The organism is Streptomyces sp. HNM0575, assembly GCF_012726265.1.
In the GTDB taxonomy this organism is placed as follows: domain Bacteria; phylum Actinomycetota; class Actinomycetes; order Streptomycetales; family Streptomycetaceae; genus Streptomyces.
In genome coordinates, this window is sequence record NZ_JAASAG010000013.1 from 115344 (window position 1) to 173014 (window position 57671).

General features: G+C 71.6%; 41 protein-coding genes, 1 tRNA gene and 2 pseudogenes (1 of these 44 only partly in view). 18 read left to right on the forward strand and 26 right to left on the reverse strand.

The features are described from left to right. The 7 genes from HCC61_RS27030 to HCC61_RS27060 all read right to left on the reverse strand — a co-directional run. On the reverse strand, nt 1–1460 hold the 5' portion of the coding sequence (locus HCC61_RS27030; RefSeq protein ID WP_169139850.1) for a xanthine dehydrogenase family protein molybdopterin-binding subunit. The gene continues 769 nt to the left of window position 1, outside the view; the window shows 1460 of its 2229 coding nt (coding positions 1–1460); the start codon lies at nt 1458–1460; its stop codon lies off the left edge, out of view. A gap of 11 nt (nt 1461–1471) precedes the next feature. Continuing rightward, nucleotides 1472–2455 (reverse strand): xanthine dehydrogenase family protein subunit M, encoded by a 984-nt coding sequence (locus HCC61_RS27035; RefSeq protein ID WP_169139852.1) that lies wholly within the window; start codon nt 2453–2455, stop codon nt 1472–1474. Continuing rightward, nucleotides 2452–3021, reverse strand: coding sequence for a 2Fe-2S iron-sulfur cluster-binding protein (locus HCC61_RS27040; RefSeq protein ID WP_169139854.1), 570 nt, complete (start codon nt 3019–3021; stop codon nt 2452–2454). The genes HCC61_RS27035 and HCC61_RS27040 overlap by 4 nt, the downstream gene beginning before the upstream one ends. Nucleotides 3022–3219: 198 nt before the next feature. Beyond that, a complete protein-coding gene (locus HCC61_RS27045) occupies nt 3220–4797 on the reverse strand; it encodes an NAD(P)/FAD-dependent oxidoreductase (RefSeq protein WP_169139856.1) in 1578 nt (525 codons plus the stop codon). 166 nt (nt 4798–4963) lie between these two features. After that, nucleotides 4964–6478 (reverse strand): GMC family oxidoreductase N-terminal domain-containing protein, encoded by a 1515-nt coding sequence (locus HCC61_RS27050; RefSeq protein WP_169139858.1) that lies wholly within the window; start codon nt 6476–6478, stop codon nt 4964–4966. Nucleotides 6479–7570: 1092 nt separating this feature from the next. After that, nucleotides 7571–7658, reverse strand: a tRNA-Ser gene (locus HCC61_RS27055). 54 nt (nt 7659–7712) lie between these two features. Next, the gene (locus HCC61_RS27060) at nt 7713–9284 is read right to left on the reverse strand and encodes a trypsin-like peptidase domain-containing protein (RefSeq protein WP_169139860.1); all 1572 of its coding nucleotides are present in this window, start codon (nt 9282–9284) and stop codon (nt 7713–7715) included. Nucleotides 9285–9484: 200 nt separating this feature from the next. Here HCC61_RS27060 and HCC61_RS27065 point away from each other — a divergent pair, with 200 nt between their 5' ends. From HCC61_RS27065 to HCC61_RS27075, 3 genes are all read left to right on the forward strand, one after another. After that, the gene (locus HCC61_RS27065) at nt 9485–10303 is read left to right on the forward strand and encodes a glycerophosphodiester phosphodiesterase (protein ID WP_169139862.1); all 819 of its coding nucleotides are present in this window, start codon (nt 9485–9487) and stop codon (nt 10301–10303) included. A gap of 229 nt (nt 10304–10532) precedes the next feature. Next, nucleotides 10533–11102: an ATP-binding protein gene (locus HCC61_RS27070; RefSeq protein ID WP_169139864.1), complete on the forward strand. Its 570-nt coding sequence runs from the start codon at nt 10533–10535 to the stop codon at nt 11100–11102. A gap of 605 nt (nt 11103–11707) precedes the next feature. After that, nucleotides 11708–12679 carry a DUF5926 family protein gene (locus HCC61_RS27075; RefSeq protein WP_169139866.1) on the forward strand — a complete coding sequence of 324 codons (972 nt, stop codon included), beginning with the start codon at nt 11708–11710 and terminating at the stop codon, nt 12677–12679. Nucleotides 12680–13295: 616 nt separating this feature from the next. Here HCC61_RS27075 and HCC61_RS27080 read toward each other — a convergent pair. Further along, nucleotides 13296–14120, reverse strand: a complete 825-nt coding sequence (locus tag HCC61_RS27080; RefSeq protein WP_169139868.1) for a bifunctional DNA primase/polymerase — start codon at nt 14118–14120, stop codon at nt 13296–13298. Between the two features lie 602 nt (nt 14121–14722). On the opposite strand from HCC61_RS27080, the gene HCC61_RS27085 reads away from it, so the two are divergent. The 3 genes from HCC61_RS27085 to HCC61_RS27095 all read left to right on the forward strand — a co-directional run bounded on the left by HCC61_RS27085 (nt 14723) and on the right by HCC61_RS27095 (nt 19334). Next, entirely contained in the window at nt 14723–16279 is a 1557-nt protein-coding gene (locus tag HCC61_RS27085) for a PP2C family protein-serine/threonine phosphatase (protein WP_240969323.1), read from the forward strand. A gap of 268 nt (nt 16280–16547) precedes the next feature. Then, nucleotides 16548–17990: an aminopeptidase P family protein gene (locus HCC61_RS27090; protein ID WP_169139872.1), complete on the forward strand. Its 1443-nt coding sequence runs from the start codon at nt 16548–16550 to the stop codon at nt 17988–17990. A gap of 339 nt (nt 17991–18329) precedes the next feature. Then, nucleotides 18330–19334 carry a PP2C family protein-serine/threonine phosphatase gene (locus tag HCC61_RS27095; protein ID WP_169139955.1) on the forward strand — a complete coding sequence of 335 codons (1005 nt, stop codon included), beginning with the start codon at nt 18330–18332 and terminating at the stop codon, nt 19332–19334. A 150-nt stretch (nt 19335–19484) separates the two neighbouring features. On the opposite strand, the gene HCC61_RS27100 is transcribed toward HCC61_RS27095, so the two are convergent. Beyond that, a complete protein-coding gene (locus tag HCC61_RS27100) occupies nt 19485–19970 on the reverse strand; it encodes an ATP-binding protein (RefSeq protein WP_169139874.1) in 486 nt (161 codons plus the stop codon). Nucleotides 19971–20310: 340 nt separating this feature from the next. Between HCC61_RS27100 and HCC61_RS27105 the strand changes: the two genes are divergently transcribed. The 6 genes from HCC61_RS27105 to efeB all read left to right on the forward strand — a co-directional run bounded on the left by HCC61_RS27105 (nt 20311) and on the right by efeB (nt 27471). Beyond that, the gene (locus tag HCC61_RS27105; RefSeq protein WP_169139876.1) at nt 20311–21243 is read left to right on the forward strand and encodes a hypothetical protein; all 933 of its coding nucleotides are present in this window, start codon (nt 20311–20313) and stop codon (nt 21241–21243) included. Between the two features lie 237 nt (nt 21244–21480). Continuing rightward, on the forward strand, nt 21481–22212 hold the full coding sequence (locus tag HCC61_RS27110; protein WP_169139878.1) for a YcnI family protein: 732 nt from the start codon (nt 21481–21483) through the stop codon (nt 22210–22212). Nucleotides 22213–22519: 307 nt separating this feature from the next. Further along, on the forward strand, nt 22520–23188 hold the full coding sequence (locus tag HCC61_RS27115) for an SCO family protein (RefSeq protein WP_169139881.1): 669 nt from the start codon (nt 22520–22522) through the stop codon (nt 23186–23188). Then, nucleotides 23185–23706, forward strand: a complete 522-nt coding sequence (locus HCC61_RS27120; protein ID WP_169139883.1) for a copper chaperone PCu(A)C — start codon at nt 23185–23187, stop codon at nt 23704–23706. The genes HCC61_RS27115 and HCC61_RS27120 overlap by 4 nt, the downstream gene beginning before the upstream one ends. Before the next feature lie 11 nt (nt 23707–23717). Continuing rightward, nucleotides 23718–25973, forward strand: coding sequence for a copper resistance protein CopC (locus HCC61_RS27125; protein ID WP_346777407.1), 2256 nt, complete (start codon nt 23718–23720; stop codon nt 25971–25973). A 247-nt stretch (nt 25974–26220) separates the two neighbouring features. After that, complete coding sequence (gene efeB / locus HCC61_RS27130; protein WP_169139887.1) at nt 26221–27471, forward strand: iron uptake transporter deferrochelatase/peroxidase subunit; 1251 nt, start codon at nt 26221–26223, stop codon at nt 27469–27471. A 129-nt stretch (nt 27472–27600) separates the two neighbouring features. Here efeB and HCC61_RS27135 read toward each other — a convergent pair whose 3' ends face one another. Next, nucleotides 27601–29190 carry an FAD-dependent oxidoreductase gene (locus HCC61_RS27135; RefSeq protein ID WP_206323068.1) on the reverse strand — a complete coding sequence of 530 codons (1590 nt, stop codon included), beginning with the start codon at nt 29188–29190 and terminating at the stop codon, nt 27601–27603. After that, on the reverse strand, nt 29183–29932 hold the full coding sequence (locus HCC61_RS27140; RefSeq protein ID WP_240969324.1) for a TIGR03086 family metal-binding protein: 750 nt from the start codon (nt 29930–29932) through the stop codon (nt 29183–29185). Before HCC61_RS27140 ends, HCC61_RS27135 begins: the two co-directional genes overlap by 8 nt. Nucleotides 29933–30085: 153 nt before the next feature. On the opposite strand from HCC61_RS27140, the gene HCC61_RS27145 reads away from it, so the two are divergent. After that, nucleotides 30086–31165, forward strand: coding sequence for a WYL domain-containing protein (locus tag HCC61_RS27145; RefSeq protein ID WP_169139961.1), 1080 nt, complete (start codon nt 30086–30088; stop codon nt 31163–31165). 97 nt (nt 31166–31262) lie between these two features. Here HCC61_RS27145 and HCC61_RS27150 read toward each other — a convergent pair whose 3' ends face one another. The 9 genes from HCC61_RS27150 to HCC61_RS31020 form a co-directional block, all read right to left on the reverse strand. Further along, nucleotides 31263–31955 carry a hypothetical protein gene (locus HCC61_RS27150; RefSeq protein WP_169139889.1) on the reverse strand — a complete coding sequence of 231 codons (693 nt, stop codon included), beginning with the start codon at nt 31953–31955 and terminating at the stop codon, nt 31263–31265. 301 nt (nt 31956–32256) lie between these two features. After that, complete coding sequence (locus HCC61_RS27155; protein WP_346777409.1) at nt 32257–33072, reverse strand: HAD family hydrolase; 816 nt, start codon at nt 33070–33072, stop codon at nt 32257–32259. Nucleotides 33073–33146: 74 nt separating this feature from the next. Further along, the gene (gene serS, locus HCC61_RS27160; RefSeq protein WP_169139893.1) at nt 33147–34427 is read right to left on the reverse strand and encodes a serine--tRNA ligase; all 1281 of its coding nucleotides are present in this window, start codon (nt 34425–34427) and stop codon (nt 33147–33149) included. A 606-nt stretch (nt 34428–35033) separates the two neighbouring features. Beyond that, the gene (gene pheA, locus HCC61_RS27165) at nt 35034–35963 is read right to left on the reverse strand and encodes a prephenate dehydratase (protein WP_169139895.1); all 930 of its coding nucleotides are present in this window, start codon (nt 35961–35963) and stop codon (nt 35034–35036) included. A 233-nt stretch (nt 35964–36196) separates the two neighbouring features. Then, nucleotides 36197–36919 carry an ABC transporter permease subunit gene (locus HCC61_RS27170; RefSeq protein WP_169139897.1) on the reverse strand — a complete coding sequence of 241 codons (723 nt, stop codon included), beginning with the start codon at nt 36917–36919 and terminating at the stop codon, nt 36197–36199. A gap of 14 nt (nt 36920–36933) precedes the next feature. Continuing rightward, a complete protein-coding gene (locus tag HCC61_RS27175) occupies nt 36934–37851 on the reverse strand; it encodes an ABC transporter ATP-binding protein (protein ID WP_169139899.1) in 918 nt (305 codons plus the stop codon). A 130-nt stretch (nt 37852–37981) separates the two neighbouring features. Continuing rightward, nucleotides 37982–38923, reverse strand: a complete 942-nt coding sequence (locus HCC61_RS27180; protein WP_169139901.1) for an ABC transporter permease subunit — start codon at nt 38921–38923, stop codon at nt 37982–37984. Continuing rightward, nucleotides 38913–39968: an ABC transporter ATP-binding protein gene (locus HCC61_RS27185; RefSeq protein WP_169139963.1), complete on the reverse strand. Its 1056-nt coding sequence runs from the start codon at nt 39966–39968 to the stop codon at nt 38913–38915. The genes HCC61_RS27180 and HCC61_RS27185 overlap by 11 nt, the downstream gene beginning before the upstream one ends. Nucleotides 39969–40225: 257 nt before the next feature. Further along, entirely contained in the window at nt 40226–40570 is a 345-nt protein-coding gene (locus HCC61_RS31020; RefSeq protein WP_240969334.1) for a hypothetical protein, read from the reverse strand. On the opposite strand from HCC61_RS31020, the gene HCC61_RS27190 reads away from it, so the two are divergent. Then, nucleotides 40493–42268 (forward strand): SDR family oxidoreductase, encoded by a 1776-nt coding sequence (locus HCC61_RS27190; RefSeq protein WP_346777410.1) that lies wholly within the window; start codon nt 40493–40495, stop codon nt 42266–42268. The genes HCC61_RS31020 and HCC61_RS27190 overlap by 78 nt on opposite strands. Before the next feature lie 111 nt (nt 42269–42379). Further along, a complete protein-coding gene (locus tag HCC61_RS27195) occupies nt 42380–43921 on the forward strand; it encodes a cryptochrome/photolyase family protein (RefSeq protein ID WP_169139905.1) in 1542 nt (513 codons plus the stop codon). Nucleotides 43922–43994: 73 nt separating this feature from the next. Here HCC61_RS27195 and HCC61_RS31025 read toward each other — a convergent pair whose 3' ends face one another. Continuing rightward, the gene (locus HCC61_RS31025) at nt 43995–44717 is read right to left on the reverse strand and encodes a hypothetical protein (protein ID WP_346777411.1); all 723 of its coding nucleotides are present in this window, start codon (nt 44715–44717) and stop codon (nt 43995–43997) included. Nucleotides 44718–44911: 194 nt separating this feature from the next. After that, nucleotides 44912–45826, reverse strand: a complete 915-nt coding sequence (gene htpX / locus HCC61_RS27210; RefSeq protein ID WP_169139907.1) for a zinc metalloprotease HtpX — start codon at nt 45824–45826, stop codon at nt 44912–44914. A gap of 227 nt (nt 45827–46053) precedes the next feature. Here htpX and HCC61_RS27215 point away from each other — a divergent pair, with 227 nt between their 5' ends. Continuing rightward, on the forward strand, nt 46054–46983 hold the full coding sequence (locus tag HCC61_RS27215; protein ID WP_169139909.1) for an LLM class flavin-dependent oxidoreductase: 930 nt from the start codon (nt 46054–46056) through the stop codon (nt 46981–46983). A 361-nt stretch (nt 46984–47344) separates the two neighbouring features. Further along, nucleotides 47345–48124 (forward strand): annotated as a pseudogene (locus tag HCC61_RS27220) (Cof-type HAD-IIB family hydrolase); the annotation flags it as partial. On the opposite strand, the gene cydD reads toward HCC61_RS27220, so the two are convergent. The 4 genes from cydD to hisC all read right to left on the reverse strand — a co-directional run bounded on the left by cydD (nt 48111) and on the right by hisC (nt 55958). Further along, nucleotides 48111–52031, reverse strand: coding sequence for a thiol reductant ABC exporter subunit CydD (gene cydD, locus HCC61_RS27225; protein WP_169139911.1), 3921 nt, complete (start codon nt 52029–52031; stop codon nt 48111–48113). The pseudogene HCC61_RS27220 and the gene cydD overlap by 14 nt on opposite strands. After that, a complete protein-coding gene (gene cydB, locus HCC61_RS27230; protein WP_169139913.1) occupies nt 52031–53032 on the reverse strand; it encodes a cytochrome d ubiquinol oxidase subunit II in 1002 nt (333 codons plus the stop codon). The genes cydD and cydB overlap by 1 nt, the downstream gene beginning before the upstream one ends. 70 nt (nt 53033–53102) lie before the next feature. After that, nucleotides 53103–54632, reverse strand: coding sequence for a cytochrome ubiquinol oxidase subunit I (locus HCC61_RS27235; protein ID WP_169139965.1), 1530 nt, complete (start codon nt 54630–54632; stop codon nt 53103–53105). A 246-nt stretch (nt 54633–54878) separates the two neighbouring features. Continuing rightward, nucleotides 54879–55958, reverse strand: a complete 1080-nt coding sequence (hisC, locus tag HCC61_RS27240; protein ID WP_169139915.1) for a histidinol-phosphate transaminase — start codon at nt 55956–55958, stop codon at nt 54879–54881. Nucleotides 55959–56371: 413 nt separating this feature from the next. Between hisC and HCC61_RS27245 the strand changes: the two are divergent. Then, a pseudogene (locus tag HCC61_RS27245) lies at nt 56372–57484 on the forward strand (LacI family DNA-binding transcriptional regulator); the annotation flags it as partial. Nucleotides 57485–57671: the final 187 nt, after the last annotated feature.

A 57671-nucleotide genomic window follows, 5' to 3' on the forward strand; every position in this document is an offset into this window, starting at 1 on the left:
ACCCGCACCTGATCGGACGTCAGTCCAAGGGCCTCCGCGGCGACCTGGGTGAGGATGGTGTAGGTGCCCGTACCGATATCGGTCATGTCCGTCTGCACCACAGCCGTCCCGTCGGTTTCCATCCGCACGCGCACCGCCGTCGGCCCCTGGAAGTGCTTGCGGATACCGGCGGCCATGCCGTAACCGACCAGCCACCGCCCTTCGCGGACACTCGCGGGCGCGGTGGGGCGACGCTCCCAGCCGAACCGGCGCGCCCCCTCGCGGAGGCACTCGACCAGGCGCCTTTCGCTGAACGGCACGTCTCGCTCGGGATCGGCAGTGGGCTCGTTGCGGATCCGCAGCTCGACAGGGTCCATTTCCAGGGCGTGGGCCAGCTCGTCCATAGCCGACTCCACCGCGAGCAGCCCCGGAGCCTCGCCGGGAGCACGGACGTCCGCTCCCTGCGGCAGATCGACAGGAGTCAGGCGGTGGGTCGTGGACCGGTTGGGCGCAGCGTAGAGGCTGCGGGTGGTGGCGGCCGTCTGCTCGGGGTACTCCCTGTCGGGCCTGGTGTGCATGGTGACGTCGTGGGCGATCGCCTCCAGCCGCCCGTCGCGCGCCGCGCCCAGCCGGACCCGCTGGCTGGACGTGGGGCGAAGGCCGGTGAGGTGGAACATCTGCTGCCGGGTCAGTGCGACCTTGACCGGCCGGTCCAGCGCGCGAGCGGCAAGCGCCGCCAGGATCGTCTCCGCGTGGATGCCCAGCTTGGAGCCGAATCCCCCGCCGACGTAGGGGGCGACGATGTGGATGCGCGCCGGGTCGGCGCCGAGCGTGCCGGCAAGCGAGGCATGTGCCGCGTCGACGATCTGGGAGCTGACGTAGACGGTCAGGTCCTCGCCGTGTGGCTCCACCAGGCACGCGTGTGGCTCCATGGGCATGGACAGCTCGTACGGTGTCGTGTAGCGCTGATCGACTTTCACCGCCGAAGCGTCGAATCCTGTGTCGAAGTCACCGGCAGCGGTGTCGGTGGCCATACCTGCATTGACCGATGCCGGTGCGTATCCCTCGTCCCTATGAGCAGCGAAGTCGAATCGCCCCGGCTCGGCGGCGTATTCCACGTCGACCAGTTCGGCCGCCGCACGGGCCTGTTCGAAGGTTGCGGCGACGACCAGTGCCACCGGCTCGCCGTAGTGGTGGATCTCGGGACCGGTCAGTACCGGCTGGGCGCGCCAGTACTCGAACGGGATGGACTCGTCGCGGGCGCCCTGGGCCGGGGCGTTGTGATGGGTCATCACCACGTGGACTCCGGGGGCGCCCTCGGCGCTTTCGCTGTCGATCCGCGTGATCCGGCCCTTGCCGATGGTCGCCCCGACGATGAACCCGTACAGCGGTGGGGCCGCCACCCAGTGCTCGTAGGCGTAGGTGGCGCGGCCGGCGACCTTCGACGGTCCGTCGACGCGGTTCAGAGCCTGACCGATCATCTCGCGTCTCCTCAGCCTGCCTGGGCCGCTTGCGCCAGAGTCCGGGACAGTGTGCGCTTGGCCAGTTCGATCTTGAAGTCGTTGTACCCCTGTCCCACCGCGCCCTGCATGGCCGCCTCCGCGGCCGTGCGATACGTGGCCATCGTTGCGGGACGGCCCGTCAGCGCGTCCTCCGCCTCGACGGATCGCCATGGCTTGTGGGCCACACCGCCGAAGGCCACGCGCGCCTGGCTGATCGCTCCGTCCTCGATCGCGAGGACGGCCGCTACGGATACCAGCGCGAACTCGTAGGACGCCCGGTCGCGCACCTTGCGGTAGATCTGCCGGCCCGCAGGAGGCACAGGCAGGAGTACGCCCGTGATCATCTCGCCGGGCCGCAGCACCGTCTCGATGTGCGGCGTATGGCCCGGCAGCCGGTGGAAGTCCGTGACAGCCACGCGGCGTACCGCCTGATCTGCACCGAGGAGTTCGACCTCCGCGCCCAGGGCGGCCATCGCGACTGCCATGTCCGAGGGGTGGGTGGCGATGCAGGAGTCGCTGGCGCCGAGGATCGCGTGGATGCGGTTGAACCCCCCGATCGCCGCACATCCGGACCCGGGATCCCGCTTGTTGCAATCCGCGGCGGTGTCGTAGAAGTACGGACAGCGGGTGCGCTGCAACAGGTTTCCGCCGGTGGAGGCCTTGTTGCGCAACTGCCCCGACGCACCGGCGACCAGCGCCTGCGACAGCACCGGATAGCGGGTCCGCACCCGGGTGTCGGCCGCCACGTCGGAGTTCGCCGTCTGGGCGCCGATGCGCAGCCCGCCGTCGGGGAGGTCCTCGACCTCCCGCAGCGGAAGCCGGCTGATGTCGACGAGATGGCTCGGCTTCTCGATGTCGAGCTTCATCAGGTCGAGGAGGTTGGTGCCGCCGCTGATGAATTTCGCACCGGTCTTGGACATCGCATCGAGGGCGGCGTCTGCGGTCATCGCTCTCTCGTAGGTGAACGACCTCATGCCGGACCCCCCTCGGCGCCGTCGCGGATGGCCGCGACGATGTTCGGATAGGCGGCGCACCGGCAGAGGTTGCCGCTCATGCGCTCCCGGATCTCCTCGTCGCTCAACTCGATCCGCGATGACGCCACATCAGCGGTCGCATGGCTGGGCCAGCCCGCGTCCACCTCCGCGAGCATGCCGACAGCCGAACAGATCTGACCGGGTGTGCAGTAGCCGCACTGGAAGCCGTCATGCTCGACGAAGGCCCGCTGCATGGGATGCAGCCCCTTGATGCCGTCCAAGCCTTCGACCGTGACGATTTCGTCGCCCTCGTGCATCACGGCAAGCGTCAGACATGAACAGACCCGCCGACCGTTGATCAGCACCGTGCACGCGCCGCACTGCCCATGGTCGCAGCCCTTCTTGGTCCCGCTGAGCCGCAGATGCTCGCGAAGCGCATCCAGCAGAGAGACCCGCGGGTCCACCTCAAGCTGCCGAACCCGACCGTTGACGCTCAACTTGATCGCGAGGGGCCTGTCCCCGGCGCCCTGACCAGGCCCTGTGCCGTCCGTCCCTGAATCGCTCATCGCAGCCCACCTTCCTCGCCGATCATCGAACGATCCCTACGCCACGCCGGTGCCGCCACGCCGAGCGAGACCACGACCTCGGTGTCCTGTCCGCGGCGTAGTGACCGCATCCCGCACGCGTCCGCGTGGTCTCTACCGCCGTCACCTCACCGGTGCTCGTGGAGTCCACGACCCGCCGCGGTGGTTCGGGCGAGGGCGTCAGGCCAGCAGCGTGAGTGCGACGGCGCGACCGGAGGCACCGCTGACGCCGGGCCCCGGCCAGCTCGCGGCACCAATGAGGTAGAGACGCGGGACGGCAGTGGCGTAGCCGCCGCGGTGAGCGGGGATCGGGCGCTGCGTGAAACCTTGGACGAGGCCGTTGTGGCCGCCGGCGTGGTCTCCGGGGCCGGCGTTGGGATTGCTGGCCGCCAGGTCTCCGGGGGTCAGCACATGGCGGCCGAGGACGAGTCGGTCGAGGCCCGGGATGTGCAGGGCCGCTTCCTCGATCATGCGGTCTGCGAAGTGCTCGGCCATCGAGCGGGTCCATGCCCCACCGGCTGCGATCACCCCAGCTGCGTCTCCACGCGGATGAATCGGCGCGTCCATGACCTGGAGACGTGCGACGGCGCGGCCTGCCGGTGCACGTCCGTCGTCGACCGCCGTCGGTTCGTGCCACGAGATGGAAGGACGGGCCGGGAGGAACCCGTCCTCGGCCTGGCGTACCGAGGTGGAGAGTTCGTCGGCACCGTGCCCGAGGTTGATGCCACCGCCGAGGCCCAGCCGGGGGTCGGTGAAACGGGGTTTACCGGAGAGAGCCAGGTTCAGTTGGAAGCAGCCCCGGCGGTAGCGGTAGCGGGCGGCCTGAGCCCGGACCCCGGCGGGGATGCCGGGCGCGTCACGAAGCAGCCGGCCGTAGAGCTGGTCGGGGGTGGTGGAGGCGATCACCGCCTGGCGCGCCATGAACCTCTCGCCGTCCTGCGTGCCTACCCCCGCAGCTCCGTCACTGTCGAGCAGGATGTGCTCCGCCTCGGTGCTCGTGCGGATCTCGCCGCCGAGCCGGGTGACCAGAGCGACGAGCGCCTCGGTGAGTTTCCCGCTGCCGCCGACCGGTGCCGGATTCCCCGCGCCCAGGATGTTCACCAGCACCGCTGCCCACATGGCGCCGCCGGCGTCGTGGGGGCTGAGGCCGACGTGCAACAGCCAGGGTAGGAGGACGGAGCGCAGTTCTTCGGTGTGGAACCGCTCGTGGATCAGGTCCCACCCGCTGCCCGTGAGCAGCTCCTTGAACGGTAGCGCGCTGTCGGCGCTGTCCCGGTCGAGCTGGCCGATGAGGGCTGTGGCCTCGCGGGAGGCAAGATCCATGCCGAGGAGAGCGAAGAGGGACTCCAGGTACGGGGCGAGGTCGGTTTGCAGGCCCGTCCACGCCTCCCTCTCGCCCAGTCTGTCGAGTTCACGGGCGAGTGGGTCGGGATCGGTCGGGATGATCGCCGTCCTGCCGTCCGGCAGTGAAGCACCCGTCGCGATGTCCCCCTGGACGTAGCGCAGGCCGAGTGCCGCCAGGTCTTCGCCGAGTTCGGCGAAGACCGGTCCGTTGACGAGGATGGGGTGCAGCGCTGAGAAAGTGTCGTGCACGAATCCCGGCAGTGTGAGTTCCTCGCTGCGCACCCATCCGCCGGGCGTTGGGGCACGTTCCAGAAGGCAGACGCTGCGGCCCGCTCTGAGGAGATACACGGCGGCGACCAGGGCGTTGTGGCCCGCGCCCACGAGCACCACGTCGTACGTTCGCTGAGAGGCCATGCTCCGAATCTAGGAACGGCGGTGGCACCCCGCGACCGGAGCTCGGCGCGAGGCCGCACCGGGATTCCACAGGACGGGCGGCCGGGCCACCTGACCCTGCTCGACGGACGCGACGCGATCGCCGACCGAGCCGGCAGGGCGCCCTCGGGGCGTGCGTCCGGCGCGATCAGCTGGTCAGCAGGCGACTGGCGAATTCACCGATCATGACTGTGGTGGCGTGCGGATACGAGCTGACGATGGTCGGCATCACCGACGCGTCCGCGATCCGGAGCCCGTCGACGCCGTAGACCCGGAGGCCGGGGTCCACCACCGTTCCCATGGCGCAGGTGCCGACGGGGTGGAAGTAGGGCATGGCGGCGTCCCGGATGAACGAGACCGTCTCAGCCCGCGTCATGCTGCTGCCCGGCGCCACCAGCCTCTTGGCGATCTCACGGAAGCCGGGGCCGTTAGCCATGTCGAAGCCGATCTCCACTCCGTCGGCGAGCGCCGCGATGTCTGCCTCGTCCTGCAGCAGGTTTGGCTGGATCTCGAGCTCACCCCCCTCCCGCATTTTCACGTACCCCCTGCTCTGCGGCCGCGACAGCCCGGGCGCGATGCAGAAGCCCTTCTCCGGAATCGTGTACTGAGCACCGATCTCCGGAGTGACGAAGGGGATTTGCATGGACACGAACATCAGGTCCGGCCGACTGATATCCGGTCTGCTCTTCCAGAATGCGACGCTGCCCTCCAGGTTGTTGTTCGGCGCCGGAAGTGGACCGTTCGCGTCGAAGCACAGGCTTGCAAGGAACGGATGCTCCTGGAGGTTCTGTCCCACATCGGGCAGGTCCACATTCGTTTCGATGCCGGCAGCCGCCAGATCGCCTGCCGGGCCGATTCCGGAAAGCATCAGCAGTCTCGGGGTGTCGATCGCGCCGGCGCTGAGCACTACCTCGGTGAGCGCGGACGCCGTCACCTGCTCTCCGTCCACGACGTATTCGACGCCGGTGCAGCGGCCTCCGGACAGGACGACCTTCTGCACCCGTGCACCGGTCACGACGGTCAGCCGGTTCCTGTTCCGGAGAGGCGTGACGTAGGCATCCCACGGATTGACCCGGCGACCGTCGCGGATGTTCATGGTGACCGGACCGACTCCCTCGGGAGCGGCGACGGTCACGTCGTCCAGATACGGCATGCCCATGGACTGCCCGGCCTCGATCAGGGCCGCGGCCACCGGGTGCAGATCCTTGGCGCGTTCCACATGCACGGGCCCGCCAGAGCCGTGAAGCCGGCTCTCACCGTCTTCCCAGTCCTCGCTGCGCTTCAAGAGCGGCAGGACGGACTCGAAATCCCAGCCGACGTTTCCGGACGCGGCCCACTCGTCGTAGTCCGCTTGGTGACCCCGCGTCCAGACAAGCGCATTGATACCGCCCGAGCCCCCCAGCAGCTTCCCCCGGGCGAGTGGATGCCGCCGGTCATGCGTCGCCGGATGAGGCGTGTAGCTGTACCCGTAGTCGAAGGCGGACCCGACATTCTCAACCCAGCGTGTCGGATCGTAGAGGCTCGGCGCGTCCGCATCTCCGTCGCCGTTCTCAAGCACCAGAACACTGGCATCGGTCTCCTCGGCCAGGCGACGTGCCACGACGCTCCCCGCCGATCCTCCACCGACGACCACGAAGTCGAAGTTCGAGTCGCTGTCCGTCATGATTCCGTCCCATCGTTGTTCTGATCGCCAATTTCGCAATGTTCGGGCGAAGGGAAGTGATCGACCGCAGGAGGTTCAGGGGACGCGTCCGTTGCCGGTCAACCGGCGTCCGCCGGCCGGGACCGATGGAGGCACAAACCTCTGCGCAGGCATACGACCAGCTTGAGGACATGCCGACGGGCCCGCATCCGGGCCGTCGCCTTGCCGAAGGCCCGGGGAGCGAGCACGTGTGAGTGCACTGCGTCGGGAGCAGCAGCCGGACCTGGCGAGGTAGCTGCCGCGGCAACTTCTGCAACCTCAGGCTTGATCGTCGCCATGGCGAGCTTGATCACAGCCCTGATTGCATGGCGGGCGTCGAGACATCAAACGACGCCCAACCGCCGAGACCAGGATGACTCCCGCACCTAAAAGCGACCAGTTCCACCCGTCATGATGAGCAGCAACCGAGATCTCGGCTCTGGGCCGTCTCTAGGCCGTGCGACGCCACACAGGAGGGGTGGCCAACAACGACCGATGCGGGAGCCCGGCCCCAGCTTGTGACCCGAAGGCCGACGCTCGCAGGTACCAACAAAGCGCAGTAAGACCCAGAAGAACTGAGCGAGCCGAATCGTTCAATCCTCAGCTGGGGGCTTCAGGCGATGGCGGACGAAACGTTTGGCTGAGCCCGATGGCGATCACGACTACGGTTACGAACAGCCCGATGCCGAACAGTGGCCAGACCAACTGCGTTGCCAGCCATGCAAAGAGCCAGATCAGAGAGCCCCAAGGGCAGGGATGAAGAAGGTCGCCCTGCTAAGAAGCCGAGAATCTGCCGAAGCACCGTCGTCACGTGAAACACCCCTTAGCTGTACCGAGTTGAATCCCTTACGCGTTCATCAACTCAAAACGGCCAAAGGTGACAAAAGAAGTAGACTGAGCTTTCGTCATTACCAGGACGGACTGGGAGGATGCCCAGGAGGCCACTGCCGTGCCACTTCCCGTGCCAGGCCGAGCGGGGAACACGGGGAACCGCAGTCACCACCGGGCCACACCCCACAACAACGGCCCCCGACCAACTTCCCTGGTCGGGGGCCGAGTTGCCTGCTCTCAGCGCGGAGGCGGTGGGATTCGAACCCACGGTGAGGGATCACCTCACGACGGTTTTCAAGACCGTTCCCTTCGGCCGCTCGGGCACACCTCCCCGCGCCGCCCCTGACGGGCGGCGCGGGGTCAGCCTAGCGAATGGCCGCCGGGGTCACTGATCGCCCTTGCGGGCGCCCAGGGTCACGTCGGTCGTGGACTCCTTGCCGTCCCGCTTGTACGTGATCTTGACCTTCTCGTCCGGCTTGTGGGTCCAGATCGTGCCGATCAGGGTGGGCCCGCTGTCGATCGTCGTGTCGTCGAGCTTCGTGATCACGTCGCCCGACTTCAGGCCCGCCTTGTCCGCGGGGCCGTCCTTGGTGACCGCCGCCTGGCCGTTCTGGCCGCGGTTGGCGATGACCGCGCCGCCGCCCTTCTGGTCCATGGTGACGGTGGCGCCGATCACCGGGTAGACGGGCGTACCGGTCTTGATGAGCTGGGTGGCGACCCGCTTCGCCTGGTTGACCGGGATGGCGAAGCCCAGGCCGATGCTGCCGGACTGGCCACCGCCCAGTCCGCCGCCGCCGTCACCGCCGCCGGCGGACTGGATGGCCGAGTTGACGCCGATGACGGCGCCCTGCGCGTTGAGCAGGGGGCCGCCGCTGTTGCCCGGGTTGATGGACGCGTCGGTCTGGAGCGCGTTCATGTACGAGGCGTTGCTGCCCTGTCCGTCGCTGGAGGCGACCGGGCGGTTCTTGGCGCTGACGATGCCCGTGGTCACGGTGCCCGAGAGGCCGAAGGGCGCGCCGATCGCGATGGTGGCGTCGCCGACCTTGACCTGGTTGGACTTGCCGAGGGGGAGGGGGGCGAGCTTGCGGTCGTCGGCGTTCTTGAGCTTGATGACGGCGACGTCGTAGCCCTGGGCCTTGCCGATGACCTCGGCCTCGTACTTCTTGCCGTCGGAGAACGTGGCGGAGAGCGCGCCGCCGTCCGCCGCCGAGGCCACCACGTGGTTGTTGGTGAGGATGTGGCCCTGCTTGTCGAAGACGAAGCCGGTGCCCGTGCCCTCCTGGCCGCCGCCCTTGGTCTCGATGGTGACGACGCTGGGCAGGGTCTTGCCGGCTATACCGGCGACGGACTTGGGGGAGCGGTTGAGCGCCCCGGAGTCGGAGCCGGAACTGATCGTGGTCGACGAGCCGTCGTCCCGCTCGGCGGCCCAGAAGCCGATGCCTCCCCCGATGCCACCGGCGACCAGCGCGCAGACGGCGACGGCCGCGAGCAGTCCGCGCGGCAGGCGCTTGCCGCTCGGCGGCGGGCCGGGCGGCGCGGGCGGCGCGCCCCACGGGTACTGGGGTCCGCCGGGGCCCTCCGGACCGCCGGATCCGGGACCGCCGGGTCCGCCCGGTCCCGTACCGCCGTACGCGGCATGGCCCCCCGGAGCGCCCGGGGCGCCGCTCCCCCACGGGCCGCCGCCTCCGGAGCCCGGGGCGCCGTAGCCGGCTGCCGGAAGCGGAGTGGTCTGCTCGGTCTGCCCCGGCGAACCGGACGACGCGGACGACGCCGGAGGTGCGGACGGTGCAGGCGGAGTGGATTCGGACTTGCTCATGCTCTGCCCCTGACGGTCGGCGGCTTCGGGCTCGCGGGCGCCGGCAGCAGCTTCGTGCGCGTCTCTGTCCTGCACCGCGGGGGGCGTGGGAGTCGGCCCCGCCGCCGGCGTGGCGGCAGCGCCCTCGTTCTCGGTGCTCACAGACATCTCCTCATCAGCTACACGCCGTCGCAAGCCGGGCGCTCACGCGCTCCGGCACCGTGCACAGCCTTTCCCATGGTGCGTCAGACGGACGTAAGACGCCGCCCGAGCCCGGGAAGCAGTCCTTTACAACAGGCATACGGACACCCCCGCGACGGACCCCCCGCCGGCCGCCCGTATCCCGGTGGCACGATAACCCGGTGAGCAATCACAGCCTCTCCGGGTCGCGTCTCTCCCCCCACCGCCCGGTCTCCGTCATCGCGCACCGCGGTGCCTCCGAGGCCGCACCCGAACACACGCTGGCCGCATACCGTAAGGCGATCGAGGCGGGTGCCGACGCCCTGGAGTGCGATGTACGGCTCACGGCGGACGGCCATCTCGTCTGTGTGCACGACCGCAGGATCAACCGCACCTCCAACGGCCGCGGCGCGGTCTCCGCTCTCGAACTGGCCGACCTCGCCGCACTGGACTTCGGCTCGTGGAAGAAGGAGGGGCCGGACGAGGACCCGTACGAGTCGCCCGACCAGGAGGCCAGCGACCGTACGTCGGTGCTCACGCTGGAGCGTCTGCTGCAACTCGTGGCGGAGGCGCCCCGCCCCGTCGGTCTCGCCGTCGAGACCAAGCACCCCTCGCGGTGGGCCGGTCAGGTCGAGGCCCGGCTGCTGGAGTTGCTGGAGAAGTACCGGACCGCGGTGCCGTCCGTACGGATCATGAGCTTCTCCGCGCGCTCCCTGCACCGCATCAGGGCCGCCGCACCCCACATCCCGACCGTGTACCTCATGCAGTTGCTGCTGCCCCGCCACCGTGACGGCCGTCTGCCTCCCGGCGTGCGCATCGCGGGGCCGAGCCTGCGCATCCTGCGCGCGCATCCCGGCTACGTGGAGCGGGCGCACCGGCTCGGCTACGAGGTGCACGTGTGGACCGTGAACGACCCGGAGGACGTCGAGCTGTGCGTACGGCTCGGCGTGGACGCGCTGATCACAAACCGGCCACAGGAAGTCGTGGCTCAACTCGGCTGAGACGTCGAATTGTCGTCTTCGTGTTACGTGCGACACACACGGCCACCGGCGGCAGGCGGGCCGCGCGGCCCAATTCGCCCTGGTTCCATGCCGCTTACCTGGGGTGCGCCGGTGCATTCGCGCTGTATTCGATGCCGCGGAATGCGTCAAGCGGGCATGCGTGGCCGGTTTCCGCCAGACGTTCGCGGGGCACTTATCGAATTGGCGTGGGGCAAAGGAGGTCTCGGGGGTGGCGTTGGTTATGGCACAGAACGTGCCTGCTTCGTCGACGATGGCCGTGCCTCACGGCCCCGCCGGAGTAGGGGCCGCACGGCGCAGGATGCGCGCCGATCTGCTGGCCAGCGGAGCCGCCGAATCCGTCGTGGACGACGCGGTGTTGATCCTCTCCGAGCTGCTCAGCAACTCCTGCCGGCATGCTCGGCCGCTGAGCCGGGACGACTTCGTACGCGCGAGCTGGAACCACGACGGCCGCGGCGAGTTGACCATTTCCGTGACGGACGGCGGCGGCCCCACCCGGCCGCTTCCGGCGACTCCGTCGGTCAGCGCCCGCGGCGGACGCGGTCTGGCGATCATCGGTGCGCTGGCGCGTGATTGGGGCGTACGCGAAGAGGCGCGGCAGCAGGTTCCCGAGCAAGTGCGCTCCGAGCTGCCGGAATTCGCGGGCGGAATACGTCAGGCCGAGAGCGAGTCCGTCAGGGGTGTCACGGTCTGGGTGGTGCTGGCGTCCGGCTCCGATGTCGGGGAGAAGTTGGCGGACAGCCTCGCCTTCGATCTGGCGGGAGCCGACGAGGTGTGCTGAGCCGCTGAGCCCGCTGCTGAACGCGGGTTCCGGGGCGGAGACTTGGCGCCGCGCATAAGTGCGGAGTGCCGGGCGGAGCTGTCGTCCGCAGCGTGCTCGCGGAGCTTCCGCGTGCAACTTCCGTGCGGGCCACGGAGGTTCGGCACCAGGGGCGTACCCGCGGGCCGCCCGGCGACACGCGGAACGCCTTACGCGCCGCTTCTCACCGGCTAGGCTCGCGGCGACAGCCGGCGCACGCACTTCCCGCGGGCAGGCGACCCGACCACCGCCCGGCCCGCGTCGCGGTCCCGCCACGCGCGTGTACGCGGCGCGGAGTGGGCACCGGCCGCGCCGGCCGTTCCGACCGCATCGCGCGCCCACGGCACCGACCATGCCGACCGTGTTCAGGCACCGGCCGGGCATGGGCACGCGCGCACCCGACTCCGACCCCGAGCCGAACAACGGAATACCCGGCAGACCACAGAGACCTGCACACCGCACACGACCCAGCCAGACCCAGCCAGATCGAGCCGGACCGAGCCGGACACCGACCGACGGCCGCCGAGCGGTCCCCACCGGACCCGGGCGGCCCCTTCCACGACCGAAGACCTGGAGAACCGCACCTCATGGCCAAGAAGCGCCGCCCCCAGCCCAAGGCCACAACACCGCGAACCACCGGCGGGGAGGTCCCCGTCGTCGGCGCACGCGAGCCCTGCCCATGCGGTTCAGGGCGCCGGTACAAGGCGTGCCACGGGCGCGCGGCGTCGCACGCCGTCACGGAGCTGGTCCGGCGTCCCTTCGAGGGGCTGCCGGGAGAGCCCGACTGGGTCGCGATGCGTGAACTCGTGCCCGCCGCCACGGCGCAGTTGACGCTCAAGGACGGCCTGCCCGAGGGCGTGCCCTCCGTGACGCTCGCGACGGTGCTGCCGATGGCGTGGCCGGCGCTGCGCCGTGACAACGGCGAGGTGCTGGTGGGACTTCAGAACGACACCGCTTCGGGTGACATCAGCCGCGATCTCGCGGACACCCTTCAGCGTGCTTTCGAGACCGACCCCGGTTCGCCCGTGGACGCGGGACGCGCGGCGCCGGACGGGCCGCGGCTACAGGATCTGCTCGACCTGGACGCGCAGTTCACGCCGGAGGTGCACAGCGGCTTCGAGTTCTGGCTGGGCGACGGCAGCAACAGTGCGGCCGGTGAGGTCGCCGCTTCCCTGGAGCGTGCCAATTCGGCCGCGATTCCCACCGCCCGGCTCTCGGCGGCGGAGGGCGCGTACTGGTGCGAGACGCCCGAGAAGAACCACCTGCGCTGGGTCATGACCCATCCGGAGGAGAAGCTGCTCGACGCGCTCGCGCGGCTGCACGCCGCCGGCGGCTCCTCGCTCGGCGAGGACACCCGGCTCGTCGGCTCGTTCCGTGCGCACGGCCTGGTCGTTCCCGTATGGGATCTGCCTGGCGGAATGATCGCCGAGGACTGCGAGAAGCCGGCGGCCGAGTTCAGCGAACGGCTGGCCGGAGCGCTCGCTTCCGAGGCGGCGCTCACTGCGGACGAGCGGCGTGCGCGCAGCGGGCTCATGAACCGCCAAATCACTCTGAGTTGAACGGAATAGACCGTTCCGCAACGACCACGCGGAGAAAGTGTGCCGTGACTCGCGTCACACAGCGCGCTTGTATGCGCATACTGGCAGGTAAATCAACGTCCGGATCTGCGCGATCGAATTTGCTAACGGCAGATCTCTTGTTACCTTTCTAGGAGCCCGGTCGCTGGTGCATCCCCCGTCGCCAGCGACCGGGTTCTTTCATGGGCGGGTCCGTACGTTGCCGGAGCCGCCCGCCAACTCCCCCGCGACGGATGCGAGTTGGCTCTCTTCTCGGCGATGTCAGCCGCCCTACCGCGGCACCGGATCCCGCACTCACGGCTCGGCCACGCCCGCCCCGTGGCCCCGCTTCCCCGGGCACCTCATCGTCCGCTCGCGTCCGGATCCCCGCGGACATGGCACAGATCCGCACACGGACAGCACGGTCAGCACGGCCCCGACCGCGGCCCGCCGCAGCGCGAGCCCCTCGCCTTCGTGCGTACGACTCAAGGGCGGTGACGGTCCGCTGCGTGCGGCCGGACCCAACGGCCCCTCGACGGCGCCGACTTGGCGCACGGGCGCACATAAGGCGGCGCCCCGCCTTCCCGGCGGGGCACCGCTGTGCCTCAGTGCGCGAGGCTCAATACGTAAGGCTCGTACCGGAGTCGGGGGCCGTGGTGCTCGCCTCCACGAGCACGTCGAGCACGCTCTCCATGCGGGGCAGGAACGGAGCGCCGTCCGTGAGGCCGCCCCGCCGCGCGCCGCGCGTACCGCGTGAGCCGCCGCGCGACATCTCACGCTTCCAGCCGCGCAAGCCGCCCCTGCGGGTCCTGCGCTCCTCCCCGTCGCCGTCCTCCCCGCCGGCCGCGTCCGCCGCGACGGGCTCCCGCTCCCAGCGGACCCGTCCCGCGCCGGTGTGCGAGGGCGGCAGCGCGATGTAGCCGCCGTCGCCGTGGAAGCGCAGCGAACTCGGCACCCTGTCATGGGCGTAGAGCCGCTCGCCCAGCTCCTCGAGCGCGTACGGCGCCACGAGAAGGGCGAAGCGCGTGGGCGTCGCGACGACCGGCCCGAGCCGCTCGCCGCGACGGTCGAACTCGGCGAGCGCGCGGGCGCCCGCGATCGCCGGCAGGCTCAGCGCGGACGGGCCGCGGCCGCCCGTGGCCAGAATCACCGGCGCCGACGGCCTGTTGGTCCACCACCAGCGGATCATGCGGTCGTCGGTGGTCGCGGCGAGGAGCACCGGGTCGAACGGGTGCGCACCGGGTACGACACAGTCGGCGTCGGGGCAGGAGCACACCGCGGACAGCGGCCGTTTGGACTGGTAGGTGCTCCGGGACGAAGGGGACGAGGGAGGGGTGAGAGTCGCTCCGGGAAGTACGGGCCACTCCCAGCGGGTGGCGCAGTGCAGCGCCGCGTTACGCAGCGATGACCGGTTCATGCGTCGCCTTCCGAGGATCTCGCGCATGTGCGCTCGTTCCTTTCCGTGAACGCCAACAGATCGTCCAGACAGAGATCGTTCAGCCCATCACAACACGTCACTCATTACTCACTGCGCGTAAAAACCGCGGTCATTCCGTAAGCCGCGCGTACTGGCACGGCGGGGGGCGGCTCACGCCTGGGGACTCGCGTGCCGTGCGCCACCTGTGCTGGTGCCCTGGATAACGCTTGGTATTGCGCCTGTGCTGGCCGTGCGTGTCGCCGAACCGGAAAGGGGAGGCCACTGCCTGATATGACGCGCTGTTCCCTCACCGGGTTCCGTACCCGCGACAGCTGTGCCGATGCTCCGGCCTGCGCTTCCTCGGGATTTCGGAAGCGACCAGATGCGCGGGGCTGCTCCAGTCGACAGCAAATGCCGTCTCTCAGAGGCGATTTTACGCCAACCTCGTGCAACCGCGGCCCGCCCCCCTGATGTCAACAGCAGCACACGGACACCATTCGTAGTGCAAGGCCGATGCTGGACATCCCGTTGCTGCTACGTGTACATCTTGTGCATTGCCAGCGGAGCAGCGTGACATGGGGGTTTGCGATGCAAAGCAGAGAGAGAACCCAGGGCGGGAGAACGTTCCCATGAGCGCCCCGCAGCGGTCGAAAGTGGCCGGATTCAAACCCGTGATCTCCCCGCCACCGCAAACTGCGCCCCCCTCCTCCGACGCTTCCTCGGAACAGCTCGCCGCCGTCCACGACCGTCTGGCCAGCTGGGTAACCGATCTGACGACCCTTCAGGAACTCGCCGAACGGCTCTCCGGCACCGCCACTCTCGACGACGCGCTGCGCGAGACGCTCCGCGCGGGCGCCACCCTCGTCGGCGCCCAACGCGGCCTCGTCGCGCTCGAACCCGTGGACAGCGAGAGCCCGGAGCGCACCATCGGCCTCGGCCTCGGCCGCGCCGACATCGGCGAGCTGGAGACCGTGCCGCGCAGCTCCTCCTCGTACGCGCGCATCCTCGACGGTCTGCCCTCCGTCCCCGAGCCGGCCGACGGAGTCCGCGCACGCGACGCCGCCACCGTCTCCGGCACCGGCACCCTCGCGGGCACCGCCGCCGACGACTCCGACCTGGCAGCCGGCAGGGGCGAACAGCGCGGCTACCCCGAGATCACCCACCCCGACATCGCCACGGACGACACCCTCGACCCCCGCCACCGCGAGGTCGCCGCCCGCCTCGGCTACGCCGCCAGCTACGCCACCCGCATCGCCACCGCCGACGCCCCCCGCATCGGCGCCGCCGTCTGGCTCTATGACGAGCCCGCCGAACCGACCGCGCGCCAGCGGCATCTGCTCGGCCTCTATCTCCGCTGCGCCAGCGAGCAGATCGCCCGCCATCTCGAACTCGCCCGTACCCGCGCGGATCTCAGCGCCCTGCGCGAGGGGCTGCTGCCCAGCAGGCTCCAGCGCGTGCCCGGCGTGACGATGGCCGTACGGCATCTGACCGGCCCCGGCGGAGGCGGCGACTGGTACGACGCGCTGCCGCTGCCCGAGGGCGCGCTCGGGCTCTCGGTCGGCGGCGTCACCGGCAGCGGGCCGGGCACCGTCGCGGCCATGGGACGACTGCGCGCCTCGCTGCGCGCGTACGCGGTGATGGAGGGCGAGGACCCCGTCGCCGTCCTCTCCGATCTGGAGCTGCTGCTGCGCCTGACCGAGCCCGCGCGTTCGGCGACGGCGCTCTTCGCCTACGCCGAGCCGTCCGTGCGCCGGATCCTGCTCGCCGGCGCCGGCCACTGCCCGCCGCTGATCGTCGGGGAGCACCGCACCGAGTACGTGGAGACGACGCTGTCCGCGCCGCTGGGCATGCTCGCCTGCTGGGAGGCGCCGAGCGTCGAGCTCTCGCTGTACGAGGGGGAGACGCTGCTGCTCTACAGCGACGGGCTGCTGCACCGCACCGGCGAGGAGATGGACCGTGCCTTCGCGCGCCTGCACTCCGCGGCCGGGTGCGCGCCGCCCGCCGTACGGGCCGATCCCGAGGCCCTCGTCGACCACGTGCTGCGCACGGCTCTGCCGTCCGGTGACACCGCGGGCACCGGGCCCACTCCCGCGCCCGGCACCGCCGGGGCCCCCGGGGCATACGGCCAGGCCGCCCATCCGGGGAGCGCCGCGGAGGACGTCGTGCTGCTGGCCGCCCGCTTCTGATCCCGGCCTCGGCTTCCGGCCCCGGCTTCCGGCCCCGGCTTCCGGCCCCGTTTCCGGCCCCGGCTTTCGGCCCCGGCTCCCGTACCTCACTCGCCTCCCCCTCTCCCTCCTCTCCGCTCCGCGCGCTCCCTTCCAGGTCCGCCCCTCCACGTCGCCGCTCGTCCGCGCTCGGGCCCGAGGTGACCAGCTTCCGCGCGCCCACGGGCCCCCATACGATGGAAAGCGCTCGAACACCGGCACCACCGGACACCGGAAGCAGGAGGCAGACGTGGCGGAATCCGCTGACGAGCAGCCGATCAAGCAGCGGAAGAACGGCCTCTACCCGGCCGTCTCCGACGAGCTCGCCGAGAACATGAAGACCGGCTGGGCCGACACCGAGCTGCGCGGCCTCCGGCCCGTCCCGCAGGCGGGGCACACCGCGGACCGGCGTGCGCGTCTCTCCGCCCGGTTCCCCGGCGAGCGTCTGGTGATCCCCGCGGGGAACCTCAAGACCCGTTCCAACGACACCGAGTACAGCTTCCGTGCGTCCGTCGAGTACGCATACCTCACCGGCGACCAGACCGAGGACGGCGTACTCGTCATGGAGCCCGACCCGGCGGGCGGCGGACACCAGTCCACGCTCTATCTGCTGCCGCGCTCGAACCGGGAGAACGGCGAGTTCTGGCTCGACGGCCAGGGCGAGCTGTGGGTCGGCCGGCGCCACAGCCTCAGCGAGGCGCAGCAGCTGTACGGCATCCAGTGCGCGGACGTCCGCGACGTCACCGCCGAACTGCGCGCCGCCACAGGCCCGGTGCGCGTCGTACGGGGCCATGACGCCGCGGTGGAGCAGGCCCTCACCGACAAGGTGACCGCGGAGCAGGACACCGAGCTCCAGGTCTTCCTCTCCGAAATGCGCCTGGTGAAGGACGAGTTCGAGATCGGCGAGATGGAGAAGGCGTGCGCCTCGACGGTGCGCGGCTTCGAGGACGTGGTGAAGGTGCTGGACAGGGCGGAGGCCACCTCCGAGCGCTATATCGAGGGAACGTTCTTCCTGCGTGCCCGCGTCGAGGGCAACGACATCGGCTACGGCTCGATCTGCGCGGCCGGACCGCACGCCACCACGCTGCACTGGGTGCGCAACGACGGCGCCGTGCGCTCCGGCGAACTGCTGCTGCTGGACGCCGGGGTGGAGACCCACACCCTCTACACCGCCGACGTCACCCGCACCCTGCCGGTGGGCGGCAGCTTCACGCAGCTCCAGCGGAAGATCTACGACGCGGTCCACGAGGCGCAGGAAGCGGGCATCGCGGCGGTCAAGCCCGGCGCCAAGTACCTCGACTTCCACCTCGCCGCGCAGCGCGTGCTCGCCACGAGGCTCGTGGAGTGGGGGCTGCTGGACGGGCCCGTGGAGCGCGTGCTCGAGCTGGGGCTCCAGCGCCGCTGGACGCTGCACGGCACCGGCCACATGCTCGGTCTGGACGTGCACGACTGCGCCACCGCACGGCGCGAGACCTACGCCGAGGGCACGCTGGAGCCCGGAATGTGCCTGACGGTGGAGCCCGGACTGTACTTCCAGCCCGACGACTTGACCGTGCCCGAGGAGTACCGGGGCATCGGTGTACGCATCGAGGACGACATCCTCGTCACCGACGACGGCAACCGGAACCTCTCCGCCGGTCTGCCGCGCAGCAGTTCGGACGTCGAGGCGTGGATGGCGCGGCTGAAGGGCTGACCGCTCGACGGCAGGACGATCCGGGGCGGTTCGCGGCTGTCTCCGATGGTGGGGAGGCCGGGAGCCGGCCGGGAGAAGCAGTCCGGGAGCCGCGAGGTGACCGGGAGCCGACCGGGAGCCCGACCGGGTGCCGGACCGGCGGAACAGACCCGTGGAACAGACCCGCGGAACGGAGCGGCAGGATCTATTCCGCATCCGGTTAGTCACAGAGCGGGTACGGAATCCGGCTTAGGTGCCTAACCTTGCTTTGTCCGGCATCCGTATCGGTCGAGGAAGAGAGTCAGGGTGGTCACGCTTCAGTTCCGGCCCCGCCTGCTGGCTGCGCTCCCCTTCATCGCCATGGGCATCGTCGTGCTCGTCGACGTCTTCGCAGGCCCGTCGATCGGCTTCCTGCCGATGATGGCCCTGGGGCCCGCGTTCGCGGGGCTCATCGGCAATGTGCGGCGCAGCGTGGTGATCGGCGTCGTCGCGCTGGCGCTGTCGCTCATGCTCAGCATCTTCAACGCCCAGGTCGACGACCGCCGTGGCTATACGACGCTGATCTCGGTCGCGGGCGTCGCCGTGGCCGGTGTGGCGGCGACGTCGATGCGCAAGCGGCGCGAGGCCGAACTGGCCAGCGTGCGCTCCATCGCCGAGGCCGCGCAGCGGGTGCTGCTGCGTCCCGTGCCGCGCAGCGCGGGGCATCTGCGCGCGGCCGTCTCGTACACGTCGGCGGTGGCCGAGGCCCGTATCGGCGGCGACCTGTACGAGATGGTGACCTCGCCCACGGGCGTACGGGTCATCGTGGGCGACGTGCAGGGCAAGGGACTTGAGGCCGTGGAGACGGCGGCCGTGGTGGTGGGCGCGTTCCGTGAGGCCGCGTACGACGAACCGGACCTGATGGCGGTCGGCAAGCGGCTGGAGCGCGCCCTCGCCAGACATCTGCTCGGCGAGAAGTTCGTCACGGCGGTGCTCGCGGAGGTGCGCGAGCCGGACGAGGAGGCGACGTTGCTCAACTTCGGCCATCCCGCGCCGCTGATGATCCGCCCCGACGGCTCCGTGCACTACGCGGAACCTCCCGAGCGTGCCGTGCCTCTGGGCCTCGATCTGGAGGACGGGCCGGCGCCGGCACCGCACCTGGTGCCGTTCGTCCCGGGCGACCAGATGCTCTTCTACACGGACGGCGTGAGCGAGGCCCGCGACCGCACCAACCGCTTCTACCCGCTCCACGAGCGCGGCGTCCTGCTCAAGGACCCTGATCCGGACGCGGCGTTGACCGCCGTACGGCTGGACCTCGCGGAGCACATAGGAGCGCCGCCGCACGACGACGCGGCGATGCTGCTGCTGCGCCACCGGGACCGGTGACGGTCAGCGCGCGCTACGGGGGCCACCAACTCGGGGCGGGGATCCGGGACCTGGAGTCGGTGAGGTCCTGAGCCCGAATCCCGAGGTCCGGAATCCGAAGCCCGGGCCCCTGAGCCTGAAGCCGGGAGCCCCTGAGCCTGAAGTCCTGGGTCAGCCCGCCGCCAGCAGCGGGCTGCCGCCGCTCTCGGACGTGTGCCCGCCGCCCGCCGTACCGGCCGCCTCGGCGTGCCGCCACTTGAGGGTCTTGTCGAAGGTGACGACGGCTCCGCCGTGGCCCGGCCTGTTCCGTACGCGTACGTGGTCGGCGAGCGACTCGATGAGGAAGAGCCCGCGGCCGGTCTCGGCGTCCACGGGCATGGTGCGCGGCAGGGCGGTGGTGCGGAATCCGGGCCCGGAGTCGGAGACCTCGATGCGGCACTTGTCGCCGTCGAGGTAGGCGGTCACGCAGTAGGCGTCCGAGTGCTCGCCGCGGCCGTGCTCGACGGCGTTCGCGCACGCCTCGGAGAGCGCGAGCGACAGTTCGTACGAGACCTCGGTGTCCACCCCGGCGCCGGCCATCGCATCGAGAAGCAACCGCCGGGCGAGCGGCACGCTGGCAGCTTCGCGCCTCAACCGGAGACACCACCACATGCTCATGCTCAACCCTCCACAGGCCGAGGCTCGACGGTCGGCCCCGCGGGACCACCACGGCCATGCGCATACGTATTGCCGGATGGCCGGTCCCTACGCACCCGTGTCGGCTCAACCCGTCCTATCGGAGGACGCGGGAGGACGCGGCCCGTACGGCCGGGCCATGGCGGTAGGCGGCGGCTTGCCGTGACCGTTCGCCGTGGGCGGCTCATGGCCGTTTGCCCCGGCGGCTCGCGGTGGGCCGGTGCGTGCGGCGAGCGCGACGACTGCGACGAGTGCACAGGATTCCGGGCGTTTCGACCCCTGGAGGATGCGGCCGCGGCGCCGGTGAGATGATGACGCCGCCATGACTGCCGGGGCGGATCTCAGACTCGTGCGGGCCGCGGTGTTCACCGCGGTCTGTGTGACGTTGTCCGCGGCGGGCCACTCGCTGACGGGCGGGCAGCACGTGCCGCTGTGGTCGCTGGGTCTCGGCTTCGCCGTGGTCTTCGCGGTCGCGGCTCCGCTGGCGGGACGGGAGCGGTCGCTTCCGGGGATAGCCGCGCTGCTGGCCGCCGGACAGGTCGCGCTGCACACGCTCTTCTCGTGTGAACGTACGGCCGCCGGTACGGGTGCGGGCGCCTCCGCGATGCCGTCCGGCCCGGCGCACGCCGGGGCGCACGGCCTCTCCCACGGCGCCGGGTTGCGGGACCTGGCCGCGCGGCTGCTCTGCGACGAACAGCCCGCGGGCGGGATCAGCCAGTCCCGGGCGCGGCAGATCGTCTCCGACGCCGGGCTCGACGCCGACAGGCTGGCCGGGCACGCACACCACGCCGGGCAGCACATGGGCCATGCCGGACACGCGGGTCACGCCGGGCACGAGGCCGCCGGCGGTGCCGCGTCCGCCGCCGAGGCCCCGCTGGAGTGCCTGCGCTCCGCCGCGCACGCGGCCCTGAGCCTGTTCGACGGCCCGATGCTCCTTGGCCACCTCCTCGCCGCGCTCGTGCTCGGCTTGTTCCTGCGCCGCGGAGAGGCGGCGCTGTGGCGGCTGGTACGGCTCTCCGCGCGCTCGGCACGCAGCGCCGTCCGTCGGGTGAAGGCGTCCTTCGGTGCGCTGGGTGCGGCTCTCGCCTTCGTACGGGCGCTCGGCGGCGGACTGCTGCCGCCCATGCCCGCGCCGACCTGGTTCCGGTACGCGCAGGACCATGGAACGGCCCGTTCCGTACTGCTGGACCACTCGCTCAACAGGCGTGGTCCGCCCCGCCGTGCGCCGCACGAGAGCTACTCGCTCGCGGCCTGACGCACGGCGCCCGAGGACGGAACGACGGCGTGCGCACGGCCGCGCACGAGACAGACGTGTGCCTGCGACGGGCACGTCGTACCGCCGTATCGCTGAACCGCCGTGCCGCAGCGACGCCTTGACTCACGCGCCGCCGCGCCCGTGCATCCCGTGCGGCCGGTACGCCCGTGAAGTCCGTGCGCCGGTACGCCCCGTACATCCGTCATGCGTTCCGTCCTGTCATCCAGGAGCATCACCATGCAGACCACTACGCGCCGGCGTCTGACCACTGTCGGCGCCCTCGCGGCCACCTCCGTACTGCTGTGCGCGGGACCCGCCTTCGCACACGTGACGGTCGACCCGGAGAACGCGGCGCCGGGCGACCACGCCGTCGTCAACTTCAAGGTCCCCAACGAACGGGACGACGCCTCCACCACGAAGCTGGAGGTCGACCTGCCCAAGGACCATCCGCTCGCTTCCGTGATGCCGCAGCCGGTGCCCGGCTGGGACGTCAAGGTCACCAAGTCCAAGCTGGACAAGCCGATCAAGATGCACGGCGAGAAGGTCACCGAGGCCGTCACCAAGATCACTTGGACCGGGGGCGAGGTGAAGAAGGGCGAGTTCCAGCAGTTCCCGGTCTCGATGGGCGAACTGCCAGAGGGCACCGACCAGCTCGTGTTCAAGGCGCTCCAGACCTACGACGACGACGAGGTCGTCCGCTGGATCGAAGAGCCCAAGAAGGGACAGCCCGAACCGGAGAATCCGGCTCCCGTGCTGAAGCTGACACCGGACGCGGCAGGCGGCCACTCCGACGCCAAGGGCGGCGACGCCGCGGGCCACTCGGAGAACGCGTCCGCCGAGAGCGGCACTTCGGACGGCGGGGGCGGCGGCACCGACGACACAGCACGCGTGCTCGGTGTCGCCGGGATCGTCGCCGGGATCGCCGGGGTCGCCTTCGGCGTCCTCGCGGGACGGCGCCGCGGCGCCTAGCCGGCGGACGCCGGCCGGGCCGGGGTGTCCGTGCCCGATGGGCTCCGTATCGCCGGTGGTGCTGCCGTGTCCGTGCGGTACGGCGGCACCGCGGCGGTACGGGCGTCCCCCGCCCCGGGGCTCCCGGCTCCGGCTCGGGCCGGGGCGGGACCCCGGCTCCGGGGCATCCCATCCCGGCGCGGACCGGACCGGACCGTAAAAGCCTCACCCCGACCGCACCCCGACCGCGCACCGACCGCACACCGACCTCATATCGACCTCATATCGACGCTGCTCAGCAGCAGGGAGTCAGAAAGCCCAGTGCTCTATGCGTAAGACCACGACCATCAGCGCCGCCGCGCTCACCCTGGCCTGTGCCCTGGCCGTCGCGGGCTGCGGCGGCTCCGGGGGAAGCGGCGGGAAGGGCGGCGGCGACAAGGCCGTCGCATCCGTCGAGCCGCAGAAGAAGGGCGGCGCGGTGCTCGACGAGCCCTTCGAGAAGCCGGACCTCACCCTCACCGACACCCACGGCGAGAAGTACGACCTGATCGACAAGACGAAGGGCAAGCCGGTGCTGCTGTACTTCGGCTACACCCACTGCCCCGACATCTGCCCGCTGACGATGAGCAACATCGCGGTGGCCAGATCGAAGCTGACCGCGAAGCAGAAGAAGCAGCTCAAGGTCGTCTTCGTCACCTCCGACCCGAAGCGCGACGATCCGAAGGAGCTGGGCAGTTGGCTGCGCGGCCAGGACCCCTCATTCATCGGGCTGACGGGCGACTTCGACACCATCCAGGCGGGCGCGCGCACCGTGGGCGTCAGCATCGAGCCCTCGTACAAGAAGAAGAACGGGGACGTCGTCTCCACGCACGGCGCGCAGCTGCTCGCCTTCTCGCCGAAGGACGACAAGGCGCACGTCCTCTACACCCAGGGCAATACGACTCCGGAGATCCTCGAGAAGGAACTCCCCGCGATCATCAAGGGGGAGAACCCATGACGGGCGCTTCCAGGAAGGCCGTCGGACTCCGGCGGCCGCTCGCCGCGCTGCTGGCCGTCGCGGCCGGTGCCGTCGCGCTCGGTGCGTGCGGATCCGGCGACGGATCCGGTTCGGGCTCCGGTTCCGGGTCCGGCTCGGGGTCCGGGGAGCGGCCCCGGCTCTCCGTCAGCGGCGCGTACATGCCCGAGCCCGTGACCGGCGACATGGCGGGCGGCTTCCTCACCGTGCGGAACTCCGGCGGTACGGGCGACCGGCTGACCTCCGTGGAGAGCGAGTCCTTCGGCAAGGCGGAGCTGCACAAGACGTCCGCGCAGCAGATGCAGCACGTGAAGTCGCTGCCGGTGCCGGCCGACGGGACTCTGCGGCTGAGCAGGGGCGGAAACCACATCATGTTCCTCAAACCGGAGCGGAAACCGGTCAAGGGCGAGAAGGTGCGGGTGACGCTCCACTTCAGCAAGTCCGGCGACATCGAGGTGTCGATGCCGGTCAAGGCGACGAACTTCGTACCGAAGAAATGAGGGACCGACCCGTGCCGCTCACCACCAGGCGTACCGCGGGGCGGCGTGTCACGCCCGCGCGGCCCGTACTCGCGCTGCTCGGCGCCGCGCTGTGCGCGCTGCTCACCGTGCTGGGCACCGCCGTACCGGCCGCTGCGCACGCAGTGCAGACCGACAGCAGCCCGGCGGAGGGCCGGGTGGTGAAGAGCCCGCCGAAGCAGGTCACCGTGACCTTCTCCGAGGGGGTCTCGATGTCGGACGGTTCGATACGCGTGCTCGGCCCGAACGGCAAGCGGCTCGACACCGGCAAGGTCCGCGAGGTCCCCGGCAAGGAGAACACCCGTGCCGTGGGGGTCAAGCCGGACGGGCCCGAGGGCACGTACACGGTCGCGTGGAAGGCGGTGTCGGCCGACAGCCATCCCGTGGCCGGGGCGTTCACCTTCTCGGTCGGGCATACGTCGCAGACCTCGGCGAACGTCGCGGACGCGAGCCAGGGGACGGGCGGCGGCCCGGTGGGCGCGCTCTATCAGGTGGCGCGTTACGCGGCGTACGCGGGCTTCGTGCTGCTGGTGGGCGGCGGCGCCTTCGTCCTGGTGTGCCGCCCGCCGGGCGGTGCGGTGGGGCGCCTTCAGCGGCTGGTGGTCGCGGGCTGGCTGACGCTCACGGCCGCGACCCTGCTGATGCTGCTGCTGCGCAACTCCTATACGGGCACGGGGCAGTTGAGCGAGGTGTTCGACCTCGGCGGGCTGCGCGACTCCCTCGGTTCGAAGCCGGGCGCCGCGCTGGCCGCACGGCTGCTGCTGCTCGGGACGGCGGCGGTGATCGTCGCGGTGCTCTTCGGCTCGTACGGCGGTCGCCAGGACGTGGGTACGGAGGAGACGGGCGAGGAAGACGGCCGGGAGAAGAGCGGCCGGGAGAACGGCCGGGAGAACGACGAACCGGCGAAGGGCCAGGGGGACGAGGGCGAAGGAGAGCCGGGGGAGCGGCCCGGGGACGAGGAGGAACGCGGCCGACACGACGTCACGCTGGGACTGGTCCTCGGCGGCGGCGTGGTGGCTGTCGGCCTCGCCGCGACGTGGGCGCTCTCCGAGCACGCCTCCACGGGACTCCAGCCGCAGGTGGCCATGCCGGTCGACATCGTCCACCTGCTGGCGGTGGCCGCCTGGCTCGGCGGGCTGGCCTCGCTCCTGACCGTGCTCCACTGGGGTCCCTCGCCGTCGCGCGAGGTGGTGCGGCGCTTCTCGCGCCTCGCCTTCGGCAGCGTGCTGGTGCTGGCGGTGACCGGGCTGTACCAGTCGTGGCGGCAGGTCGGCACGCTCAGCGCGCTCGTCGGTACGTCGTACGGGCGGCTGCTGCTCGCGAAGGTGGGGCTTGTCGTCGTGCTCATCGGCCTCGCGTCCGTCTCCCGGCAGTGGACGGCGCGGCTCGGGGAGGCGCGTCAGGAGGCCGGTGCGGAGGAGGACTCCGCGGCCGGTTCCCGTGCGGACGCCGGCACCGGCGTACGGGAGGAAGTGCCCGCGGCCGTGGGCGCGTTGGCGAAGGGAACCGCCTCCGCGGGCGCGGCCGTCACGACCACCCGTACCGGCAAGACCGCCAAGACCGACCTGGGCGGCACGGGCGACACGCACGAGACGGACAACGCAGGCGACACCGACAACGCAGGCGACGCGGCCGACCCGGACAACGCGTCCGGCAAGACCGTCCGCGCGGCCCAACTCGCCCGCCAGCGTGCCGCGATGGCCCGCGAGCAGCGCCGCAAGGCCCGCGAGGCCGACCCCGAGCGGGCCGGTCTGCGGCGCTCGGTGCTCGCCGAGGCCGCCGTAGCGGCGGTGCTGCTCATCGTGGCGACCGCCCTCACCGGCACGGAGCCGGGACGTACGGAAGAGCTGACCGCGGCCGGGAAGAGCACCGCGACCGGCACCGGACAGACCCGCAAGGGCAGCACGATCGAGCAGAAGATCCCGTTCGACACGGGCGGCTCACACGGCAAGGGCACTGCCGTGCTGTGGATCACGCCCGGCCAGTCCGGCGGGAACTCGCTGCGGGTCATGACCGAGGGACCGGACGGCAAGCAGCTGCCGACCGAAGAGGTCAAGGCCTCGCTCACGCTTCCCGAGCAGGATCTGGGCCCGTTCTCCGTGAAGTTCGAGAGGATCAACAAGGCGAAGGGGCGCTGGCGTTCGGAGACGGTTCAGCTGCCGGCGGCCGGGCGGTGGAAGGCGTCCGTCACCATCCGTACGTCGGACATCGACCAGGTCACCGAGAGCAAGACGGTCGAGATCGAGTGACCGGGACGGCGGGCGGCGTGCGGGGCGCCGAGGTCCCAGCCCCGCACGAGCCTCGGATGGATCATTCAGTTGAATACCGTGGCGCTCCGGGAGATATAGCTGAACAGCACGTACCCGAGGCCCGCGTACGAGCGCGCAGGCAAGCACGATCAAGAGCACGTACGGACACGGATCACGGAGACGGACACGGACGCGGCCTCGGGTGCCGTGCCGCCCCGACCATGCCGGACCACGCCAGGAAGCAGCCATGACTCAGCACGACCACGAACCCCAGGGCGTCTCCCGCCGCCGCCTCGTCAGCACGGTCGGAGCGGCGGGCGCCACCGGTCTGGCCGTCGGCGCCACGGGCGGTGCGGTCGCGCAGGCCGCCGCCCGTGGCGACCGCAAGGCACCCACGCCGCTGACGTCCGTCGGCTCGACGCGGGTGCCCTTCCACGGGAAGCACCAGGCCGGCATCACCACGCCGTTGCAGGCCTTCGGCCATCTGCTCGCCTTCGACCTCGTATCCGGGGCGAGCCGCAAGAAGGCGGCGGCGCTTCTGAAGCGCTGGTCGCGCGCGGCGCGCGAACTGATGGCGAACGAGCCGACCGCGGACACCACCGGTGCCGCCCTGGACGCCGGGCCCTGCTCCCTGACCGTCACCTTCGGCTTCGGCCGTTCCTTCTTCTCCCGTACGGGACTTGAGAAGCAGCGCCCCGACGAACTGGCCCCGCTCCCCGAGTTCTCCGGCGACGCCCTCGACAAGAAGCGCTCCAACGGCGACCTGTGGGTGCAGATCGGCTCCAACGACGGACTCGTCGCCTTCGACGCGCTGCGCGAGATCCAGCGCCAGGCCGCCGGCACGGCACGGCTGCGCTGGCAGATGAACGGCTTCACCCGCACCCCCGGGGCCACCCGCCGGCCCATGACCATGCGCAACCTCATGGGCCAGGTCGACGGCACCAACAACCCCAAGCCCTCCGAGGACGACTTCGACAGACGCATCTTCGTGCCGTCGTCCTCGTCGCCCGCGTGGATGGCGGACGGCTCGTACGCGGTCGTACGACGCATCCGCATGCTGCTGGACGACTGGGACGAGCTGTCGCTTAAGAAGCAGGAGAAGGTCATCGGCCGCCGCAAGTCCGACGGCGCCCCGCTCTCGGGCGGCAGCGAGGACACCGACCCCGACCTCGACAAGAGGGACGCCGACGGCTCCCCCGCCGTCGCCGCCGACGCCCACGTACGCGTCACCGCCCCCGCGACGAACGGCGGTTCCGCCATGCTGCGGCGGCCCTTCTCGTACCACGACGGGTTCCGCGACGACGGTGCGCCGGACGCGGGGCTGCTCTTCATCGCGTGGCAGGCGGACCCGCTGCGCGGATTCGTACCGGTGCAGCGGAAGCTCGACCGCGGCGACGCGCTGTCGCGCTTCATCCGGCACGAGGCCAGCGGGCTGTTCGCCGTGCCGGGCGGGCCGTCCGAGGGCGAGTACGTGGGGCAGGCGCTGCTGGAGGGCTGACCGCGAGGGACGCCGGTGCGGGATGACCGCAGCGCGCCGGGACGGCCTGTCCAGGGTTGTCGTCCCGGCGCGCTGCTCTGTATTCGGCGGCCCTCGTCCGCGTGGCTTCGGCCCGATTCGCCGCCGACGCTACGGGCGCTCCGCCCCGTACGGCCGGCCCGGCTGGAGGCGGCCCGGCTGAAAGCGACCCGGCTGGAAGCGGCCGGGCTGGAAGCGGAACAGGTTCAGCGGATCCACCGACGACTTCAGCTCCGCGAGCCGCCGCAGGTCGCCCGGCGGGTACGTGCCCCGCGCCGCGCCGGGCTCCGTTCCGGCGGAACGCCCGTACCGGAAGTTGAGGTTCGAGCCCACCGTCCACGGCGCGACCGCGTCGAACACCCGCTCCTGATGCATACGCAGCCGGTCCTGCCCGGCGGGCCCGGTGCCGTCCCCCTCGGCGTCGCCCCCGCTCCGGCCCTCGGACACGGCCCCGTCCCCACCGTCGTCCTCGCCCTCGTCCCTGCCGTCGTCCCCACCCTCGTCACCGTCCTCGGGCACGGACAGCACCACCATCAGCCAGCCCGCGTCCCGGCCGCCCACGGCGTCGGGCACCACGGGCTCCCGCGACAGCGCACCGCCCATGTGCCGCAGGTTCAGGACGGTCATCGCCGGAGCCCGCGGCCCGGTCAGCTCCAGCACGGAACGCAGCGCCGCCCGGTCCGGCAGCCGTTCGCCGAGCAGCACGTTCCCGCCCTGGTACGGGTGGGGCCGGTCCGGTTCGCTGTAGACGCTCGCGCACTCGGTGTACGGCATGGTCCGCAGCGTCTCCGAGATCCGCGGCCCGGCCGAGCGCAGCGGCGCGACCAAGCGGGCGCCCTCCTCCTCGGTGCCGTCGAAGGCGATCTGCACCTGCGCCGTGTACCGGCCGCGCAGCCGCTCCGGAAGCGCCGGCAGATCGGGCCGGCGCATCACCGTGACCGACGAGGTCAGCCGTTCCGGCACCGTCGCCGTCCACTCGCGCCACGCCTCCAGCACCTCCCCGGCCGCACCGCCCGCGCCGTCGAAGACCAACTGGCCGCCGTAGAAACGCTCGACGGGCACCAGCCCGATCTCCAGCCCCGTCACCACGCCGAATCCGCCGCCTCCGCCGCGCAACGCCCAGAACAGCTCCGGTTCACCGTCCGCGGTGACGTGCCGTACGCGACCGTCGGCGGTGACGAGCTCGGCGGCGCGCACATCGTCTGCCGCATAGCCGAACTCGCGGGCGAGCAGGCCGACTCCGCCGTTCAGCGTGTACGAGACGGCTCCGACACCGGGCCCGGAACCGCTCAGCGGCGCGAGCCCGTACCGGGCGGCCTGCTCGACGACGCGGCCCCAGCGGACGCCCGCTCCGATCCACGCCGTACGGGCACCGGGATCGACGCGGACCTCCGACATGCGCCGCGTGCTGATCAGCACGCCGCCGGGGAGCGGCAGCGACAGCCCGTGCCCGGTCGCCTGCACCGCGAGCGGCAGACCGTGCCCGGCGGCGTGCCGCACCGCCGCAGAGACGTCGGCGGCGTCCGTGGTGCAGACGATCAGATCGGGCCGGTGCCGGTAGCCCGCCTGGAAGCCGCCCACCTCGCCGGCGAACTGCTCGTCCCCGGGCCGCAGTACGGGACCGCTCACGCGTACGGGCGGGAAGGGGGCGGCCTCGCCCGCGGGCCCGGCGACCCGGGCGGCCCGCGCGGCGTCAGCCACGGTCCCGCTCCGGCGCCCCGCCCATGCGGGCCGTCCGCGATCCCGGCCCGCCGGTGGCCGTGGCCGGGTCCCAGCCGCGGCCGAGCCAGGCCGCCAACTTGCCGTAGTCGTCCGCGTCTTCGGGTGCGCTGAGCGCAGGCCCGAACGGCACGCCCTCGCCGCGCTCCTCCGGCACCGCGCGGCGGGCCACCGCCAGCGCGAAGCCCGCCAGCCCGGGATCGAGCAGATCCTGCCGTCCGAGCGCCTGCGCCAGGTCCCACGAGTGGGCCGTCGCCTCCATCACGCTGCCCGCGAGCGCGAAGCGGCCCGGCATCGTGCCCCAGGGCACCGTGACCAGGGCGTCGAGCTTCGAGTCGTCGGCCCACGCCGCCGAGAACCGCTCGCACGCCCGCGCATACGGCTCGCACCAGCCCTCCTCCGGCACGCCGGAGACCCCCGAGTCGACCCTCGCGTCCGGGTCCGCCTCGCCCGGGCCGCCGCCCTCTCCGACGCGGGCGACGCGCAACGTACCGCCGACGACATGGCTGAGCAGAGCGCCGACGTCGAACTCGGCGCAGGGCGTGGGGTCTTCGAGCCGCCCGGGGCGCACCGCGTCGAAGAGCCTGGCCATCTGGGCGGAAGCGGGGGCCCAGAGCGGGCGGGGGTCGGTGGCCGAAGGGTCGGGTGCGAGTCCCGCGGCGGATGCGGTGGATGCGGTGGTGGACTCAGCTGTGGATGCGGCGGTGGACATGTCGGCGTTCATGACGGCGGCTCCTCGCAGGCCCGGCGACGGCCGGGCAGACGGTCGGTGAAGTGCGGTGAAGTCCGGTGACGCGGCTGGTCGCCGCCCGCGGACGGGGAGACCCTCCCCGCATTTCCTGACACCTGCCGTCAGGTTTACGGCATGCTGGCGGACGTGAAGTCGGACCGCCTGCTCTCGATCCTCCTGCTGCTCCAGACGCGCGGCCGCGTACCAGCCGACGAGCTCGCCCGGCGCCTCGAAGTCTCCACACGCACCATCTACCGCGACGTGGAGTCCCTCTCCACCGCCGGCGTCCCCGTCTACGCCGAGCGCGGCCGGCACGGCGGCATCTCGCTCCTCGCGGGATTCCGTACGGACGTCACCGGGCTCACGTCCGACGAGTCACGCGCCCTGTTCGTACTCGCGGCGCAGGGAGCCCACTCCGCTCTCGGCCTGGACGGCGCACTCGGCTCGGCCCTGCGCAAGGTGATGGCCGCCCTGCCCGCACCGCACCGGCCAGCGGCCGAACTCACCAGCCGCCGCATCCTCGTCGACCCCGACCGCTGGCTGGCCCGGCCGCGGCCCTCGGTCGACCTCGACGTGCTCAACACCGCGGTCTTCACCGACCGGCGGCTGCGCATCCGCTACCGGCACGGCGGCGAGACGGCCACGCACCGGTACACCGTCGATCCGTACGGGCTCGTCGCGAAGGCCGGCACCTGGTACCTCGTCGCGGACCGGCGGGCCCGTGCGCAGCTGTTCCGCGCGGACCGCATCCAGGCGGCGACGGTGACGGAGGCGCCCGTGCGGCGCAGGGACGGCGTCGAACTGGCCGACGCCTGGGAGGCGTTGCGCCGCAAGGTCGAGGAGCGGCCCGCGAACGTACGGCTCAAGGTGCGGGTCAGGCGCCGGCGCCTGGAGATGTTCCGGCGCATCGTGGGTCCGTTCGTACTGGACGCGGAGGAAGCGGCACCGGCCCCGGCGGACGGCCCGGGCCCGGCGGACGAGGCAGTCCCGGTGGACGAGGCGGTCCCGGTGGACGAGGCGGTCCCGGCGGACGGCCCGGGTGAGGGCGAGGGCGACGACTGGGTCGCCCTCGACCTCGCCTACCCGGTACTGCGCGCCGCCTGCCAGCTGCTCCAATTCGGCGCGGACGTGGAGGTCCTCGAACCGGCGGCGGCGCGCGCCGAGTTGACGCGCGCCGCCGCATCCATCACGTCCCTCTACTGCGGACCGGCGGAAGCGGCCGAGTAGACGGCCCGGGCCGCCGGGCCGGGCGAAGTGCCCGGTCCGTCAGCCGAGTCGGCAACCGGGAACCGCACCGGGCCGCCGGGATCCGGCAGTTCAGCGGTCAGCCGTCGACCGCCTCGTCGTCCGCCTCGCGGTCCGGAGCCCACTGCGCCATCCGCTGGCTCATCGCCCCCACGACACGCTCGGTGTTGACCAGCCTGCGGTCCATCTCCTCCAGCCGCCGGTCCATCCGCTCCAGCCGCACCGACATCCGCCCGATCACCGGCCCCAACTCCTGGAGTACGGGGCCGATATGGGACACCGCGGTTTCGAGGTCCGACACCCGGCGGTCGAGGGACTCGTACCGCGCGGTCTCCGCGGGAACCGCGGTGGTCCTCGTACTCGCCTCGACGTCGAGCAGATAGGAGCGCACGCGCCGCGCGATCTCGCTGTCCCGCAGCAGCATCGCGACGTTGAGGATGGTGCGGCGGGTGTAGACAGCGAGGTGCCGCTGCGTCTGTGGATAACTATTTGCGTTCCCGCTTGTGAACCTCGTTTTGAGGTTTACAAATTCCCGCAGCTCAGCGCCTTTCAGAACGCGCAGGCCGTTGGACCGCAGCTCCTGACGGTGGCGGCCCAGCAGGTTGTTCACAACCGACTCGCCCACCTCGAAGTACTCGGCCACGTCCCGCGTCGTCGCATGGACGCCGTCGGCCGACAGCGCCAACGCCTTCACCTTGTCGAGGACTTCGACCCTGTGGCTCACGCCTGAACGCGCGGTGCGCGATTCCAGCAGCACGGATTCGGTGTACACGAAGAAACCCCTCCTGGGGTCGTACGGACATCACGACGGAAGCCCGATCACCCAGGGCTTCGGTGTGGGTGTCCGTATCCAGGAGCCAGGAGCGGAGATCAGCTCATGTATTCCACGTACTGCACTACCGGCAAGAACCGGCTACCACCACTTCACGCACCCTCGTCGCCACGCACTCCAGTCGTCTCCGCGCACTGGGCCAAACGAGCGGATAGTCCTACGGTCACGGCTTCTCTCGATCCGATTGCCGTATCCCGTACGCACATACGGGACCGCCCGGGCCGGAAACGGCCGCGCGCCCTCAGTCCGCGAGCAGGCGCTCCAGGACGAGTGCGATGCCGTCCGACTCGTTGGAGGCCGTGATCTCGTCGGCGACGGCGAGGAGTTCGGGGTGGGCGCCGGCCATCGCCACGCCGTGTGCCGCCCAGCCGAGCATGGGGACGTCGTTCGGCATGTCACCGAACGCGATCGCCTCCCGTGCCGTCACGCCCAGCCGCCGCGCGGCGATGGCCAGGCCCTTCGCCTTGCTCAGCCCGGGCGGAAGCATCTCGACCAGGTTCTCGCCCGCCATCGTGATGCCCACCAGATCGCCGGCCGCGGAGCGTGCCGCCTTCGCCAACTCGTCGTCGCCCAGGGCGGGATGCTGGAGGTACAGCTTGTTCAGCGGCGCCGACCACAGCTGCTCCACATCGGTGCACCGCACCGCCGGGAGGCCCTTGCCCTGCTCGCGGTAGCCGGGACCGATCAGCACTTCGCCTTCGAGGCCGTCCTGCGAGGCCGCCAGCACCAGCGGGCCCGTCTCCGCCTCGATCTTGGCGACGGCGAGCTGCGCCAGCCGCCGGTCCAGCGTCACCGACGTCAACAGGCGCCCGGCGCCCGCGTCGTAGACCTGCGCGCCCTGGCCGCAGACGGCCAGGCCCCGATGGCCCAGACCGTCCAGGATGTGCCTGGTCCACGGCACCGCGCGGCCCGTGACCACGATGTGCGCGGCGCCCCGCGCGCACGCCGCGTCGAGCGCGGCACGCGTACGGCCGGAGACCGTCGCGTCGTCGCGCAGCAGCGTGCCGTCGAGGTCGGTGGCGATCAGGCGGTACGGGAAACGGCCGGGGCCCGGCACCTCTCCGCGCTCCCCGGGTTCGACCGCCCTGTTCGCCACGGCCTCGCCCGTCCCCGTCCCCTCGGCTTCGCCCGTCACTTCCCGGCCGCCGGCTCCAGGCGCTCCCGCCCGCCCAGATACGGACGCAGCATCTCCGGCACCCGCACCGAACCGTCCGCCTGCTGGTGGTTCTCCAGCAGCGCGACGATGGTGCGCGGCACCGCGCACAGCGTGCCGTTGAGCGTCGCCAGCGGCCGTACGTTCTTGCCGTCCCGCATCCGGATCGACAGCCTCCGGGACTGGAACTCGGTGCAGTCCGAAGTCGACGTCACCTCGCGGTACTTGCTCTGCGTGGGGATCCACGCCTCGCAGTCGTACTTGCGCGCCGCGGACGAGCCGAGGTCGCCCGTCGCCACGTCGATCACCTGGAACGGCAGCTCCAGAGCCGTCAGCCACTGCTTCTCCCACTCCAGCAGGCGCAGATGCTCGGCCTCGGAGTCCTCGGGGGCGACGTAAGAGAACATCTCGACCTTGTCGAACTGATGGACCCGGAAGATCCCGCGTGTGTCCTTGCCGTACGAGCCGGCCTCGCGCCGGAAGCAGGGCGAGAAGGCGGCGTAGCGCAGCGGCAGCCGGGAGGCGTCGATGATCTCGTCCATGTGGTAGCCGGCGAGCGGGACTTCGGAGGTGCCCACCAGATAGAAGTCGTCCTTCTCCAGGTGGTAGACGTCCTGCGCGGCCTGGCCGAGGAAGCCCGTGCCCTCCATGGCCTGCGGCTTCACCAGCGCCGGCGTCAGCATGGGCGTGAAGCCCGCCTCGGTGGCCCGGGCGATCGCGGCGTTGACCAGAGCCAGCTCCAGCAGGGCGCCGACGCCGGTGAGGTAGTAGAAGCGCGAGCCGGAGACCTTGGCGCCGCGCTCGACGTCGATCGCGGCGAGGAGCTGGCCGAGCTCCAGGTGGTCCTTCGGCTCGAAGCCCTCGGCGGCGAAGTCGCGGGGCGAGCCGATGGTCTCGCGGACGGTGAAGTCCTCCTCGCCGCCGACCGGGACGTCGGGGTACACGACGTTGCCGAGCAGGCGCAGCAGGCGCTGGGTCTCCTCGGCGGCCTCGCCCTGCTCGGCGTCGGCGGCCTTCACGGCGGCGGACAGTTCGCCGGCCCTCTTCAGCAGTCCGGCCTTCTCGTCGCCCTCGGCCTTGGGGATCAGCTTGCCGAGCTGCTTCTGCTCGGAGCGCAGTTCGTCGAACCGGACGCTGGACGCCCTTCGCCGTTCGTCGGCGGAGAGCAGGGCGTCGACGATGCCGACGTCCTCTCCGCGTGCGCGCTGGGATTCGCGGACTCGTTCTGGATCGTCGCGGAGCAGTCGGAGGTCAATCACCCCGTCAGGGTACCGGTGCGATCACTCCGGCTCTAACGAGTACCGCGGCGGCGTGCGGGGCCCTGCCGGCACGGCGTTTCGGAGAGTTCCGCGCGGGGGCTCTCACCAGCCGTGCCGGGTCCGGGAGTTGAGAGCCGGGGCATGGAAACCGAGGGGTTGTCCACGTACTTATCCACAGCCCGGATCAACCCTCGAAACGTTATCCACAGGCCCTCGGGCGAGGCTGTGGATTGTGGAGGAGATCGTTCCCGGGAATCCCGCCCACCCGGGAAATTTCCTCGCAAACCTGTAGCAAGTCCTCGTTCGAGGGGGGTTGAGTCACACCGATGAGTGACCGAGAGGGATCCCCGTGACGAAACCGGACGGAACGCGTTCCGAAGCCTTTGAGGTCTGCATGCCGTTTTGTCGATAACACCCGTGGTGGGCAAGGCAGTTGTACACAGCACCCAGGACCGCCTGTGGATAACTTTCGGAGGGTGGGGAGAACCGCCTTCCCCGCCTCCGCCCCGGGAGCCCGAAGACCTGGTACGGGCCGGTCACAGCCCGGACGAGCGCCGTCACATCCGCCGCACGGCCTCCCGTCAGGACCCGGTCTTCGGCTCCCGTTCAGCCCCGCCCGTCCAGGCAGCGCGTCAGCCAGTCGGCCGCCTCCACGAACTCCGCGTCCGTCGTGCCGGGCCGCGCCGTCGCGTGCCCGCCGTCCGCACGCGGATACGAGCCGAGATAGCGCACCTGCTCGCACGCGCGCTTCAGGCCCATCAGCACGTCGCCCACCCGGCGGTCCTGCAAGTGGCCCTCGCAGTCCACCGAGAAGCAGTAGCGGCCGATCCCCTCTCCGGTGGGCCGGGACTCGATGCGCATCATGTTCACGCCGCGCGACGCGAACTCCTGGAGCACCTCCAGCAGCGCGCCCGGGTGGTCGTCGCGCAGCCAGAAGACCACCGAGGTCTTGTCCGAGCCGGTCGGCGCCGCGGGCCGCGCCGGACGCCCCACCAGTACGAAGCGGGTGACGGCGTCGTCCGCGTCGTGGATGTCCGTAACGAGCGGCTCCAGGCCGTACGTGTCGGCGGCGAACTCGCCCGCGAAGGCCGCGTCATAACGGCCCTCCTGCACCAGCCGGGCACCGTCGGCGTTGGACGCGGCGGACTCCCACAGCGCGTGCGGGATGTGCTCCGCGAGCCAGCGGCGCACCTGGGGCTGCGCGACGGGATGGCCCGTCACCGTCTTGACGCCCTCCAGCGGGGTGCCGGGGCGGGCCAGCAGCGCGAAGGCGATGGGCAGCAGCACCTCGCGGTAGATGGTCAGCGGAGTGCCGCTCGCCAGCTCGTCGAGCGTCGCGGTGACGCCGCCCTCGACGGAGTTCTCGATGGGTACGAGGGCCGCCGCGGCCTCTCCGCTCCGTACGGCGTCCAGGGCGGTGGGCACCGAGACCATCGGAATCAGGTCGCGGGTGGCGGCTTCGGGGAGGGTGCGCAGGGCGGCCTCGGTGAAGGTTCCTTCGGGGCCGAGGTAGGCGTAGCGGCTCGCTGGTGACATGAGGACACGTTAGCGGCGCCCGTGACGGGAGGCTTCCGGCGTCTCACCTTGCGGGCGGAGGCTGTTCCTCCGGCTCGCCCGCAGGCCCGTATGCAAGGTCCATACGCAGGGTCCATACGCAAGGCGCGTACGCAAGGCCCGATGCCCGTACGCATGAGGGCGGGGGCTGCGGTCTGCTCGACCGCGGCCCCCGCCCTCGGCTCCCGGACGCGTGCGCCGGTGTGCCGTGCCCGTCACTCCTCGCCGGCGAGCGTGAAGGTGCGCAGCTTGCGGCTCGCGTACCAGGCGCCGCCGATGGTGGCGACGGCCAGCAGCGTCACGCCCGTCGTCATGCCCACCTCGGAGGTGATGCCGGCGCCGCTGCCGCCGACCTTCTGCGCGAGCGTCAGGGCCCACTGCTGTACGGACAGCTCCTTCGCGCCCGGTACGAGGCTGCCGAACAGGGCCTCCCAGATCAGCGCGTACACCAGGCCGATCACGACGGCGTGCCGCGAGACGGTGCCCAGCAGCAGGAACAGCGAGCTGTAGGCGACGGACGCGGCCGCCGCGGCGACCGCGTAGGCGACGGCGATCTGCTGGCTGTTGCCGTTGAGGATGTAGCCCGCGAGGAAGGTCGGGACCGCCGAGAAGACGACGGTCACGCCGATGGCGACCAGCAGCTTCGTGACGACGATGCTGGAGCGCCGGGTGGGCTTGGACAGCAGATAGACCACGGAGCCGTCGTCGATCTCCGGTGCGATGGCGCCCGTACCGGCGACGACGCCGATGAGCGGGACGATCGTGGCCATCGCGAAGCCGCCCAGCAGCTGCTTGGTGATGTCGTCGTCGACCTCGCCGAGCAGGCGCACCGCGACGGCGACGACGAGCAGCAGCAGCGGGAGCGCGCACAGCAGCAGCGCGCGGCGGCGCCCCAGCAGGGCCCGGTAGGTGAGCCTTGCGACTGTCGTGTTGTACATCGTGAGGGCTCCCTTCAGGCCGCGACGAGGTACGAGAAGACGCTCTCCAGGGACTCGTCCGAGGGCGAGACCGTGTAGAGCCGGATGCCGTGCTCGCGGGCGAGCCGCGGAAGGACCTCGGTGAACCGGCCGAAGTCGATGGCCTGGATCTGGAGGGCCTTCTCGTTCCAGTCGAGTTCGATGCCCGCCGTCGAGGCGTCGGCGATGAGGGCCGCCGCGAGGCGCCGGTCGTCGCTGGAGCGCACGAGGTAGCGGTGCGGGCGGTCCGTCATCAGGCGGCGGATCTTGCGGAAGTCGCCGCTCGCCGCGTGCCTGCCCGCGACCACGACCTCGATGTGGGAGGCGAGCTGCTCGACTTCCTCCAGGATGTGCGAGGAGAAGAGCACGGTGCGGCCGGCGTCTCCCATCTGCCGCAGCAGCTGCATCAGTTGCATGCGCTGCCGGGGGTCCATGCCGTTGAACGGTTCGTCGAGCAGCAGCACCGACGGCTCGTGCACCAGGGCGGACGCCATCTTCACGCGCTGGCGCATGCCCTTGCTGTACGTGGAGATCTTGCGGTCCTGCGCCTGCTCCATCTCGACGGTGGCCAGGGCCTCGCGCGCGGCGGCAGCCGGGTCGGACAGCTTGTGCAGCTCGGCGTTGGCGAGCACGAAGTCCCAGCCGGTGAGGAAGTCGTACATCCCCTCGCGCTCGGGGACGAGCCCGATCTCCTTGTACGCGTTCTGGTTGCGCCAGATCGGCGCCCCGTCGAGGGTGACGCTCCCGGTCGAGGGCGGCAGGAAGCCGCCCATCATGTTGATGAGGGTGGACTTGCCAGCGCCGTTCGGCCCGAGCAGGCCCGTCACGCCGGGACCGATGTCCATGGTGATGTCGTTTACGGCGACGACGTTCCCGAACCAGCGGGACGTGTGGTCGATATGAAGAGTCGTCATGGGCGTGGCCCATTCCTTCCAAGGGTGGCGGCGGGCGACGTCGGGTTCTGCCCTGGGGGTCCCCCCTGGGGGCGCCTCCCCGCGAAGCGCGGGGGAGGAGCGAGGGGGAGGAGCCCGAGGGGAAGGGAGGTCACAGCCCGGCCTTCCGGTAGCGGCGCAGCAGGAGCGCGTATGTGCCCGCGATCAGCAGGACGGTGAGCAGCACGTAGGCCGAGGTCTGCATCGAGGTCAGCTCCTCGCCCCTCGGGAAGGCGTTCTCCCCGTCGAGGAGCTTGCTCTGGAGACCGTCGACGAGCGAACCGGGCGACGCCAGACCGAGCCAGCCGATGGCGGGGGCGTTGTCCTGCGAGGCCACGATCGCCTGGAGTGCGCTGACGAGCATGTACGGGATGGTCAGCACCGCGATGATGGCCGCCACACCGAAGCCGCGCCGCGGGGTCGCGGCGGCCACGGCGAGCGCGATGCCCCCGTGCAGCACGGCGAAGACGAGGCAGCAGACGAGTCCGAGCGCGAAGCCCTTGGTCTCGTCGCCGAAGTCGAGCTTCGCCAGCAGCGCCCCGATGTAGAGGATCAGGACCGACGTCCCCGTGAAGACGAAGATGGCGGCCGAGAGCGCCGCGTACTTGGCGCCGACGTAGTCGCTGCGCTCGATGGGGCGCGAGAAGTACAGCGGTACGACGCGGAAGCGCAGGTCGAGCGAGACGGCCTGGGGTGCCATGGCGGCGATGAAGACGCCGATGACGGGCTGCATCTGGATGACGTACTGGTTGTAGTCGACCGGCATCTCCTTGGCCTTGGTGAAGACCGTGACGGCGACGACGATCGCGGCCGGTACGCACATCACCGCGAAGAGGAGCATCGGCAGCACCTTGGACTTGGCCGAGCGGCCGAGGCCGTACGCGCCGCGCAGGGACTGCTCGAAGAGGGAGGTGCGCGCATAGCGGCGGCCCAGCCGGGGGCCGTCGTAGTTGCGGTAGCCGATGTTGTGGATGACGTCCTCGCCGCGCTGCCCCGGTGGGCGGCCCGCGGTGGCGACGGGCGTGCTCGTGCTGGCGTGAGGCTCAGGCGACATCGCCGCTGCCTCCCTTCTGCGGCTGGAGTTCGCGGTCGGCGGCGGAGGCGGATGCGCCGGGGGCGGTGACGGCTGCGTCTCCGGTGCCGGCCGTGCCCGAGGCGACGGCGTCGCCGCCGGCCTGGAAGACCTCCGCGATGCGGTGGCGGCGCTGTTCCATCCGCACCAGGCCCAGGCCGAGTTCGATGACGGTGTCGCGGACGGTGTCGTACGCCGACTCGTCCGTCGCGTCGACCATCAGCACGTGTCCGGCGCCGGGCGCTCCCTCGGCACCTGGGGTCTGTGCGGACAGCCCGGCCGCGACGAGCGCCGAGCGCAGGGCCTCCGCACCGTCCGGGTGGGCGTCGGTGTCGGTGACCTCGACCGCGAGGGACGGGGTGCGCTTGGTGAAGTCCGCGGTGCTGGAGGCGCGCAGCAGCTTGCCGCCGTCGATGACGACGACGTGGTCGCAGGTGCGCTCCAACTCGCCCAGCAGATGGGAGGTGACGAGCACGGAGATGCCGAAGTCCGTGTACACGCGGCGGATCAGGGCGAGCATCTCGTCGCGGCCGACGGGGTCGAGGCCGTTGGTCGGCTCGTCGAGCAGCACGAGCTTCGGGTCGTGCACGAGGGCCTGGGCGAGCTTTACGCGCTGCTTCATGCCCGTCGAGTAGCCGCCCATGGGGCGGTAGCGCTCCTCGTACAGGCCGACGTGGCGCAGGGTGTCCGCCGTGCGTTCGCGCGCGGCGGTGAAGGGCAGCCCGGACATGCGCGCCATGTGGACGACGAACTCGGTGGCCGAGACGTCGGGCGGCAGGCAGTCGTGCTCGGGCATGTAGCCGACGCGCTCGCGGATCGCCCGGCCCTCGCGCGCGACGTCGAGTCCGAGGACGGCGGCGCCGCCCTCCGTCGCGGGAGCGAGCCCGAGCAGGATCTTGATGAGGGTCGATTTACCGGCCCCGTTGGCGCCCACCAGGCCGGTAACACCCGGTGTGATGCCCACGGTCAGCCGGTCCAGCGCGGTCACCCGTGGGTACCGCTTGGTGAGGCTTTCGATAGCAATCACAGTCACCCTCCCGACGCTAGGGCCTCACAGGCATGTGTCACGTCCGCCCAGGGCACTGGATCCGACTGGTACCGAAGGGTGATGCTCCCTTAAGGGGGTCGTAGGACAAGTGGTGCCAGTCGGGACCAGGACGGGGCCAGTCGGGAGCAGTCGGTGCCAAAGCCGCGGCCCTCCGCCGGGCGGTTCTCGACTTCTTGCGCTTACCGCCGGTATCCACAGGCGCGGAAGCCCTGTTGACGCCCGCGGCCCGGTCGTTGTCACCTTGATCGGTGCCGGTCGGTGTCGATCGGCGTCGGATACGCGGACAGGGCGGGCAGGCCGGTGCGCCGCCGGTTGCTGAGTTGGGGGGCGCAGTGAGCGAGCAGTACGACGACGAGGGCAGGGGCGGCGGCAGCCGCGGCGCCGGGGGCCGGGCGATCGGTCCCGGTCTCGATCCGGGTCCCGGCCCGAAGCCCGGTCCCGGTCTTGATCCAGGTCTTGATCCAGGTCTCGACGCCGGACTCGAAGGTGCCCGTGAGCGGACGGTGTGCACCCCCGAGGGCGTCGGGCTGTCCGTCGCGGAGCTCGGGGATCCCGAGCGGCCCACCGTCCTTCTTGTGCACGGCTATCCGGACAGCAAGGAGGTCTGGTCGAAGGTCGCGCGAAGGCTGTCGGGGCGTTTCCACGTGGTGGCCTACGACGTGCGGGGCTGCGGGCGCTCCACCGCTCCCAGGCCGCTGCGCGGCGGCTTCACGCTGGAGAAGCTCACGCAGGACTTCCTGGCCGTCGCCGGTGCGGTCTCCCCGGACCGGCCGGTCCATGTGGTGGGGCACGACTGGGGATCCGTACAGGGCTGGGAGTTCGCCACGGCCGAGGAGACCAGGGGCCGGATCGCCTCCCTCACCTCGATGTCCGGTCCGTCCCTCGACCACTTCGGGCACTGGATCAAGAAGCGGGTGAGCCGTCCGACGCCGCGGCGGCTCGCGCAGGCCGCCGGTCAGGGCGCCCGCTCCTGGTACGTCTACATGCTGCACACCCCCGTCCTGCCGGAGCTGGCGTGGCGCGGCCCGCTGGCGCGGTACTGGCCGAGGCTGCTGCGCCGCGCCGAAAAGCTCCCGGACGACGGCTATCCGACGGCGTCGCTGCCGCGTGACGCCGCGCACGGAGCCTGGCTCTACCGGGACAACGTGCGCTTCAGGCTGCGCCACCCGCGCGAGGACTGCCACGCACACGTTCCGGTCCAGCTGATCACGCCGACCCGCGACGCCTTCCTCAGCGAGCGGCTCTACGACGACGTGGAGTCGTGGGCGCCCGGTGTGACACGGCGGACGCTCGACGCCAGGCACTGGATTCCGCGTACCCGGCCGGACCAACTGGCCGCGTGGGTCGGCGAGTTCGTCGACGCCCAGGAGTCCGGCCGTACGGGCGCGGGGCAGCAGCCGGAGCAGGGGCGGCGGCAGCCGCGTCGGCGGACCGCGGCGCGCGGCAAGGTCTTCGCGGAGCGCTTCGGCGGCCGGCTGGTGCTGGTCACGGGCGCGGGCAGCGGCATCGGCCGGGCGACCGCGCTGTCCTTCGCCGCGGCCGGTGCCCGGGTCGTGGCGGTGGACGTCGACGGCGAACGGGCGGCCGCCACGGCCGACTCGGCACTGCGCGCGGGCGCCCCCCGTGCATGGGCGGAGACCGTGGACGTGAGCGACCAGGACCAGATGGAGAAGCTGGCCGCCAGGGTCGCGGAGGAGCACGGCACCGTCGACGTGCTCGTCAACAACGCGGGCATAGGCGTCTCGGGCCCCTTCCTCGACACGAGCGTCGAGGACTGGCGTCGGACCCTGGACGTCAATCTGTGGGGCGTCATACACGGCTGCCGGCTGTTCGGAGCTCGGATGGCCGGGCGGGGGCAGGGCGGGCACATCGTCAACGTGGCGTCGGCGGCGGCGTATCAGCCGACCAGGCTGCTGCCCGCGTACGGCACGTCGAAGGCGGCGGTGCTGATGCTGAGCGAGTCGCTCCGCGCGGAGCTGGCGGGCCGTGACATCGGCGTCACGGCCGTCTGCCCCGGCCCGGTGACCACCGGCATCACCGGCACGGCACGCTTCGTGGGCCTCGACGAGGCGGGGCAGCGGCGCCGCAGGGAGCGGATCGAGCGGCTGTACAGGCTGCGCGGATATCCGCCGGAGAGGGTCGCGACGGCGATCATGCGGGCGGTCATACGCAACCAGGCCGTGGTCGCGGTGACGCCCGAGGCCCGTGCCGCGCTGGCGCTCTCCCGGGTCGCGCCGCGGGCGCTGCGCGGTCTCGCCCGTATCGAGCCACGGCTGTGACGGACCGGGGCCGGGGCCGGACGCCTTAGTCGCGGGGGGGGGGACCAGGACCTCCGCCGTGCGGACGCCTCCGCGTGTGCGCGGCGGGCAGCGCTGCCGCAGTGTGGACGGATGGCAGATCCGGAGCGCCGTTGGTGTTTCGCGGACCAGCTGGGCCCGCACTTCCTGGACAGCGGGGACCAGCCGGTGCTGCTCGTCGAATCGCGGGCCGTGCTGCGGCGCCGTCGCTTCCACCGGCAGAAGGCGCACCTGGTGCTGTCGGCTCTGCGCCACCGGGCCGCGGAGCTGGGCGAGCAGGCCCTGTTCGTACGCGCGGACACCTACCGCGAGGCGCTGGCCCGCGTGCACGGGCCGCTGACCGTGTGCGGGCCCACCTCACGGGCCGCCGACGGCTTCGTACGAGGGCTGGACGGAGTGACGGTGCTGCCCTCGCGCGGCTTCGTCACCGGTCACGACCGCTTCGAGGAGTGGGCCGCCGGGCGCGGGGACCGTCCGCTGCTGATGGAGAGCTTCTACCGCGTCGCGCGCAGGCTGACCGGGACGCTCATGGAGGAGGACGACGACGGCGGCAGCGGAAGGGACGGCGGTGACCGGGCCGACCGGGGCGACCGCGACGGCGGCCGGCCCGCCGGAGGCCGGTGGAACCTCGACAGGGAGAACCGCGAACCCCCGCCCGCGGACGGCGGACTCGCGCTTCCCGCGCCGTACCGTCCGCGGGAGGACGACATCGATGCCGAGGTGCGTGCCGACCTCGACGCCGCCGAGAGGCGCGGCAAGCTCTCCTTCGTGGGCCGCGACGGCCCGCGCCGCTTCCCCGCCACCCGTGCCGAGGCGCGCAGGGCGCTGCGGGACTTCGTACGGCACCGGCTGCCGTCGTTCGGGCCGTACGAGGACGCCATGCTGACCGGCGACCCGGTGATGAGCCACAGCATGCTGTCCGCCGCGATGAATCTCGGGCTGCTGGACCCGATGGAGTGCGTACGTGCCGCCGAGACCGCGTGGCGCGACGGCGAGGTGCCACTGCGCAGCGCGGAGGGCTACATCCGCCAGATCGTCGGCTGGCGCGACTACATGTGGCACACCTACTGGCACTTCGGGCCCGCCTACACGCGGCGCAACGCGCTGCGGGCGCGGCGGCGCCCGCCGGAGTGGTTCGCGGAACTCGACGCCGACGCCGTGCAGGCCAACTGCCTTTCGAACGTGCTGCGTTCGGTGCGCGACGTGGGCTGGACGCACCACATTCCGCGGCTGATGGTGCTGGGCAACTACGGCCTCCAGCGCGGCTGGCACCCGGCCGCGCTCAGCGACTGGTTCCACCGCTGCTTCGTCGACGGCTACGCCTGGGTGATGGCGACGAACGTCATCGGGATGTCCCAGTACGCGGACGGCGGAAGGATCACGACGAAGCCGTACGCGGCGGGCGGCTCGTACATCAACAGGATGAGCGACTTCTGCCACGACTGCGTCTACCGGCCGACCGCGCGCTCCGGCGACGACGCGTGCCCGTACACGGCCGGGTACTGGTGGTTCCTCGCGCGCAACAAGGAACGGCTCGCGGGCAATTGGCGCCTGGCGCCGCAGCTGCGGAACCTCGCCCGCATCGACGATCTGAACGAGATCGTCGCGCGCGAACGCCATCGGGGCCGTCCCTGAGCGCCGCGGACGGCAGCACATGAGCGCCGCGTACAGCGCCCGCGTACAGCGCCCCCGCGTACAGCGCCACGGTTCACAGCCCGGGGGCTCCCCACACGGGGAACCAGCGGCCCAGATCCGGCTCGATCGGCAGGTCGTCGGTCAGCAGTCCCCGTATCTGCAACTCCACGGCGCTGTCGCGCTTCTCCTGCCGGCCGGGCTGCGGGGCGAACGGGTAGAAGGTGCCGCGCTTGTAGAGGTAGACGAGGGCGAGCGGACGGCTGTCGGCGGCGTCCCCCGGCTCCGTGGCCGGCTCCGTGGCCGGCTCCGCGTCCGGCCTCGCGTCCTGCCCCGTGCCGTGCTCCGGCCCCGGGTCGCCGTCCGGGCCACCGTCGCCGTCCGGCCCCGGCCCGGCCGCGGGCGCCGACGCGCGGAAGCCCACGAGCGAGCACAGCAGCTGAGGCCCGAACCCGTTCTCCTCAAGGAGGGTGTTGACCGCGTGCAGATCGTTGACCAGCTCCCCCAGCCCCTCCGGCCGGTGCCGCGCCACGAGCCACGTGTAGTCGTACTCGTCCTGGCCGAACTCCACGGGGACTCCGCCGCGTTCGCCTCCGGCGTCCAGCAACTGCCGTACGTCGCGCTGCAACTGCTTGAAGGCACCGCCCTCGACGCTGGCGAAACAGACCGAACCCAGCCCCGTCGGCACGAGGTCCGCGCCCGCCTGAAGCGTGACGGCGGCGGCCGGGAGGGCGAAGAGCTGGTCGAGGTCGGGGCGTACGGGCTTGCTGCGGCCCAGTAGCGCGTCGAGGATGCCCACGGAGTTCACGTCCCTGTTGCTGATGGCTGCGTTTGCCGGGTCTTCCTTTACTGAACGGCTGCCTTTACTGAACGGGCGGCTTTACTGAACGGGCGGCTTTACTGAACGGGCGGCTTTACTGAACGGGCGGCTTTACTGAACGGGTGCGTTGCTGAGCGGGTGCGTTGCTGACGTGACCGCCTCCCGGTCGTCTCTCACTGCTGCTGTCCGAGCTGGGCCGAGATGCGGCTCAGCTGCTCCAGGCGGCGCTCCAGCGGCGGGTGGGAGGAGAGCAGCGTCGCGACGGTCTCGCCGGAGAAGGCGGGCGCGAAGAAGAAGGCGTTGAACGGCTCGGCCTTGCGCAGATCCCGCGTCGGGATGCGCGCCATCTGCCCCGTGACCTTGGTGAGCGCCGAGGCCAGCGCGGACGGCCGTCCCGTCAGCAGCGCGCCCGCCCGGTCCGCGGACAGCTCCCGGTACCGCGACAGCAGCCGGGTCAGCAGAAAGCTCAGGATGTAGACGAGGATGCTGACCAGCGGAATCACCAGCAGGATGATGCCGAGGCCGCTCTGGTCGTTGCGTCCCGCGCCGCTCAGGCCGCCCCACAGCGCGACCCGGGTCAGTACGCCCGCGAGTACACCCAGGAACGAGGCGATCGTCATCACGGCGACGTCGCGGTGCGCCACGTGCGACAGCTCGTGCGAGAGGACGCCCTCGACCTCCTCCGGTTCGAGGCGCCGCATCAGTCCGGTGGTCGCGCAGACCATCGAGTTGCGCTGACTGCGGCCCGTGGCGAAGGCGTTGGGCACGTCGCTGGCCGCCATGGCGACCTTCGGTTTCGGCACGTCGGCCAGCGCGCACAGCCTGTCCACCGCACCGTGCAGCTCGGGTGCCTGCTCCGGTGTCACCTCGCGCGCCCCCATGCTGAAGGCCGCGATCCGGTCGCTGAACCAGAACTGCGCGACGAACAGACCGCCCACCGCGAGCACGATCAGCGGCCACGCGTTGCTCATCACGGCGATCAGCGTGCCGACGAGCACCACGTACAGCAGTCCGATGAGGAACATCGTGACCACCATCCGGCTGGTGAGTCCACGGTCGGCTACGTATCGCCCACGAGCTGCTGCCATGACGGCGCTCCTCCCTCACTCGTGCCGTGGCCGGACGCCGCGGCGAGCCGGGCGGCCGGTGATCGTCCCCGGTTCAGCCCCGCCCCGCGTCGCTCCGGTACGACACTTATGGAGCCAATTGTCCACTCTTCGCCTCGGAAAAGGCCAATGACAGAGAGCAGCTACGGCCTGACCCGGCGCGACTGACGCCGAGGACCGTGCGTACCGCTCGCCGTAGGCTCGGCGGCATGGCATCTTCCCCGGGGACCGAACGCATTCCACGGCTGAGCACCGTGATCCTGCCCGTACGCCGCTGGCACGAGGGAGCGCGCGAGCAGTGGCAGCGCGCCGAAGAGCTGGGCTTCCACGCCGCCTACACCTACGACCACCTCTCCTGGCGGGCCGAGTTCCGCGACCGCACGTGGTTCGGCGCGCTGCCGACCCTCACCGCCGCGGCGGCGGCCACCTCGCGCCTCCGCCTGGGCACGCTCGTCACCTCGCCCAACTTCCGGCACCCCGTGACGCTCGCCAAGGAGCTGATGTCCCTGGACGACGTCAGCGGCGGGCGCCTCACCCTCGGCATCGGCGCCGGGGGCAACGGCTACGACGCCACGGCGCTCGGCCAGGAGCCGTGGACGCCTCGTGAACGGGCGGACCGGTTCGCCGAGTTCGTGCCGCTGCTGGACCGGCTGCTGCGCGAACCGGTCGTCTCGTACGAGGGCGAGTTCTACTCGGCGAACGAGGTGCGCGGCATCCCCGGCTGTGTGCAGCGCCCGCGGCTGCCCTTCGCCGTCGCCGCCACGGGCCCGCGCGGCATGCTGCTCGCCGGCCGCTACGGCCAGGCATGGGTGACCACCGGCGACCCGCGCATCGCCGCGACCGGCACACCGGCCGAGGGTCTTCAGGCCGTACGCGACCAGATCGTGCGGCTCGGCACCGCCTGCGCGCAGACCGGACGCGACGGTTCGGAGCTGGAGAAGGTCCTGCTCACGGGCTTCGTACCGGGGTCTCCGCTGGCGTCCGTCGACGCCTTCGCCGACTTCGCGGGGAAGTACGCGGAGGCGGGCGTCACCGAGATCGTGCTGCACTGGCCGATCCCGGACTCGCAGTTCGCCGCCGACGAGAAGACCTTCGAGCGCATCGCGACCGAGGGGCTCGCCCAGCTGCGGGGACGGTAGACGTGGCGGCCCGGTGCGTTGCGGGCCCGTGCGTTGCGGGCCCGTGCGTTGCGAGTCCGTGCGTTGCGGTCCCGAGGGCCCGTTGGGCGCGGCTTCCCCGGAGCGCGGAGACCGCCTCGCGTGCGCTCATCGGCTGCACCCTCCGCACGGGTGTGCGGGCATATGCGGGAGGATGGTGTCCGTGACTGAGCCGCCCGCATACCGTGCCCCCAGCGCTCCTTCCTCCGACCCCGCCCCCGACCTCGGCGCCGACCTCGCCGCCGGCCTCACCGGTGGCCCGGCCGCCGGGCGCACGACCGGCCCGGCGCCCGGCCTCGCGACGGGTCCGCCCTCGCCCGCGCCCCGCGCCGTACGCCCGCGCCTGATCGCGACCGACCTCGACGGCACCCTGCTGCGCAACGACAAGACCGTCTCCGCGCGTACGGTCGCGGCCCTCGCCGCCGCCGAGGCCTCCGGCTTCGACGTCTTCTTCGTGACCGGCCGCCCCGCCCGCTGGATGGACGTCGTCAGCGACCACGTGCACGGCCACGGCCTCGCCATCTGCGCCAACGGCGCCGCGGTCGTCGACCTGCACCGCGGGCGGCGGGTCGTCGACGTACGTCCGCTGGACCGGTACGACGCGCTCGCGGCCGTACGCACGCTGCGGGAGGCCGCGCCCGGGGTCAGCTTCGCCGTCGAGCGCAGCGGCGGCATCCACTACGACCCCGACTACCCGGCGCTGCACCCCGACCCGGTCGGCGTCGTCGCGCCCGCCGAGAAGCTGCTCGGCTCCGAGCACGAGGAGCCCGTGCTGAAGCTGCTCGCCTACCACCCGGAGCTGGAGCCGGACGAGTTCCTCGCTCTCGGACGCGAAGTCGCGGGCGCGCACGGGCAGTTCACGCGGTCCAGCCAGTCGGCGCTGCTGGAGATCAGCGGTTCGGGAGTAAGCAAGGCCAGCACGCTGGCGCGGTGCTGCGCGCGGCGCGGCATCCGTCCCGAGGAGGTCGTCGCCTTCGGCGACATGCCCAACGACGTGGACATGCTGACCTGGGCGGGCACGTCGTACGCGATGGCCAACGCGCATCCCGACGTGCTCGCCGCGACGACGCACCGTACGTCCTCCAACGAGGCCGACGGAGTCGCCGAGGTCATCGAGCGGCTGGTGCGTCTGCACGGCGGCGCCCGTACGCGGAGGCAGCACGCTCAGGGCGCTCACGGCGCCGGTCCTGGTCCCGGTCCCGGTCCCGGTCCCGGTCTCGGTCCGGGTCCCGGTCCGGGTCCCGGTTCGCGTCCGGGGACCGGCGGCCGTCAGGCTCCGGGTGCCGCGGGCCGCCGCTCGCCGCTTCACGGGCCAGCATCCGGCTGAACGGCCCGCCGGCGGCGGCCAGTTCGGCGTAGGCACCGCGCTCCACGGTCCGCCCCGCGTCGAGCACGATCACCTCGTCCACCGCCTCCAGGCCCTTCAGCCTGTGTGTGATCAGCACCGTCGTACGGCCCTCGGTGGCGGCCAGCAGATCGGCCGTGAGGGCGTCGGCGGTGGGCAGATCGAGATGCTCGGCGGGCTCGTCCAGCACCAGTACGGGGAAGTCCGCGAGCAACGCCCGTGCCAGCGCGAGCCGTTGACGCTCGCCGCCGGACAGGCGGGCACCGTGCTCCCCGACGAGGGTCTCCAGCCCTTCGGGCAGCGAGTCCGTCCAGGCGTCCAGGCGGGCCGCGGCGAGGGCGCGGCGCAGATCGCCGTCCGTGGCGTCCTTTCGCGCCAGGAGCAGGTTCTCGCGGAGCGTGCTGTCGAAGATGTGGGCGTCCTGGGCGCACAGCCCGACGTGGCGGCGCACGGTGTCGGAGTCCAGGTCCGCCGCGCGCACCCCGCCGCCCCCGGCGCCGTTCGGGCCGCTGTCCCCGCTGCGGTCCGGGCCGCGGTCCGGGCCGCCGCCGAGCGTGTACGTGCCGCTCTCCGCGTCCAGGAAGCGGAGCAGCGTGCGGGCCAGTGTGGTCTTCCCCGAGCCCGAGGCGCCGACGACGGCGACCCGGCGGGCGGGTGTCAGCGTGAGGTCGAAGTCCGCGAGCGGTGGCGTCGGCCGGCCCGTCCCGACTCCCCTTTCCGGCCCGGCCCCTGTTCCCGTACCGGCACCGGCACCGGCACCGAGACCGAGGCCGGAACCGGCACCCGCCCCCGCCCCGGCAGAACGCACCGGCTCCGGATAGCGCACCGAGACGCCCCGCAGACGGAGCGGGAACGGCGAGGCGGGCCCGCGCACGGGACGCGCGGGCTCCCGTACGGGCTCGGGCGCCTCCAGCACCTCCCGTACCCGCTCGGCCGAGCGCCGTGCCCGCTGCCGGAACTGAACGGCCTGCGGCATGCCGCCGACCGCCTCGAACGCGGTGAGCGGCACCAGCACGACCGCCGCGAGCCACACCCCGTCGAGCCGCCCGGCATGCACGGCCGCGGTACCGGCCCAGGCCGCCGCGGTGACCGTGAGCCCGCACGCGAGAGCCGTCAGCCCCGATCCGGCGGCGGTGGCGGCGGAGGAGCGGGCGGCGAGCCGCGTGAGCGTGCGGTCCGCCGCGCGGGCCGACGCCTTGCGCTCGGGCAGGGCGCCCGCGACCGTCAACTCGTCCGCGCCGGTGAGCAGATCGACCACCCGGGTCGTCAACAGGGCACGGGACGGCGCGAGTCGGCGTTCCGTACGGCGTGAGAGAAACCCGGTGACCAGCGGCACTGCCACGCCCGCGAACAGCAGCCCGGCGGCGAGCACCGCACCGGCGGAGGGCAGCAGCGCCGCGGTGAAGGCGACGGCGGCGGCAGCGGTGACGGCCGCGACGACGGCGGGCAGCAGCCAGCGCAGGTAGCGGTCCTGGAGGGCGTCCACGTCGGCGACGAGCCGGGTGAGCAGGTCGCCGCTGTGCGTACGGCGGAGGGCGGCGGGAGCGAGCCGCTCCAGCCGCCGGTAGACCCGTACGCGTACGTCGGCGAGCAGGCGGAGCACCGCGTCGTGGGAGACAAGGCGCTCGGCGTAGCGGAAGACGGCACGGCCGATGCCGAAGGTGCGGGTCGCGGTGACGGCGACCATCAGATAGAGGACCGGCGGCTGCTGGGAGGCGCGGGAGATCAGCCACCCCGAGGTGGCCATGAGCCCGACGGCGGAGAGCAGGGCGAGCGAGCCGAGCACGGCCGCCGCCGTCAGCCGCCGGACACCGCGATCGCGAACGGCCCCGCGCACCCCGGACGGATCGAAGGCCCCAGACGAATCCGAGACCCCGGACGGCGGGCCTGGGCTCGGCTCAGCACCTTCCGCCCCCGGCCCATGCGCACGCTCGGCGCCACCCTCCCGTACCGTCTCCGCCGCCGCCCGTCCCCCGACTCGCTCGACCCCCGCACCGCACACGGGACTTGAGCAGACCGGACCCGAATCCACCGGACCCGAATCCACCGGACCCGAGGCTCCGGCGCCCGGCGGCGCCGGCAGTTCGACGACCCGGTCCACCGCCGCCAGCAGCCCCGGCCGGTGGGTCACGAGGAGAACCGTGCGGTCCCGCGAGAGACGGTGGCGGCGCAGCGTGCCCGCGACCGACGCCTCCGTCTCGCCGTCGAGCGCCGCCGTCGGCTCGTCGAGGAGCAGCAGCGGCCGTTCCGTGAGGAACGCCCTCGCGAGGGCCACCCTCCGGCGCTGCCCCGCCGAGATCCCCTCGCCCCCCTCGCCGAGCACGGTCGCCGGGTCGAGGTCCGCTCCCGCGTCGGCCAGCGCGGCGGCGACCTCGGCGCCGCCGGCTCCGGGGCGCGCCAGTCGTACGTTGTCGGCGACGGTGCCCGCGAAGAGATGCGGATGCTGGGGCACCCAGGCGATCTGCGCGTGCCAGCTGGCGAGTTCGACGTCCCGCAGATCGGTCCCGTCGACCCGTACGGCACCCGAGGCGGGCCGTGCGAAGCCGAGCATGGCGTGCAGCAGCGTGGACTTGCCCGCCCCGGAGGGCCCGGTCAGCGCGACCGTCTCGCCGGGCCGCAGCGTCAGTCCGGTCGCCGGCAGGGAGTCGTGTGCGCGGCCCTCGTGCCGCACGCGGAGCCCGTCGACGGTGACGGTGGCGGTCCGCAGATCGGGTGCCGGGACGCCGCCCGCGGGAGGCGCCGGTTCGGCGAGTACGGCGAAGACCTCGGCGGCGGCGGACAGCCCCTCGGCGGCGGCGTGGTAGTGGGTGCCGACCTGGCGCAGCGGCAGATACGCCTCCGGGGCGAGCACGAGGACCAACAGCCCGGTGTAGAGGTCGAGTTCGCCGTGCACCAGCCGCATGCCGATGCCGACCGCCACGAGCGCCACGGAGACGGTGGCGACCAACTCCAGCACCAGGGACGACAGGAAGGCGACGCGCAGGGTGCGCAGCGTCGCGCGGCGGTAGTCGCCCGTGATGGCCCGGATGCTGCGGGCCTGCGCCTTGGCGCGCCCGAAGACCTTGAGCGTCGGCAGCCCGGCGACGACGTCGAGAAAGTGCCCGGACAGCCGGGTCAGCAGGCGCCACTGCCGGTCCATGTGGGTCTGTGTGGCCCAGCCGACGAGCGCCATGAAGAGCGGAACCAGGGGAAGCGTCACGGCGATGACGGCCGCCGAGACCCAGTCGGCGGTGACGATGCGCACCAGTACGGCCGCGGGTACGGCCACCGCCAGGGCGAGTTGGGGCAGATAGCGGGCGAAGTAGCCGTCGAGGGCGTCGATTCCGCGGGTGGCGAGCGCGGCCAGCTCACCGGTGGGCCGCCCCCGCAGCCACGCCGGGCCGAGGGCGAGGGCGTGGTCCGTCAGCCGCGTACGCAGCTCCGACTTGACCGCCGCGCTGGAGCGGTGCGCCGCGAGCTCGGTGAGCCAGGAGACCAGGGCACGGCCGCACGCGATCGCCGCGAGCAGCAGCAACTCGCCGCCCACACCGCCGTCTTGCCGGAAGGCCCGTACGACGACGTCCGCGATCAGCACGGCCTGCCCGATGACCAGCAGCGCCGACAACAGCCCCAGCAGCACCGACGCGGCGAGGAAGACGCGGGTGGTGCGGGCGTACGTCAGCAGCCGCGGGTCGACGGGCCTCATCAGTGGTCCCCGGCGATGTGCTGCGTACCGATGCGCTTGCGGAACACCCAGTACGTCCAGCCCTGGTAGAGCAGCACGACGGGCGTGGCGAGCGCCGCGCACCAGGTCATGATCTTCAGGGTGTACGGGGTGGACGCGGCGTTCCCGGCGGTCAGACTCCAGCGCGGGTCGAGCGAGGAGGGCATTACGTCGGGGAAGAGCGCGAGGAAGAGCGCGGCGACCACGGCCGCGACGGTCACGCCGGACAGCGCGAACGCCCGGCCCTCACGGGCGACGGCGTTGCACGCGACGGCGCCGAGCAGCGCGAGGACGGCGCCGGCCGCGGCCGCGAGGCTCCTGCCGTCGCCGGAGTGCAGCTGCGTCCAGGCGAGGAAGCCCACGGCGGCGACGGCGGTGCCCGTCCCGAGGTATCCGGCCAGCCGGCGCGCCCGCGGCCGGATGTCCCCGCTCGTCTTCAGCGCCGTGAACACGGCGCCGTGGAAGGTGAAGAGGCCGAGCGTGACCAGCCCGCCGAGCAGCGCGTACGGGCCGAACAGGTCGGCGAGGCCCCCCGCGTAGTTCTTGTCACCGTCGATCGGGACCCCGCGCACGACGTTCGCGAAGACCACGCCCCACAGGAACGCGGGCAGCAGCGACGTGACGAACAGCGCCTTCTCCCAGCGGTCCTGCCAGCGGGTCTCCGAGCGCTTCGCCCGGTACTCGAACGCGACGCCGCGGACGATGAGGCACACGAGGATCACCAGCAGCGGCAGGTAGAAGCCGGAGAAGAGCGTCGCGTACCAGTCGGGGAAGGCGGCGAAGGTGGAACCGGCGGCCGTCAGCAGCCACACCTCGTTGCCGTCCCAGACGGGCCCGATGGTGTTGATCAGTACGCGCCGTTCGCCGCGGTCGCGTGCGAGGAGCCGGGTGAGGACGCCGACGCCGAAGTCGAAGCCCTCCAGGAAGAAGTAGCCGGTCCACAGCACGGCGATCACCGCGAACCAGATGTCGTGAAGCTGCATCGCGTGCTCCTCAGCGGGGGCGGTGGGATTCGGTGGACTTAAGGGGGGGGCCGGGCGGACGTGGAGGGGGTCAGTAGGAGAACGCCATGGGCCGGTCGGGGTCGTCGCGGTCGTGCCCGCCGATCCGCGTGGGCGGATCGAGGTCGGCGTCGGTCAGCTCGGGCGGCCCGGCCTTCACGTACTTCGCCAGCAGCTTGATCTCGATGGCGGCGAGCACCGCGTACAGCGCGATGAAGACGCTCATGGACGTGACGACCTCGCCCTGGGCGACGCTGGGGGAGACGCCCGCCGAGGTCGGCAGCACGCCGTAGACGACCCACGGCTGGCGGCCGGTCTCCGTGAAGATCCAGCCCCAGGAGTTGGCGATCAGCGGGAACGCCATGGTCAGCAGCGACAGCCGCCAGTACCAGCCGCTGAGCGCCGGGCCCAGCTCCCGGTCGCGGGTGAGCGCGAGACGCGGCACCTCGTCACCGGCCGTACGGAGCCGGGGGGAGATCCACAGCCTGCGCCGGGTGAGATACAGCCCGGCGGCCCCGAGGGCGAAGGACGACATCCCGAAGCCGATCATCCAGCGGAACGACCAGTAGGCGACGGGGATGTTGGGCCGGTAGTCGGCGATGTCGAGCTTGCCGCCGTACTTGGCGCGCAGCGCGGACTCGGTGTCCTTGATGCCGGGCACCGCGTCGGAGAAGTTGTCGTGCGCGAGGAAGGAGAGCAGCCCGGGGATCTCCACGGCGACCTTGTTGTGTCCGGTCTTCGGCGGCCCCACGTCCCCGTAGGCGAAGAGCGAGAACGGCGCGGGCGCCTTGGTCTCCCACAGCGCCTCGGCCGCGGCCATCTTCATCGGCTGCTGGTCGTACATGATCTTCCCGAGCCGGTCGCCGCTGACGGCGGTGAGCACCCCGGCGATCACCATCGTCACCAGCCCCAGCCGCAGCGAGGCGCGCATCACGGGCACGTGCCGGCCCCGCATCAGGTGGTACGCGGCGATGCCGACCACGAACGCCCCGCCGGTCAGGAACGCGGCCACGAGCGTGTGCGCGAACTGCGCCAGTGCGGTGTTCTGCGTCAACACCCTTACGAAGTCGGTGAGTTCGGCCCGCCCGCTGCCGTGGTTCATGCGATAGCCGACGGGGTGCTGCATCCAGGAGTTCGCCGCCAGGATGAAGTACGCGGAGAGCACCGTGCCGATCGCCACCATCCACATGCACCCGGCGTGGATCCGCTTGGGCAGCTTGTCCCAGCCGAAGATCCACAGGCCGATGAAGGTGGACTCGAAGAAGAAGGCGATCAGCGCCTCGAAGGCGAGGGGCGCGCCGAAGACGTCACCGACGAAGCGCGAGTAGTCCGACCAGTTCATGCCGAACTGGAACTCCTGGAGGATCCCGGTCACCACGCCCATGGCGATGTTGATCAGGAAGAGCTTGCCCCAGAACTTCGCCGCCCTGAGGTACTTCTCCTTCCCGGTACGCACCCACGCGGTCTCCAGACCGGCGACGAGCGACGACAACGCGATCGTCAGGGGCACGAACAGGAAGTGGTAGACGGTCGTGACGCCGAACTGCCAGCGCGCCAGGGTCTCCGGCGCCAGAGCTGTCATCTCCACCGGCTCTCTCCTTCGCCTCGCGGCTGCGGCCGGCGCCCGAAGCGGAGGTTCGCCCGCGTTCGGGCCGTAATGCCCCCGGCCACAAGTGGTGCTCGTGAATGAGTTCACATTCACAAGTAATACTACGGCCGGGCCTTTCGGACATGAGCCCGGGGGTCCCCAAGAAAAAGGAGCGGCCACCGCGGTCGGTGCGGTGGCCGCTCGACGGCGCTCAGCGGGCCCCGTCGGGGCCCGCCGTTGTCAGAGTTCGCTCTTGCGGAAGGCCGCCGCCGCCTCAAGGAAGATGTCGTTCGCCTCGGTCTCCCCCACCGTGACTCGCACCCCTTCGCCCGGGAAGGGCCGGATCATCACGCCCGCCTGTTCGCACGCCGCCGCGAAGTCGCCCGTACGGTCGCCGAGTCGCAGCCATACGAAGTTCGCCTGCGACTCCGGGACCGTCCAGCCCTGTGCGACCAATTCGCGGGAGACGCGGGCGCGTTCGGCGACGAGCGCCTCGACCCGCTCCAGCAGTTCGTCCTCGCTGCGCAACGAGGCGACCGCCGCGTCCTGGGCGATGCGGCTGACGCCGAAGGGGACGGCGGTCTTGCGCAGGGCGGCGGCGACCGGTTCGTGGGCGACGGCGAAGCCGACCCGCAGCCCCGCGAGTCCGTACGCCTTGGAGAAGGTGCGCAGCACGCACACGTTGGGGCGGTCGCGGTAGAGGCCGAGGCCGTCGACGACGCGGTCGTCGCGCACGAACTCGCGGTACGCCTCGTCCAGCACGACGAGCACGTGGTCCGGTACGCGGTCCAGGAAGCGCTCCAGGGCGTCGCCGGGGATCGCCACGCCGGTTGGGTTGTTGGGGGTGCAGACGAAGATCAGGCGGGTGCGGTCGGTGACGGCGTCGGCCATCGCGTCAAGGTCGTGCTCTTCCGTGTCGGTGAGGGGCACCTGCACGGAGTCGGCTCCGGAGATCTGGGTGATGATCGGATAGGCCTCGAAAGAGCGCCAGGCGTAGATCACTTCGTCGCCCGGGCCGGCCGTGCACTGGACCAACTGCTGTGCGACGCCGACGGAGCCGGTGCCGGTCGCCACGTGCTCGATGGGCACGTCGAAGCGGTCGGCGACGGCGTCCACCAGGACCGTGCACGCGAGGTCCGGGTAGCGGTTGGCGGTGCCCGCCGCGGCGGTGATCGTCTCCAGCACGCCGGGCAGCGGCGGGTACGGGTTCTCGTTCGAGGACAGCTTGTACGCGGCGGGCCCCGAGGCGGCCGGCCTGCCCGGCTTGTAGGTGGGGATGCCTTCGAGCGCGTCGCGCAGCCTGGGCTTCTTCTCGCTCACCGCTGTCTCCTCCTCGTCCCTGCCGCCGGCCCGTCCCGGTGGGTGTCGCTGCCGGTGGTCACTGCCGTCGGCCGCCGCCGGCCGGGCCTGCCGCCAGCCTCCAATGCTGCTAACCCTAAGAGGAATCAGGCAAGGGGCGTGCGGGCGTGCAGCATGAGCCCCCTCACGCACTTCCAAGCCGGTGGCTTGAGCCGTGGCGCGCGTCACTCATGAAGGTGAGTTGAGACCTCCTCGCAACATCGCCGTATCCGTGGGCACAATCGCCCGCAGAGGCGGCCAAACTTCATGATGCTTCGTCAACTGACGTGCTTTCCAAGGCAGTTGGGCGTAACGGCACATGCAGAATCGTGCCTTCTGGGGTCCCCTTGCGGTGGACGGAACCCCCTCCGCGGCGGGCCTACGATCGGGGCGCCATGACAGCAGCAGAGAAGCATCAGGTAGGCCCGGCTTCGGCTCCGCGCCGGGCACACGGGGGAAACCGGCTGAGCGGGCGGGCGGGCATCCGCGACGTCGCCGCCGCGGCCGGTGTCTCGATCACGACTGTCTCCGACGCGCTCAACGGCAAGGGCCGCCTGCCCGACGCCACCCGCAGCCATGTGCGCGAGGTCGCACAGCGCCTCGGCTACCGGCCCTCGGCCGCCGCCCGTACGCTGCGCACCGGCAAGTCCGGCCTGATCGGGCTCACGGTCACGACGTACGGCGAAGAACCGTTCACTTTCACCGAGTTCGCCTATTTCGCGGAGATGGCCAGAGCCGCCACCTCGGCCGCGCTCGCCCGCGGATACGCCCTCGTGATCCTGCCCGCCACCTCGCGGCACGACCTGTGGTCGAACGTCGCGCTCGACGGCACCGTCGTCATCGACCCGTCCGACGAGGACCCGGTCGTCACCGAGCTGGTGCGCTCCGGCCTTCCCGTCGTCTCCGACGGCCGGCCCGCCGGCTCGCTGCCCGTCACGGCCTGGGTCGACAACGACCACGAGGAGGCCGTGCGCGGACTGCTCGACCACCTCGCCGAGGCCGGCGCCCGGCGCATCGGGCTGCTGACCGGCACCAGCACCGACACGTATACGAGGCTGTCGACCACCGCGTACTTCGACTGGTGCGCGCGCGTGGGACAGGAACCCGTCTACGAGCACTACCCGGCGCACGATCCGTGTGCGGGCGCCATCGCCGCCGACCGCTTACTGGCCAGGCCCGACCGCCCCGACGCTGTGTACGGGCTCTTCGACCCCAACGGCACGGACCTGCTGGCCGCCGCCCGCCGGTACGGGCTGCGCGTGCCCGAGGACCTGCTGCTGGTGTGCTGTAGCGAGTCCAGCGTCTACGCCGCCACCGAGCCGCCCATCACCACGCTCTCGCTCAAGCCCGGCCGCATCGGGAACACCGTCATCCAGCTGCTCATCGACGCGATCGAGGGCGTCGGCCACGAGGCGCAGGTGCAGCAGGTGATGCCCACGGACCTCATCGTCCGTACGTCGTCGCAGCGCCGGCGGCAGCGCACCACGATCAGCGCGCCACGCTCCCCCGGAGCCGGGGCCGGGCCGGGATCCGAAGCGGGTCCGGAGGCAGCCGGGCCGGAGACGGGCGGCCCGGAGGCAGCCGGCACAGAGCACAGAGACCCGGAGCACGGCGACCCGGAGCACAGCGGTCCCGAGGACCGCGGCCCGGAAGCCGGTCCGGAAGCCGGTCCGGAAGCCGGTCCGGGGACACAGC

What these genes read in the sequence shown, in the direction of transcription:
- HCC61_RS27035 (WP_169139852.1), bottom strand. Translation starts at nt 2,455, where the DNA reads ATGAGGTCGTTCACCTACGAGAGAGCGATGACCGCAGACGCCGCCCTC.
- HCC61_RS27040 (WP_169139854.1), bottom strand. Translation starts at nt 3,021, where the DNA reads ATGAGCGATTCAGGGACGGACGGCACAGGGCCTGGTCAGGGCGCCGGG.
- HCC61_RS27045 (WP_169139856.1), bottom strand. Translation starts at nt 4,797, where the DNA reads ATGGCCTCTCAGCGAACGTACGACGTGGTGCTCGTGGGCGCGGGCCAC.
- HCC61_RS27050 (WP_169139858.1), bottom strand. Translation starts at nt 6,478, where the DNA reads ATGACGGACAGCGACTCGAACTTCGACTTCGTGGTCGTCGGTGGAGGA.
- HCC61_RS27075 (WP_169139866.1), top strand. Translation starts at nt 11,708, where the DNA reads ATGGCCAAGAAGCGCCGCCCCCAGCCCAAGGCCACAACACCGCGAACC.
- HCC61_RS27080 (WP_169139868.1), bottom strand. Translation starts at nt 14,120, where the DNA reads ATGCGCGAGATCCTCGGAAGGCGACGCATGAACCGGTCATCGCTGCGT.
- HCC61_RS27085 (WP_240969323.1), top strand. Translation starts at nt 14,723, where the DNA reads ATGAGCGCCCCGCAGCGGTCGAAAGTGGCCGGATTCAAACCCGTGATC.
- HCC61_RS27095 (WP_169139955.1), top strand. Translation starts at nt 18,330, where the DNA reads ATGGGCATCGTCGTGCTCGTCGACGTCTTCGCAGGCCCGTCGATCGGC.
- HCC61_RS27100 (WP_169139874.1), bottom strand. Translation starts at nt 19,970, where the DNA reads ATGAGCATGTGGTGGTGTCTCCGGTTGAGGCGCGAAGCTGCCAGCGTG.
- HCC61_RS27105 (WP_169139876.1), top strand. Translation starts at nt 20,311, where the DNA reads ATGACTGCCGGGGCGGATCTCAGACTCGTGCGGGCCGCGGTGTTCACC.
- HCC61_RS27110 (WP_169139878.1), top strand. Translation starts at nt 21,481, where the DNA reads ATGCAGACCACTACGCGCCGGCGTCTGACCACTGTCGGCGCCCTCGCG.
- HCC61_RS27115 (WP_169139881.1), top strand. Translation starts at nt 22,520, where the DNA reads ATGCGTAAGACCACGACCATCAGCGCCGCCGCGCTCACCCTGGCCTGT.
- HCC61_RS27120 (WP_169139883.1), top strand. Translation starts at nt 23,185, where the DNA reads ATGACGGGCGCTTCCAGGAAGGCCGTCGGACTCCGGCGGCCGCTCGCC.
- efeB (WP_169139887.1), top strand. Translation starts at nt 26,221, where the DNA reads ATGACTCAGCACGACCACGAACCCCAGGGCGTCTCCCGCCGCCGCCTC.
- HCC61_RS27140 (WP_240969324.1), bottom strand. Translation starts at nt 29,932, where the DNA reads ATGAACGCCGACATGTCCACCGCCGCATCCACAGCTGAGTCCACCACC.
- pheA (WP_169139895.1), bottom strand. Translation starts at nt 35,963, where the DNA reads ATGTCACCAGCGAGCCGCTACGCCTACCTCGGCCCCGAAGGAACCTTC.
- HCC61_RS27170 (WP_169139897.1), bottom strand. Translation starts at nt 36,919, where the DNA reads ATGTACAACACGACAGTCGCAAGGCTCACCTACCGGGCCCTGCTGGGG.
- HCC61_RS27175 (WP_169139899.1), bottom strand. Translation starts at nt 37,851, where the DNA reads ATGACGACTCTTCATATCGACCACACGTCCCGCTGGTTCGGGAACGTC.
- HCC61_RS27180 (WP_169139901.1), bottom strand. Translation starts at nt 38,923, where the DNA reads ATGTCGCCTGAGCCTCACGCCAGCACGAGCACGCCCGTCGCCACCGCG.
- HCC61_RS27195 (WP_169139905.1), top strand. Translation starts at nt 42,380, where the DNA reads ATGGCAGATCCGGAGCGCCGTTGGTGTTTCGCGGACCAGCTGGGCCCG.
- htpX (WP_169139907.1), bottom strand. Translation starts at nt 45,826, where the DNA reads ATGGCAGCAGCTCGTGGGCGATACGTAGCCGACCGTGGACTCACCAGC.
- HCC61_RS27215 (WP_169139909.1), top strand. Translation starts at nt 46,054, where the DNA reads ATGGCATCTTCCCCGGGGACCGAACGCATTCCACGGCTGAGCACCGTG.
- cydD (WP_169139911.1), bottom strand. Translation starts at nt 52,031, where the DNA reads ATGAGGCCCGTCGACCCGCGGCTGCTGACGTACGCCCGCACCACCCGC.
- cydB (WP_169139913.1), bottom strand. Translation starts at nt 53,032, where the DNA reads ATGCAGCTTCACGACATCTGGTTCGCGGTGATCGCCGTGCTGTGGACC.
- HCC61_RS27235 (WP_169139965.1), bottom strand. Translation starts at nt 54,632, where the DNA reads ATGACAGCTCTGGCGCCGGAGACCCTGGCGCGCTGGCAGTTCGGCGTC.